General features: G+C 62.5%; 51 protein-coding genes. 28 read left to right on the forward strand and 23 right to left on the reverse strand.

Annotated elements, in window-relative coordinates:
• Window positions 1-246: IS1/IS1595 family N-terminal zinc-binding domain-containing protein (locus tag H145_RS20125; protein WP_019947188.1), on the reverse strand; the 246-nt coding region annotated here is incomplete at its 3' end.
• A 439-nt stretch (window positions 247-685) separates the two neighbouring features.
• Window positions 686-1,294: an acyl carrier protein phosphodiesterase gene (locus H145_RS0105760; RefSeq protein WP_019947189.1), complete on the reverse strand. Its 609-nt coding sequence runs from the start codon at window positions 1,292-1,294 to the stop codon at window positions 686-688.
• A 149-nt stretch (window positions 1,295-1,443) separates the two neighbouring features.
• Between H145_RS0105760 and H145_RS0105765 the strand changes: the two genes are divergently transcribed.
• A complete protein-coding gene (locus tag H145_RS0105765) occupies window positions 1,444-1,959 on the forward strand; it encodes a pyridoxamine 5'-phosphate oxidase family protein (RefSeq protein ID WP_019947190.1) in 516 nt (171 codons plus the stop codon).
• Window positions 1,960-2,090: 131 nt separating this feature from the next.
• Complete coding sequence (locus tag H145_RS0105770) at window positions 2,091-2,777, forward strand: hypothetical protein (protein ID WP_026351286.1); 687 nt, start codon at window positions 2,091-2,093, stop codon at window positions 2,775-2,777.
• 174 nt (window positions 2,778-2,951) lie between these two features.
• Here the strand turns inward: H145_RS0105770 and H145_RS0105775 are convergent, their stop codons facing one another.
• The gene (locus H145_RS0105775) at window positions 2,952-4,817 is read right to left on the reverse strand and encodes an SWIM zinc finger family protein (RefSeq protein WP_019947192.1); all 1,866 of its coding nucleotides are present in this window, start codon (window positions 4,815-4,817) and stop codon (window positions 2,952-2,954) included.
• A 116-nt stretch (window positions 4,818-4,933) separates the two neighbouring features.
• On the opposite strand from H145_RS0105775, the gene leuS reads away from it, so the two are divergent.
• Entirely contained in the window at window positions 4,934-7,777 is a 2,844-nt protein-coding gene (leuS, locus tag H145_RS0105780) for a leucine--tRNA ligase (protein ID WP_019947193.1), read from the forward strand.
• A gap of 188 nt (window positions 7,778-7,965) precedes the next feature.
• On the opposite strand, the gene H145_RS22585 is transcribed toward leuS, so the two are convergent.
• The 5 genes from H145_RS22585 to H145_RS0105805 all read right to left on the reverse strand — a co-directional run bounded on the left by H145_RS22585 (window position 7,966) and on the right by H145_RS0105805 (window position 12,129).
• On the reverse strand, window positions 7,966-8,736 hold the full coding sequence (locus tag H145_RS22585) for an HNH endonuclease (protein WP_019947194.1): 771 nt from the start codon (window positions 8,734-8,736) through the stop codon (window positions 7,966-7,968).
• A gap of 49 nt (window positions 8,737-8,785) precedes the next feature.
• Window positions 8,786-9,154 (reverse strand): MmcQ/YjbR family DNA-binding protein, encoded by a 369-nt coding sequence (locus H145_RS0105790; protein ID WP_019947195.1) that lies wholly within the window; start codon window positions 9,152-9,154, stop codon window positions 8,786-8,788.
• A gap of 128 nt (window positions 9,155-9,282) precedes the next feature.
• Window positions 9,283-9,456, reverse strand: a complete 174-nt coding sequence (locus H145_RS24455) for a DUF6728 family protein (protein ID WP_019947196.1) — start codon at window positions 9,454-9,456, stop codon at window positions 9,283-9,285.
• An 89-nt stretch (window positions 9,457-9,545) separates the two neighbouring features.
• Window positions 9,546-11,315 (reverse strand): AMP-dependent synthetase/ligase, encoded by a 1,770-nt coding sequence (locus H145_RS0105800; protein ID WP_019947197.1) that lies wholly within the window; start codon window positions 11,313-11,315, stop codon window positions 9,546-9,548.
• A 139-nt stretch (window positions 11,316-11,454) separates the two neighbouring features.
• A complete protein-coding gene (locus H145_RS0105805) occupies window positions 11,455-12,129 on the reverse strand; it encodes a Rossmann-fold NAD(P)-binding domain-containing protein (RefSeq protein WP_033425946.1) in 675 nt (224 codons plus the stop codon).
• A gap of 140 nt (window positions 12,130-12,269) precedes the next feature.
• Here H145_RS0105805 and H145_RS20135 point away from each other — a divergent pair, with 140 nt between their 5' ends.
• Entirely contained in the window at window positions 12,270-12,482 is a 213-nt protein-coding gene (locus H145_RS20135) for a type II toxin-antitoxin system HicB family antitoxin (protein WP_019947199.1), read from the forward strand.
• Window positions 12,483-12,494: 12 nt separating this feature from the next.
• Window positions 12,495-12,680 carry a type II toxin-antitoxin system HicA family toxin gene (locus H145_RS0105815; RefSeq protein ID WP_019947200.1) on the forward strand — a complete coding sequence of 62 codons (186 nt, stop codon included), beginning with the start codon at window positions 12,495-12,497 and terminating at the stop codon, window positions 12,678-12,680.
• 16 nt (window positions 12,681-12,696) lie between these two features.
• On the opposite strand, the gene ispG is transcribed toward H145_RS0105815, so the two are convergent.
• The 3 genes from ispG to H145_RS0105830 all read right to left on the reverse strand — a co-directional run bounded on the left by ispG (window position 12,697) and on the right by H145_RS0105830 (window position 16,684).
• Complete coding sequence (ispG, locus tag H145_RS22590; RefSeq protein WP_019947201.1) at window positions 12,697-14,796, reverse strand: (E)-4-hydroxy-3-methylbut-2-enyl-diphosphate synthase; 2,100 nt, start codon at window positions 14,794-14,796, stop codon at window positions 12,697-12,699.
• A 146-nt stretch (window positions 14,797-14,942) separates the two neighbouring features.
• On the reverse strand, window positions 14,943-15,599 hold the full coding sequence (locus H145_RS0105825; protein WP_026351288.1) for an NAD(P)H-binding protein: 657 nt from the start codon (window positions 15,597-15,599) through the stop codon (window positions 14,943-14,945).
• Between the two features lie 107 nt (window positions 15,600-15,706).
• Window positions 15,707-16,684 carry an NAD(P)H-quinone oxidoreductase gene (locus H145_RS0105830; RefSeq protein ID WP_019947203.1) on the reverse strand — a complete coding sequence of 326 codons (978 nt, stop codon included), beginning with the start codon at window positions 16,682-16,684 and terminating at the stop codon, window positions 15,707-15,709.
• A 197-nt stretch (window positions 16,685-16,881) separates the two neighbouring features.
• Here H145_RS0105830 and H145_RS0105835 point away from each other — a divergent pair, with 197 nt between their 5' ends.
• From H145_RS0105835 to H145_RS0105845, 3 genes are all read left to right on the forward strand, one after another.
• Window positions 16,882-17,382 carry a hypothetical protein gene (locus H145_RS0105835; protein ID WP_019947204.1) on the forward strand — a complete coding sequence of 167 codons (501 nt, stop codon included), beginning with the start codon at window positions 16,882-16,884 and terminating at the stop codon, window positions 17,380-17,382.
• 143 nt (window positions 17,383-17,525) lie between these two features.
• Window positions 17,526-17,888, forward strand: a complete 363-nt coding sequence (locus H145_RS0105840; RefSeq protein ID WP_157541248.1) for a hypothetical protein — start codon at window positions 17,526-17,528, stop codon at window positions 17,886-17,888.
• A 151-nt stretch (window positions 17,889-18,039) separates the two neighbouring features.
• Window positions 18,040-18,462, forward strand: coding sequence for a hypothetical protein (locus H145_RS0105845; RefSeq protein WP_019947206.1), 423 nt, complete (start codon window positions 18,040-18,042; stop codon window positions 18,460-18,462).
• Between the two features lie 159 nt (window positions 18,463-18,621).
• Here H145_RS0105845 and H145_RS0105850 read toward each other — a convergent pair whose 3' ends face one another.
• Complete coding sequence (locus H145_RS0105850; RefSeq protein ID WP_019947207.1) at window positions 18,622-20,811, reverse strand: glutamine synthetase III family protein; 2,190 nt, start codon at window positions 20,809-20,811, stop codon at window positions 18,622-18,624.
• Window positions 20,812-21,106: 295 nt separating this feature from the next.
• Between H145_RS0105850 and H145_RS0105855 the strand changes: the two genes are divergently transcribed.
• The 3 genes from H145_RS0105855 to mtaB all read left to right on the forward strand — a co-directional run bounded on the left by H145_RS0105855 (window position 21,107) and on the right by mtaB (window position 25,067).
• The gene (locus H145_RS0105855; protein ID WP_019947208.1) at window positions 21,107-22,981 is read left to right on the forward strand and encodes an LTA synthase family protein; all 1,875 of its coding nucleotides are present in this window, start codon (window positions 21,107-21,109) and stop codon (window positions 22,979-22,981) included.
• A gap of 133 nt (window positions 22,982-23,114) precedes the next feature.
• Window positions 23,115-23,585 (forward strand): hypothetical protein, encoded by a 471-nt coding sequence (locus H145_RS23985; protein WP_157541250.1) that lies wholly within the window; start codon window positions 23,115-23,117, stop codon window positions 23,583-23,585.
• A gap of 135 nt (window positions 23,586-23,720) precedes the next feature.
• Window positions 23,721-25,067, forward strand: coding sequence for a tRNA (N(6)-L-threonylcarbamoyladenosine(37)-C(2))-methylthiotransferase MtaB (mtaB, locus tag H145_RS0105860; RefSeq protein WP_019947209.1), 1,347 nt, complete (start codon window positions 23,721-23,723; stop codon window positions 25,065-25,067).
• A 93-nt stretch (window positions 25,068-25,160) separates the two neighbouring features.
• Here mtaB and H145_RS0105865 read toward each other — a convergent pair whose 3' ends face one another.
• The 4 genes from H145_RS0105865 to H145_RS0105880 form a co-directional block, all read right to left on the reverse strand.
• Complete coding sequence (locus H145_RS0105865; RefSeq protein ID WP_019947210.1) at window positions 25,161-25,619, reverse strand: DUF6428 family protein; 459 nt, start codon at window positions 25,617-25,619, stop codon at window positions 25,161-25,163.
• A gap of 33 nt (window positions 25,620-25,652) precedes the next feature.
• Window positions 25,653-26,006 carry an ArsR/SmtB family transcription factor gene (locus H145_RS20145; protein WP_019947211.1) on the reverse strand — a complete coding sequence of 118 codons (354 nt, stop codon included), beginning with the start codon at window positions 26,004-26,006 and terminating at the stop codon, window positions 25,653-25,655.
• Between the two features lie 365 nt (window positions 26,007-26,371).
• Window positions 26,372-26,899 carry a hypothetical protein gene (locus H145_RS0105875; RefSeq protein ID WP_026351290.1) on the reverse strand — a complete coding sequence of 176 codons (528 nt, stop codon included), beginning with the start codon at window positions 26,897-26,899 and terminating at the stop codon, window positions 26,372-26,374.
• Between the two features lie 188 nt (window positions 26,900-27,087).
• On the reverse strand, window positions 27,088-28,323 hold the full coding sequence (locus H145_RS0105880; RefSeq protein WP_019947212.1) for an ABC transporter permease: 1,236 nt from the start codon (window positions 28,321-28,323) through the stop codon (window positions 27,088-27,090).
• Window positions 28,324-28,575: 252 nt separating this feature from the next.
• On the opposite strand from H145_RS0105880, the gene H145_RS0105885 reads away from it, so the two are divergent.
• The gene (locus H145_RS0105885; protein ID WP_019947213.1) at window positions 28,576-29,853 is read left to right on the forward strand and encodes a hypothetical protein; all 1,278 of its coding nucleotides are present in this window, start codon (window positions 28,576-28,578) and stop codon (window positions 29,851-29,853) included.
• A gap of 68 nt (window positions 29,854-29,921) precedes the next feature.
• On the opposite strand, the gene H145_RS20150 is transcribed toward H145_RS0105885, so the two are convergent.
• From H145_RS20150 to lpxK, 5 genes are all read right to left on the reverse strand, one after another.
• Window positions 29,922-30,707 (reverse strand): DUF4261 domain-containing protein, encoded by a 786-nt coding sequence (locus H145_RS20150; protein ID WP_019947214.1) that lies wholly within the window; start codon window positions 30,705-30,707, stop codon window positions 29,922-29,924.
• Between the two features lie 66 nt (window positions 30,708-30,773).
• A complete protein-coding gene (locus tag H145_RS0105895; RefSeq protein ID WP_019947215.1) occupies window positions 30,774-31,241 on the reverse strand; it encodes a hypothetical protein in 468 nt (155 codons plus the stop codon).
• Window positions 31,242-31,346: 105 nt separating this feature from the next.
• Window positions 31,347-31,937: a tRNA-(ms[2]io[6]A)-hydroxylase gene (gene miaE / locus H145_RS0105900; RefSeq protein ID WP_019947216.1), complete on the reverse strand. Its 591-nt coding sequence runs from the start codon at window positions 31,935-31,937 to the stop codon at window positions 31,347-31,349.
• A gap of 195 nt (window positions 31,938-32,132) precedes the next feature.
• Entirely contained in the window at window positions 32,133-34,121 is a 1,989-nt protein-coding gene (locus H145_RS0105905) for a putative porin (protein ID WP_019947217.1), read from the reverse strand.
• Window positions 34,114-35,190 (reverse strand): tetraacyldisaccharide 4'-kinase, encoded by a 1,077-nt coding sequence (lpxK, locus tag H145_RS20155; protein ID WP_019947218.1) that lies wholly within the window; start codon window positions 35,188-35,190, stop codon window positions 34,114-34,116. The genes H145_RS0105905 and lpxK overlap by 8 nt, the downstream gene beginning before the upstream one ends.
• Window positions 35,191-35,463: 273 nt before the next feature.
• Between lpxK and H145_RS0105915 the strand changes: the two genes are divergently transcribed.
• The 14 genes from H145_RS0105915 (at window position 35,464) to H145_RS0105980 (ending at window position 50,531) form a co-directional block, all read left to right on the forward strand.
• Window positions 35,464-36,141 carry a uracil-DNA glycosylase family protein gene (locus H145_RS0105915; RefSeq protein WP_019947219.1) on the forward strand — a complete coding sequence of 226 codons (678 nt, stop codon included), beginning with the start codon at window positions 35,464-35,466 and terminating at the stop codon, window positions 36,139-36,141.
• 154 nt (window positions 36,142-36,295) lie between these two features.
• Window positions 36,296-37,396: a Nif3-like dinuclear metal center hexameric protein gene (locus H145_RS0105920; protein ID WP_026351292.1), complete on the forward strand. Its 1,101-nt coding sequence runs from the start codon at window positions 36,296-36,298 to the stop codon at window positions 37,394-37,396.
• Window positions 37,386-38,138 carry a zinc ribbon domain-containing protein gene (locus H145_RS0105925; protein ID WP_019947221.1) on the forward strand — a complete coding sequence of 251 codons (753 nt, stop codon included), beginning with the start codon at window positions 37,386-37,388 and terminating at the stop codon, window positions 38,136-38,138. The genes H145_RS0105920 and H145_RS0105925 overlap by 11 nt, the downstream gene beginning before the upstream one ends.
• A gap of 60 nt (window positions 38,139-38,198) precedes the next feature.
• Window positions 38,199-39,701: a tetratricopeptide repeat protein gene (locus tag H145_RS20160; RefSeq protein WP_157541256.1), complete on the forward strand. Its 1,503-nt coding sequence runs from the start codon at window positions 38,199-38,201 to the stop codon at window positions 39,699-39,701.
• Between the two features lie 153 nt (window positions 39,702-39,854).
• Window positions 39,855-41,129: an aminodeoxychorismate synthase component I gene (pabB, locus tag H145_RS0105935; RefSeq protein WP_019947223.1), complete on the forward strand. Its 1,275-nt coding sequence runs from the start codon at window positions 39,855-39,857 to the stop codon at window positions 41,127-41,129.
• A gap of 191 nt (window positions 41,130-41,320) precedes the next feature.
• Window positions 41,321-42,784 carry a tRNA (N6-isopentenyl adenosine(37)-C2)-methylthiotransferase MiaB gene (gene miaB / locus H145_RS0105940; protein ID WP_019947224.1) on the forward strand — a complete coding sequence of 488 codons (1,464 nt, stop codon included), beginning with the start codon at window positions 41,321-41,323 and terminating at the stop codon, window positions 42,782-42,784.
• Window positions 42,785-42,824: 40 nt separating this feature from the next.
• Window positions 42,825-43,268 carry a four helix bundle protein gene (locus tag H145_RS0105945; RefSeq protein ID WP_019947225.1) on the forward strand — a complete coding sequence of 148 codons (444 nt, stop codon included), beginning with the start codon at window positions 42,825-42,827 and terminating at the stop codon, window positions 43,266-43,268.
• Window position 43,269: 1 nt separating this feature from the next.
• A complete protein-coding gene (locus tag H145_RS0105950; protein ID WP_019947226.1) occupies window positions 43,270-44,595 on the forward strand; it encodes a sigma-54 interaction domain-containing protein in 1,326 nt (441 codons plus the stop codon).
• 100 nt (window positions 44,596-44,695) lie between these two features.
• Window positions 44,696-45,184, forward strand: coding sequence for an LptE family protein (locus H145_RS0105955; RefSeq protein ID WP_169513167.1), 489 nt, complete (start codon window positions 44,696-44,698; stop codon window positions 45,182-45,184).
• 146 nt (window positions 45,185-45,330) lie between these two features.
• Entirely contained in the window at window positions 45,331-46,887 is a 1,557-nt protein-coding gene (locus H145_RS23990; RefSeq protein WP_157541259.1) for a hypothetical protein, read from the forward strand.
• A complete protein-coding gene (gene secG / locus H145_RS0105965) occupies window positions 46,888-47,256 on the forward strand; it encodes a preprotein translocase subunit SecG (RefSeq protein ID WP_019947229.1) in 369 nt (122 codons plus the stop codon). It begins immediately after the preceding gene.
• A gap of 270 nt (window positions 47,257-47,526) precedes the next feature.
• Window positions 47,527-47,817 (forward strand): co-chaperone GroES, encoded by a 291-nt coding sequence (gene groES, locus H145_RS0105970; protein WP_019947230.1) that lies wholly within the window; start codon window positions 47,527-47,529, stop codon window positions 47,815-47,817.
• 53 nt (window positions 47,818-47,870) lie between these two features.
• Window positions 47,871-49,517 carry a chaperonin GroEL gene (gene groL / locus H145_RS0105975; protein ID WP_019947231.1) on the forward strand — a complete coding sequence of 549 codons (1,647 nt, stop codon included), beginning with the start codon at window positions 47,871-47,873 and terminating at the stop codon, window positions 49,515-49,517.
• A gap of 174 nt (window positions 49,518-49,691) precedes the next feature.
• Window positions 49,692-50,531, forward strand: a complete 840-nt coding sequence (locus tag H145_RS0105980) for an aldo/keto reductase (RefSeq protein ID WP_019947232.1) — start codon at window positions 49,692-49,694, stop codon at window positions 50,529-50,531.
• Between the two features lie 123 nt (window positions 50,532-50,654).
• Here the strand turns inward: H145_RS0105980 and H145_RS0105985 are convergent, their stop codons facing one another.
• Window positions 50,655-52,274: a peptide MFS transporter gene (locus H145_RS0105985; RefSeq protein ID WP_019947233.1), complete on the reverse strand. Its 1,620-nt coding sequence runs from the start codon at window positions 52,272-52,274 to the stop codon at window positions 50,655-50,657.
• 252 nt (window positions 52,275-52,526) lie between these two features.
• On the opposite strand from H145_RS0105985, the gene pckA reads away from it, so the two are divergent.
• Entirely contained in the window at window positions 52,527-54,143 is a 1,617-nt protein-coding gene (gene pckA / locus H145_RS0105990) for a phosphoenolpyruvate carboxykinase (ATP) (RefSeq protein ID WP_019947234.1), read from the forward strand.
• Window positions 54,144-54,310: 167 nt separating this feature from the next.
• On the forward strand, window positions 54,311-55,096 hold the full coding sequence (locus H145_RS0105995) for a S1/P1 nuclease (protein ID WP_019947235.1): 786 nt from the start codon (window positions 54,311-54,313) through the stop codon (window positions 55,094-55,096).
• 131 nt (window positions 55,097-55,227) lie between these two features.
• On the opposite strand, the gene H145_RS20170 is transcribed toward H145_RS0105995, so the two are convergent.
• Window positions 55,228-56,517, reverse strand: coding sequence for an SDR family oxidoreductase (locus tag H145_RS20170; RefSeq protein ID WP_019947236.1), 1,290 nt, complete (start codon window positions 56,515-56,517; stop codon window positions 55,228-55,230).
• Window positions 56,518-56,583: the final 66 nt, after the last annotated feature.

Below are 56,583 nucleotides of genomic sequence, written 5' to 3' on the forward strand. Positions count from 1 at the left end.
CGCCATCACGGTTTGCGCGCTGATGCCCAGTACGCGGGCCGTGTCGCGAATGCCGCTGCCGTTCAGGGCCAACTGCTCAATTTTGTCGGCCGTGCCAGGCGCCGCGCCTTTGTGCTGATAGTGTAGCTGAAAGCGGCGGCGACACCTCGTGCAGCGGTAGCCCTGTCGTCCATCGGCTGTACGCCCATGCCGGTACACGTGTTCAGGCTGGTGGCAATGCGGACAAACAACAGCTTCGTAGATCATACCCCAAGATAGTACTTTCTACTTATCTAACACACGACCCTTTTTATGAGCGCAGGCTGCGAGAAAAAACAAGTAGCACCCGCTCCCTCATTAGAAGGCAAATGGGCCGCCGACAGCGTACATATTGCATCTTATAGTTCTGATAACAAGATAGGGCCTGTCACTTCCTTATTAGCTGGTCCGAATACAGCCATAACTTTTTCTGGCTCCACGCTAACAGATCAAGGTAGCCTTGTCTTTTTGGGTAGTGGTAATAACTTAGTTCAATACAATTACACACACGATGGTAATTCCCTCACGATAAGCCACCCAACTATACAGCTTAAATACACAGGTTCAATTGAGTTGCTTACCAATAGCCGCTTACAGCTCGCTTTTATAAGACCTGCTGTTTTTGGCAATACGCTGTTATACCAAGAAGTCTTTTACTCAAGATAACTCAGCTCAGGAGTTCTTCCACCCCCGCGCGCAATTCCGGCCAGAACTCCGCGAAATCGGCCTCGTAGGCGGGCAGCTCGGCCAGGAAGGCGGCGGCTCCGGTAGCCATTACGGCGCCGGCGGGCACGCGGCGGCTGAGGCCCAGCAGCGCCTGTTGCAGGCCCGTGGGGTGGGCGTAGCCGGTCAGCCAGTCGCCGAGGCGCATGTGGTGCAGCAGGGGCTGGAGGCGCTCGGGTATTTCGTGGCGGCGGGCGTGCAGTAGGGCGTACTGGCGCTGGGCAAACTGCGGGAGCGGCTCGGCAGGGTGGTAGCGGGCGAAGTCGCGGGCCAGCAGGTGGTCGTAGCCCATGTCGGCCACCACGCCGGCCCACTTGCCCAGGCCCGAGGCGGCGCGCAGGCGGGCGGTGGTGCGGCGCACGATGGGGTGGGCGTCGGTAAACGAGTCGATGAAACGGTGCAGGCGGATGCCGCGCTGCACGGGCTCGGGGTAGACCAGCAGCCCGGCCCGGCCCCGCACGGCTTCGGCCGCGAAGTTGCCCACTACTAAGTCTTCGTAGTGGGGCGTGGTGGCGGGCGAGCCGGAGAGCAGCAGGTGGGCCAGAAAATTCATGGGTAGCGGGGGGCAAGGTCGGTAAAATACGGGCAATGCGGGCCGCGGGGCCAACCCCAACCGGAGCCGGGCCGTATTTACTTTCGCGCCTCCGGCTCTGGTTGGGGCGCTTGCTTCCTATTATTTACGCAACCCAAACCCGCCCTGTCATGGCTGAGAAAACGCCCGTAACGAACGACGTTAAGAAACTGCTCGAAAAAATCAAGGACATCAACATCTGCATGATGACGACTACCTCCGATGAGGACCAGTCGTTGCGCAGCCGCCCGATGGCCACCCAGAAGCCCGAGGCCGACAACTCCCTGCTCTTCCTGACCGATAAGGACTCGGCCAAGGTGTACGAAGTAAAGAAAGACAGCCACGTAGGCCTGAGCTACGGCAACCCCGACGACAGCGTGTACGCCTCGGTTTCGGGCCGCTGCAACGCCTACCGCGACCAGGCCAAAATCGACGAGCTGTGGAGCGAGGACATGAAAGCCTGGTTCCCCAAGGGCAAGGATGACCCGAACATCATGATTCTGAAGGTCGAGATTGACAAAGGCGAGTACTGGGATTCGCCCAGCGGCCTGCTCAGCCGCGCCTACGCCTACGTGCGCTCGGTAGCCACCGGCGAGAAGAGCGACTCCGACGACGTGAACCAGCACGCCAAAGTGAACCCCAAGTAGCCTATATTTGGCTGATTGCAAAAGGGCCGGAAGCAATTCCGGCCTTTTTTTGTTGTCCGATTAGCGTTTCCCGCAGCGGCGCGCAGAGGTTTCCGCAGAGGACGCGGAGCTGTTCTACAAGCTTTTCAACCTTGCTGACTACTCTTTCTATTATCACCCTTCTCCCCGACCAGCGGCGCTGGGGGTTTGCCCAGATGGGCACCGCCCAGCAACCCCTACGGCGGGTAGCGGGCCTGAAGTTCGCCAAGCTGCTGGGCAGCGGGGCCACCAATGGTTTTGGCGCCCTGCCCAATCTGCGCCGCTACGGCCTGATGGCCGTTTGGGAATCGGAAGCCGCCGCCGAGACATTCTTTGCTCAGCACCCGCTCTGGCAGCAGTTTCGGGAGCGCACCACCGCTATCTGGACGGCCCACCTGACTCCCATCAAGGCGCACGGCCTCTGGGATGGGGTGAACCCGTTCGACTACGCCTCCGAAACGGCCGCGCCCGACGAGCCGGTGCTGGTGCTCACGCGGGCGTCTATCCGGCTGCTGAAAACGCCCCGCTTCTGGCGCTACGTGGCCCCGGTAAGCGCCACTATTGCCGATGCGCCGGGCGTGCGCGCCGCCATCGGGCTGGGCGAGCTGCCCATCGTGCGCCAGGCCACCGTCAGCCTCTGGAATTCGGCCCGCCAAATGCAGGACTACGCCTACCGCAACGAGAAACACAAGGAAGTTATCCGCCTCACGCGGCAGGAAGACTGGTATTCGGAGGAAATGTTCGCCCGGTTTCGGGTGCTGAGCACGGAAGGGGTCTGGGAGCTTAGAAGTGAGAAGTGAGAAGTGAGAAACGGTACGGCATAAGATGCCAAATAGAACGTCATTCTGAGCGAAGCCGAAGAATCTCTACCGCAATGCCAATCCTGACGACTGCAACGAAGCGGTAGAGATTCTTCAGCTTCGCTCAGAATGACGTTCTCACTTCTCATCTCTCACTTCTAAGCTCCCCCTCCCTCACCGCTTCTTCCGGTCGCGCAGCAGCTCCCGCAGCTCGTCGTCTTCGGGGGTGGGTGGCACCAGGCGGTAAGTTTTGCCAAACCTTTCGGTTTTCACGAGCTTGGCAGCCCGCAATTCTTCGCGCAGGGCGTTCAGCTTGGAGTATTCGGTGTAGAGATGGGTGGCAAAAAGAGCAATGCCCGGCCGCAGGGCCTCGAACTCGTTGAGGGCCAGCAGCCATGAGGTGATGCGCTGGTACACGTCGCGGCCCCGGCTGCTGGCCAGCGCCTGCTCGGTGCGCTCCATTACGGCGTCGAAGGTGGCTTCGGGCTGGAGGCGGGCCGTGAGGGCAAGCAGCTCCGGGATGCCGCTGGCACTCAGCCACTGCTGGGCCAGCAGGTAGGCCAGCAGCTCCGGCGCGCGGTTTTCGGCCACCAGCAGCCCGGCCCCGAACAGCGGGTTGCTGCCGCCCCAAGCCTTGCGCTGGCGCTCCACCTGCTCGTCCACGAACTGCCGCCGTTGCGCCGCACTCCAATGCGGCCGCAGCTGCTCGTAATCGGCCAGCGACTGAGTGCTGCGGCAGCGCTGCTCCAGGGCCGTCAGGTACAGGCTTTCGTCGTCGGCCAGCGTCAGGTGTTCGAGGATGTAGGGGTCGAGGCGGTGGCTGAACTGCTCCCGGTGCTGGCGCAGCAGCCGTAGCAGGTTGGGGCGGTCATCGCGCTGGCGGTAATGGTCGAGCAGGCGCTGAAGCAGGCCGAAATCCTGGCCGGCGTGGGCCTCGGCGGTGCGCCGCCACAGCGCGTCGTCGGCCAGCGCCTCGGCGGTGTGCAGCAGCAGGTGGGCCTGGTCGGGGCTCAGAGGCCGCCCAGTGGCTTCGAGGCGCGGGCGCAGCCGGGCCGCGGCGGCCGGGGTGCGGGTCAGGTCGGCCAGCAGGTCGGCGAAGTAGTCGGGCGGGGAGCCTTGCTGGGCGTAGCGGTCGAAAAGCAGCGTTAGTGCGGCCTCCGTTTTGGCGTCGCCGAAGTCGGTGGTTTTCAGCCGCGCATCAACTCCCGACTCATTCAGCAGCCGGTCCCAGCAGTCGAGCACCCGCGCCGGGTAGCCCTCGTAGCTGAACAGGCTGTACTCGTCGTCGGCCGGGTCGGTGGCAGCCACCGCGCCCTCGTACACGCCAATCCAGTATTCCAGAGCGCGGGTCAGGCGGCCCTGGGCCAGGTGCCCGGCCACGAGGCGGGCGAAAGGCAGGAGCACGTCCCCGATGATTCCGTCAGCCAGCTCCAGCATACCGTCACCCTCGTCATGCAGGTATTCGCTGTAATAATCGGTGTGCTCCGATAGTGCGTCGTCATCGAACACCAGGTCGGCCAGCGCCTCGTACACTTCGGTGCTCACTTCCTCGATGGTCGTCAGCTCTTCCGCTGGGGCAGCGGCGCTTTTGGGCGGAGCCGGAGCGGCGGCAGCGGCGGCGGGGGCCAGGTGCAGCAGAAACTGCTCCCGCAGCCTGGGCTCGGTACGCAGCAGGTTGGTCAGAAAGGCCAATTGGGTGGTAACGGGCGTGTCCAGTAACGCCTGCAGCAGCGCCTGCTCGCTGGTATCGGGCATGGGCAGGGGCTCAACCGGCGAGCCGAACTTTTGCAGCACGGCCAAACCCAGCGCCACGGCGTGCTTGCAGATGCCGTCGTAGTCGTAGGGGCAGTTGCAGCGGTAGGTGGCCCCGGTTTTCTCCACCGTGAGGCGCACCTTGTAGCGCTCGGAGCCTTCCACGCGGGCCTTGAACGTGTTATTTTCGCGGCTGATTTTGCCCACGTAGCCCCGTTTGAAATACTGCTGGCCCCGCTCGTAGCTGGTGGTGTTGGCAGCGGCTTTCAGGTTCTGGCGCGTGAACATAGGCTTGGGGGTAAATGGGCGGGGGTAAATTTCCGTAATTTCGCCCGCTTACACGCCTCCAACCTACAGCCCGAAAGCTATCCGCTGACGGCTATTAGCTAACAGCTCCGTCAACCATGCCCGGCTACCATCCCCAGGATATTGAGAAAAAGTGGCAGGACTTCTGGAAAGACCACCAGACGTTCCAGGCCGATAACGCCTCCGAGAAGCCCAAATATTACGTGCTCGATATGTTCCCGTACCCCAGCGGGGCGGGGCTGCACGTGGGCCATCCGCTGGGCTACATTGCTTCCGATATCGTGGCCCGCTACAAGCGGCTACGCGGCTATAACGTGCTGCACCCCATGGGTTTCGACTCGTTTGGGCTGCCCGCCGAGCAGTACGCCATCCAGACTGGCCAGCACCCGGCCGTTACCACCGAGCAGAACATCAGTACCTACATCCGCCAGCTTTCGGCCCTGGGCTTCAGCTACGACTGGAGCCGCGAAATCCGCACCTCCGACCCGGCATATTACAAGTGGACGCAGTGGATTTTCCTCAAGCTGTTCAATAGCTGGTACAACTTGGAAACCAACCGAGCCGAGCCGCTGAAGACGCTGCTCGACAAGTTTGCCACGGGCGGCAGCGCGGGCATCCGGGCGGCCGGCGACGAGGCCGAGCGCCATGACTTTACGGCCGGGCAGTGGCAGAGCTTCTCAGAAAAGCAGCGCCTGCAGGCCGTACACCCCTACCGGCTGGCTTACCAGCAGGATACCTACGTGAACTGGTGCCCCGGCCTGGGCACGGTGCTCAGCAATGATGAGGTGAAAGACGGCCTCTCGGAGCGCGGCGGCTTCCCCGTTGAGCGCCGGCTGATGCCCCAGTGGAACCTGCGCATCACCGCCTACGCCGACCGCCTGCTCGCCGGCCTCGACCAGCTCGACTGGCCCGACGCCGTGAAGGAAATGCAGCGCAACTGGATTGGCAAGAGCCAGGGCGCCAGCGTGCGGTTCCCGGTGTATTTGCGCACCGCCGAGGGCGAGATGAAGCCCCAACCCGAGGAAATCGAGGTGTTCACCACCCGCGTTGACACCATCTTCGGCGCCACTTTCCTGGTGCTGGCGCCCGAGCTGGACCTCACGCTGGCGCTGGGCGAGCGGGCCGCGGCCCAGGCCGACTACTCGCCCGAGGCCTCGCAAACGTGGAGCGAGCTGCAGGCCTATGTGAAAACGGCCGTCAACCGCTCGGAGCGCGAGCGGCAGACCGACGTGAAAACCGTGAGCGGCGCGCCCACCGGCTTCTACGTGCAGAACCCGTTCACGCTGGAGTACGTGCCCGTCTGGACCGCCGACTACGTGCTGGCCGGCTACGGCACCGGCGCCGTGATGGGCGTGCCCAGCGGCGACCAGCGCGACTGGCTGTTCGCCACCCATTTCAACCTGCCCATCCGCCAGATTCTGGATGCCCAGCAGAACCTCGACCAGCAGGCCGACCCCACCAAGGAGGGCCGCTACATCAACTCGGGCTTCATCACCGGCCTCACCTACGACGAGGCCCTGGAGCAGCTGCGCCTGCGCCTGCGGGCCAACCGCGTGGGCGAGCCGAAAACCACCTTCCGCATCCGCGACGCCATTTTCGGCCGGCAGCGCTACTGGGGCGAGCCCATCCCGATTTACTACAAGGACAGCGTAGCCTACGGCGTGGCCGAAGCCGACCTGCCGCTGGTGCTGCCCGAAATTGACGCCTACAAGCCCACCGAAACCGGCGAGCCGCCCCTGGCCCGCGCCCAGGATTGGCTGTACAAGGGCCAGTACCCCTACGAGCTGAGCACCATGCCTGGCTGGGCCGGCTCGAGCTGGTACTACCTCCGTTACATGGACCCGCACAACGCCGAGCGGTTCGTGGGCGAAGAAGCCGAAGCCTACTGGCAGAACGTGGACCTCTACCTCGGCGGCGCCGAACACGCCACCGGCCACCTGCTCTACTCCCGTTTCTGGCACCTGTTCCTGAAAGATTTGGGTCTGGTAACGGCTAATGAGCCGTTCCAGAAACTCATCAATCAGGGGATGATATTGGGCCGTTCGAACTTCGTGTATCGCGTCAACGGCACCAATACGTTCGTCTCGCTGGGCAAGAGAGACCAATATGAAACCACCGCTTTGCATGTGGACGTGAGCATCGTAAACAACGATGTCATGGATACAGAAAGCTTTAAAAAGTGGCGTCCTGATTACGCAATGGCAGAATTTATTCTCGAAGATGATGGCCGCTATATCTGTGGCTCAGAAGTCGAGAAAATGTCTAAAGCCAAATTCAACGTCGTAAATCCTGATGTGCTGGTGGCTCAATACGGGGCCGATGCGCTGCGGATGTACGAGATGTTTCTGGGGCCGCTGGAGCAGTTTAAGCCCTGGAACACCAACGGCATGAGCGGCGTAGCGGGCTTCCTGAAAAAACTCTGGCGCCTCTACCACCCCCAGGATGGTGCCTTCGCCGTAACCGACGAGCCCGCCGCGCCCGCCGAGCTGAAGGCCTTGCACAAGGCCATCCGCAAGGTGGAGGAAGACATCGAGCGGTTCTCGTTCAACACCACCGTCAGCGCCCTGATGATTACGGTGAACGAGCTGACGGCCCTAGCCTGCCACAAGCGGGCCGTGCTGGAGCCGCTGGTGGTGCTACTCTCGCCCTACGCGCCGCACCTGGCCGAGGAGCTGTGGGCCGAGCTGGGCCACGCGCCCGGCTCCATCAGCCAGGCTCCCTACCCCGAGTTCCGCGAGGAATTCCTGGTCGAGGACACGGTGAACTACCCGGTGGCCATCAACGGCAAGGTGCGCGAGCAGCTGCAGTTCCCGGCCGCCGCCACCGCCGCCGAGATTGAAGCCGCCGTCCGCGCCACCGATGTGCTGGAGCGCTTCGCCGAAGGTAAGCCCGCCAAAAAGGTAATTGTAGTGCCGGGGCGAATGGTGAATATCGTGGTGTAATTTTTAGGTGTTAGAGGTTAGGAATTAGGGCTTAGAAAAAGAACTGTCATTCTGAGCGGAGCGAAGAATCTCGCGTGCTATAGTAGTCCTGTCGTAGGAAATTACTTTGGCACGCGAGATTCTTCGCTCCGCTCAGAATGACAGTTCTTTTTCCAAGCCCTAATACCTAACCCCCTAATACCTAAAATCTACCCCAGCACCTGCTTCACATCCGGCAGCGTCAGCCAGGGGCGGTGGCGCTCCAGCATGCGGTGGCAGTTGGCGCACACTACGGCGTATTCGGAGGCTTTGGGCCGGCAGGATTCGGTGAGTTCGGCGGGCGGAACGGTGTGGTGGAACTCGATGAAATCGGTACCGGGGCGGCCGTAGGTCTTCTCGAAATCGAAGCCGCACACTTGGCAGAACAGGTGGCCGTGCTCGTGAATATAGGCGTGGCGGGCGGCTTCGGTAGGCTTACGGCGCCGGTCGAAGCGGTGGTGCAGGCGGGCGGCGGCTTTGCCTTCGGGGAAGTCGGGGTGCGCGTTGGCGGCGCTGGCAAACTCGTTCAGGTCGAGTTGCAGCGAGTTGCCGGGCGTGAGCCAGAACCGGCGGGCCTTGGCGTAGGGCGGCTTTTCCTTGGGATTTTCCAGGCCCAGCGAGCGGGCGTACTCCTGGTACAGGCCGTTGAGCTTCTCGCTGGCGAAGGGCAGCGCGTGCAGGGCCTTTTCGAGGGCCCGGGTGGTGGCCCGCACCCCGCTGCCGGCCTGGCCAACGTGCCTGGCCGCCGAGTTGCCCTGAAAGCCCACGAACGAGCTGGGGTAGAAACGCATGGCCCCGTTCAGCTCGGCCACCACGAAGTAGCTGCCACGCTCCAGCAACCGCAGGGCCAACTGCCGGGCTTCGGCATCGTCGCCGTGCAGGTAGCTTTCAAAGGTGCGGATATTGGCGGCAATATCGTCGTGGGAGTTGCTGAGGCGCATAAGCGGGGGGGGTGTGGTGTCCCGCGTGTACGCCTGCCCCGCGCCGGGGTTATGCCGACTCCGCTTCCTGGGCCGCCAGCTCGGCCCGCACGGCGCGGGGCAGCGAGGCGCGCACGAGGTCGTAGGAGTGGTCAATCAACTCGCGCAGCTGCCCGCCCGAAATGCCCGTGCCGAGGAGCACCGTATTCCAGTGCTTCTTGTTCATGTGGTAGCCGGGCACGATGTATTCGTGCCGTTCGCGCAGCTCCTGGGCCCGCTCGGGGTCGCACTTGAGGTTGATGCTGGCGAAGGTAGTGAGGTCAGTGAGGGCGAAAATCTTGCCGCCAACCTTGAACACGAGCGTATCGGGACCGAAGGGCATATCGTCGGTGGCGCCGGCTTTCAGCAGGCAATAGTCGCGGAAGTCTTCGATATGCATGGGTCGATTCTGACTAAAAAAACTGTCATTCTGCGCTTGCGAAGGACCTTATCACGTTTAGAGACTTTGCTCTCGCGTAATAAGGTCCTTCGCAAGCGCAGAATGACAAGGGACTTTGCGGTTTGGGCCTACCGGATAAACCAGCGGTACATCAGCACCAGAAACGCCACCAGAAACATCGACATGCTCAGCTTATTGATGAAGTGCATGGTGCGCAGGTTGAAGTTGGTGGGCCGGCTGGGGTCGTTCTTGCGAAAGAAATAACCGAACACGGGGCCGAGGTCGAACAGATTTTTACGCATAAAAAGAAGGAGTTGCGGATTCGGAAAGATAACATCGGGCACCGGAAAAAGATTTGCCGGCCGCTTCATAAATGGATGAAATGCCGACTCTAGCCGCGGTAAAGCTGCTCCAGCTGCTGCCTGTTATTCTCGCGGATAATCTTGCGCCGAACTTTCAGCGTGGGCGTCAGCTCGCCCGATTCGATGCTCCAGGGCACGGCCACCAGCGCTACTTTTTTGATTTGCTCCCAGTCGGCGAAGTGGGCGTTGGCTTCCTTCAGGAGCTGCTCGTAGCGCTGCTGCACCCGCTCGTCGGCCACCAGCGCCGCGTCCGACAGCTCGGCGGGCAGGCCCTGGCTGGCGGCCCAGGCGCGCAGCTCGGCAAAGGCCGGCACCAGCAGCGCGGCCGTATACTTCTCGCCCTCACCCACCACCATCACCTGCTCCACCAGCGGCGACTCCGACAGCTTGGACTCCAGGGGCTGCGGGGCCACGTACTTGCCGTTGGCGTTCTTGAACATTTCCTTCTTGCGGTCGGTAATTTTCAGAAACTTGCTCTGCACCAGCTCGCCGATATCGCCGGTATGCAGCCAGCCGTCGGCGTCGATAACCTCGGCCGTGAGGTCGGGGCGATTATAGTAGCCCTGCATCACGGAGGGCGAGCGGGTCAGGATTTCGCCGTCGGGAGCAATTTTCACCTCCACGTTGGGCAGCACCGGGCCCACGGCCCCAATCAGGTTGTTCTCCGGCTCGGGGCGGCTGGCGGCAATTACGGGCGAGGTTTCGGTCATGCCGTAGCCCTCCATCACCCGGATGCCGGCCGCCCAGAACACCCGCGCCAGCCGCGGCTGCAACGCCGCGCCACCGCAGATGATGTAGCGCACCTCGCCGCCCAAGGCTTCCCGCCACTTGCTGAACACCAGCTTATTGGCCAAGGCGAGCTGCGCGTTGTACCACCAGCCCTGGTTCTGCTGGGTATCGTAGCGCAGGCCCAGGTTCAGCGACCAGTCGAACAGCTGGCGCTTGGCCCCGGTCAGCTGCTGGCCGGTGGCCACAATCTTGTCGAATATCTTTTCGAGCAGCCGCGGCACCGTGGTGAAAGCCTGCGGCTGCACTTCGCGCAGGTTGTCGGCAATGAGGGCCACGCTCTCGGCGTAGTAAATGGTCATCTTCAATTGCAGGTACAGAAACGTGGCCGTGCGCTCGAAAATATGGCTCAGCGGCAGAAAGCTGAGCGTTTTGGACCCCGGCGCCAGCGGCAGGTAGGTCAGCAGATTCTCGCAGTTGAAGAGGATGTTGCGGTGGCTGAGCATGACGCCCTTGGGCCGGCCGGTGGTGCCCGAGGTGTAGATGAGCGTCAGCAAATCGTCGGGCTGCACGGCGGCCTTGAGCGGCGCCAGCTCGGCCGGGTCGGCAGCGGCCCCCCGGGCCAGCAGGTCGGCCAGCGAGGGCGTGCCGGGCATGGGGTCGAAGGTGAAGATGTGCGCGGGGCCCGCTTCGAGCCCGGCCACGGCCTGCTGCACCTTGGTCAGCAGCGCCGCATCCTGCACCAATACCACCCGCACGCCGGCATCCTGGAAAATGTGGCGGTAATCGTCGACGGTGATGGTGGGGTACATCGGCACGCTCACGGCACCGAGCTGGGCAATGCCCATGTCGGCCACCACCCATTCGGGGCGGTTGTTGCAGATGATGGCTACTTTGTCGCCGGCCCCCACGCCCAGCGCCCGCAGGCCCAGGCTGACCTGGTCGGCGCTTTGCTGCACCTGTTGGGCACTGAGCGGCTGCCAGCGGCCGTCGCGCTTTTCTACCAGGCAATCGGCCCGGGGAGTGGTTTCGGCCAGGTGGGCCAGCAAATCGAAGGTGCGGGAAAACGTCATGGCGCGGGAATTCGGGAGAAGCACGGAGCAGCGGCAAACCGCAAACATAGCTCAACCAGTCCGGCCAGCCCCGCCCGCGGCCAATAGGCCATAATTTTGTTGGTTGAAGCCGCTGTTTGGCTTCCGCAGCCGCCGGTTCCTATTCAGCCGGCTCCCGCGCCAGCCGCTCGATGTCGGGCACCTCCAGCAACGGGCGGGCGTAACCGGTTTGTGCCACCCGCAGCATGGCCTGGCCCAGCCCGGCCAGCGTGCCGAAGTAGCGGGGCAGCAGCCCGCCCAGCACCGGGTACAGCCAGCCGATGTAGCGGTAATAGCCCAGGGTATTGCGCAGGCCCGGCGTGGGCCGCAGAAAGCCCGGCCGGAACATATATGCCGCCCGAAAGCCCAGGGCCAGCAGCTCGTTCTCAGTCCGGCCCTTCACCCGCGCCCACATCGAGCGGCCCCGCTCCGAAGAATCGGTGCCCGCGCCCGACACGTAGCAGAACGTGAGGCCGAAGCCGTTGCGCGCCAGCAGCGTGCGGGCGAAGTGCAAAGTCAGCTCGTAAGTCAGGCGGCTATACTCCGGTTCCTTCAGCCCCACCGACGATACGCCGAGGCAGAAGAAGCAGGCGTTGTAGCCCGCCAACTGGTCGGCAATAGGCGCGAGGTCGAAAAAGTCGGCCACCAGAACCTCCCGCAGCTTGGGATGGGTGTAGCCGCTGGGTCGGCGGCTGACGGAGAGCACCTGCTCCACCTCGGGGTCGCGTAGAGCTTCATGCAGCACGCCCTCTCCTACCATGCCGGTTGCTCCGGTGATGATGACACGTAGTTTCATGGAGCGTGGCGCAGGATTGTAAGACTAAAAAATTAGAAGTTAATCCAACTGAAAAATGCGGGCTGGATTGGCTGTATTGCAAGCCAGCACGATGTTGGCTGTTTCTTCGTTACTTTAGCTAACCTCTATTTCTTCTACTTATGAAACTCACCTTAATCATCCGCCAGGGAAAAAAGCGGCTCATTGGCCAGTTAAAGGAGTTACCAGGCGTCCTTACTCAGGGCGACACGGTAGCCGAAGTGAAGGAGAACATCCACGATGCACTAGCCCTCTACCTGGAAGATATGCGGGAAGATGATTCGGACGGCAATTCTGCCAATATCATTGCGCAGGAAGAACTGGAATTCGCTTAGCCTCTCGTTGCCATGAAGCGCGGCAAGTTCATCAAGCACCTGGAAAGCCACAACTGCCCGCTCCACCGCCACGGCAGCCGCCACGATATTCACAAGAACGAGCAAACCGGCAAGCGCACCAGCGTTCCGCGCCACGGCGACATTGACGAGGAGTTATGCAAGGAAATCTGTAAGCAGCTGGGAATTCCGAAGATTTAGGGCCTAGAGATATCACCTACCCTCCCATCGGCTCCAGCACCTCCTTCTCTACCCACTTGCCGTCCTCGCGCATCAGGTCAATCAGCTCGTCTACGGCGCGCTCTTCGGGCACCGATTTCTTGATGACTTCCTGGCCGCGGTAGAGCGCGATTTTGCCCTTGCCCACGCCCACGTAGCCGTAGTCGGCGTCGGCCATTTCGCCGGGGCCGTTCACGATGCAGCCCATGATGCCGATTTTAACGCCCTTGAGGTGGTCGGTGCGCTGGCGAATCATGGCCGTGGTTTCCTGCAAGTCGAACAGCGTGCGGCCGCAGCTGGGGCAGCTGATGTACTCGGTTTTACTCATGCGGGTGCGGGCCGCCTGTAGAATGCCGAAGCTGAGCTGGTTGAGGCCGTCGATGTCGCGCAGCAGCGCCTCTTGGTCGTCGGTGGGCAGCAGGTCGGTGCAGAGCGAGATACCGTCGCCGAGGCCGTCGATGAGCAGGCCGCCGACGTCGGTGGCGGCGTCGAGCTGGGTTTGGGCGGGGTTGCGCATGGTGTAGACGCGGCGCACCACTGCCGGGCAGGTAACGCCGGCTTCGATGAGGGCAAAAAACGCCTGCCGCAGCTCGGGCATGGCGTGGGCGTTGGTGGTTTCCAGCACCAGCACCACCCGCCGCTCGGGCCGCAGCCGCGCCAGCAGGTCGGCATCGAGGCTGGCCAGCTCCAGCAGCAGGAAATTGAGCTCCGGATGCAGCGGCGCGTCGTCGGCCATGTACGAATCGGGCGTGAGCAGCGGGTAGTGGTCGGCACGGCGGCCGGCATCGAGCCAGGCCGTGTAGCTCACCACTTCGCGCAGGCCGTTGGGCAGCATGAACGGCGCCGGCCGCTCGCCGGTATAGATGTAGTCGGCGCCCAGGTCGCTCATCTGAAACTTATCCAGAAACGGCGAGTACAGGTGCCCGGCAGCCCGCAGGTCGGCGTATTCCAGCCGCGGCAGCCGCGACAAATCGGTAATCACCCGCGGCACGTTCAGCCCCCCGAAATTGAGTACCTCGTGCGTGTCGCGCCGGTGGTACTGGAACGGATTGATGGGGGACTTTGAGCTGTTAGCTAATAGCTGCTGGCTGTCAGCTTCGTCTTTATTGGAGCTGTTAGCCGTTAGCTGCTGGCTAATAGCATCGTTCAGCGAAGAGCTATCAGCTAACAGCTTTAAGCTGACCGCTTCAATCGGCTTTGCTTCCTCCGCGCGGTGGGTGTAGCGGTTGATGAGCATACGGGCCACGGGGGCTTCGGCTTCGGGGGCTTCGGTCAGGCTCACGCGCACGGTGTCGCCGAGGCCGTCTTCGAGCAGTGTACCGATGCCCACGGCGCTTTTGATGCGGCCGTCTTCGGCCTCGCCGGCTTCCGTCACGCCCAGGTGCAGCGGGTAGGGTTGCAGGCCTTCCTCGTCGAGCTTTTGCACCAGCAGACGGTAAGCCTGCACCATTACCTGGGTGTTGCTGGCCTTCATGCTCAGCACCACGTCGTAGTAGTTCTCCTCCTCGCAGAGGCGCAAAAACTCCAGCGCCGACTCCACCATGCCCAGCGGCGTATCGCCGTAGCGGCTTAATATTCTATCCGACAGCGAGCCGTGGTTGGTGCCGATGCGCATGGCCGTGCCGTACTGCTTGCAGATCTGCACCAGCGGCCGGAACCGCTCGCGGATGCGCTCCACCTCGGCCGCGTAGCTGCTGTCGGTGTATTCGATGACGTCGAACTTCTTTTTGTCGGCGTAGTTTCCGGGGTTCACGCGCACTTTCTCCACAATGCGGGCGGCCAGCTCGGCGGCGTTGGGCGTGAAGTGGATGTCGGCAATCAGCGGCACCTGGCAGCCGCGGCGGCGCAGCTCCTTCTTGATTTCGAGCAGGTTCTGGGCCTCCTTCACGCTGGGGGCCGTGATGCGCACGTACTCGCAGCCGGCCTCCACCATGCGCAGCGTCTGCTCCACCGAGCCCAGCGTGTCCATGGTGTCCACGGTGGTCATGCTCTGCACCCGAATCGGGTTCAGGCCGCCCACCGGCAGGTCGCCAATCTTCACCTCGCGGCTCAGGCGGCGCTTGTACTCGGTCAGGCTGGGGCAGTACGTCTTGTTCATAGCAGGAAAACCAGGGGCCGCGGGCGAAAGTTGCGCGGCAACACAAAGGTAAGCGGTGAGGTTGGGTGATGGGGTGATGAGGTGATGAGGTGATGAGGGAACGGCACTGTCATCACCTCATCACCTCATCACCCCATCACCCAAACTCACTCCTTCCCGGCCAGCGAAAACACCTGTTCGAGCGCGTAGGTCTGCACGCCGGGGGTTTCGTTGAGGGCGGCGTGGCGCATGGCGCGGGCCACGGTGCGGGCATGAATGGGGCGGTAGCTGCGCAGCAGCGGCATGGCGCTGGCCGCCGTAGCCAGCCACAGGCCCACTTTTTCGGCCGGCCGGCTTTCGGCGCGCGGGCCGGCCAAAATGCCGGGCTGCACAATGCGGATGCGCTGGAAAGGCAGCCGCTTTACGTCGCGCTCCAGCTCGCCCTTCATGCGGCTGTAAAAGAGCAGCGCTTCGGCATCGGCCCCGGCCGACGACACCAGCACGTAGGCCGGCACGCCGTTTTCGGCGGCGGCTTTGGCGGCCTGGTACTGATACTGGTAATCAACCTGATACTGGGCCTGCTGGCTGCCAGCCTGGGCCAGCGTGGTGCCCAGGCTCGAAAACAGCACGTCGCCGGTCAGCAAATGGCTCCAGGCGCGGGGCTGGTCGAAATCAACCAGATGCTCCTCCAGCCGCGGATTTTGGTAGCCGGTGGGCCGGCGGGTGAAAACTTTGAGGTGCCGCAGCTGCTCGTCGGCGAGCAGCTGGCGCAGCAGGTAGTCGCCTACCAGGCCGGTGGCCCCAATCAAAAGTGCGGTTTGCATGGTAACGGGTACGTAAACAAGCGAAAATGCCCAAGCTCAACCGTAGCTTGTACAAGGCCTAACGCCAGCGCAAGTATTTTGTTGAATGAATATTTGAAGAACCCGCGTCAGGACAGCAGCAGCACGATTTTACCGATGTGGCTGCTGCTTTCCATCAGCCGGTGAGCCGCCGCGGCCTCAGCCAGCGGGAAGGTGCGCTCGATAACGGGCTTCAACCGGCCGGCCGCCACTACGGGCCAGACGTGGCGCTCCACCTCCCGGGCCAGGGCCGCCTTAAACCCGACCGAACGGGGCCGCAAGGTACTACCCGTGATGGTAAGGCGCCGGCGCATCACGTCGAGGGCGTTGAATTCGGCCTGGGCGCCGTGCATGGCGTTGATGAAAACCAGCCGGCCGTCGTCGCGCAGCAGACGCAGGTTTTTGGGCGTGTAGTCGCCGCCAATCATGTCCAGCACCACATCGGCCCCGCCGGCGGCGGCCACCACGGCTTCAAAGTCTTCTTCCTTGTAATTGACAACGATATCGGCGCCGAGGCGGGCCACGGCGGCGCACTTTTCGGCCGAGCCGGCCGTGGTGGCCACCCGGCTGCCCAGGGCGTGGGCCAGCTGCACGGCCATTACGCCAATGCCGCTGCTGCCGCCGTGCACCAGCAGGGTTTCGCCGGGCAGCAGGCCGCCGCGCTGAAACACGTTGTGCCACACGGTGAAGGCTGTTTCGGGCAGGCTGGCGGCCTCCGGCAAACTCAGGCCGGCCGGCACGGGCAGGCAGCTGCCGGCCTCGGCCACCGCGTATTCGGCGTAGCCACCGTGGCTGAGCAGCGCACACACGGCGTCGCCGGGCTGCCAGCGGCTTACGCCAGGGCCGCAGGCTTCGATATGGCCCGCTACTTCGAGGCCCGGCACGAGGCCGGCCACATCAGCGGCGCCGGCGTACTTGCCCTGGCGCATCAGCACATCGGGCCGGTTTACGCCGGCGGCGGCCACGCGCAGCAGCACCTGGCCGGGGCCGGGCTCGGGGCGGGGGCAGGAAGTCTGGAGTTCGAGCACGGCGGGGCCGCCGGCTTCGCGGATCGTAATGGCTTTCATAGGATAGGTAACAAGGGCCGGCAACCGGCCGCCCCGGTGAACGTAAGCTGAACTTTACGGCTAAACGCCCCGCGGGGGTATGGTTGGGCTTCGGGCCGGCTTTTGCCGGCGGGCCAGCCGCGTTTTAGCGGCCGACTCATCAACGCAACTGTTTGGCTACTTTCCGCCTCTCTTCCGCAGGCTTCGTTATTCTCTCCATGAAAAACCCGCTTCAGGTTCCCCGGTTTCTGCGTGCTGCCGGGCAAACGGGCCGGCTGGCCGCCTGGCAAACCGGGCGGCTGTTCCGCAAAGCCGCCCGCTCGGCCCTCGATGCGGTGCAGGATGTGCTGCGGGCCGAAGTAGTGCAGGGCAACGGCGAGCTGGTGCGCGACTTTCTGGTGGGCAAGGCCCTGCCCGTGGCCCGCACGCTGCTGCTCGAACGCATGGCCGCCCGGTTGCTGCTGAAGATAGGCCTGCGCGGGGCCCTGGCCTCCAATGTGGTGGGCTGGGTGCTGCCGCTGGTCATCGAGCAGCTGCTGAAAGCCGGCCGCAACTCGGGTTTGTTTGAGAAAGTGGGCCAGCATGCCACGGTGCAGGACACGCTCCGGCGCCTCGACGAGCTGCGGGCCGCCACCTGGAAGCGCCTCGCTCCCGACCACGGCAGCGGGGCCGAATGGCTGCCCGACGACCACGAGCCGCCCGCCCGGCTTTCCGCCTAGGCTCGGCCTGGATTTCGGCTTGAGGGGGTCAAAAACCGCGCTTTTTCACGAATAATTCCCATTCCAAACTTTATTTTTTATATCTGAATATTCGGCATTTGAAGCAAATCCAACCCGTTGATTCGGGCCGTACGTCGGCCCACATGAAAGATACTGCTGCACCGGCAGCGGGCGAATCCCTGCGGTTTCCGCCCGTTCGAACTGCCCTGCGCGACCTGTACCGCAGCCTGCGCCACCTGCCTTCTTCCGACCCCTACGCCCCCGCCCGCCTGGCCCGCATTGCCGATCAGGCCGAATACCTGCTAGAAGCGTGGCCCGCCGGGCAGTGGCCCGCGGCGCTGCACGCGGGCCAGCAGCTGCCGCCCCGCGCCGTGCTGCTGGGCTGGGTAGCCACCGCCCGCCGCGACATCGGCCATGCCGGCACGGCGCCCGGCAGCAACTGGACCTACCCGCAGTGGCACCGCATCAGCACCACGCTGCTGGCCGCGCTGGTCCCGTTTGCCTGAGGCGCCGGCCACCGCCGTTTTTCGGGCCGATTTCTTTCGGCTAAGCCTCAGCCGTTAAGCGGCCCGCCCCGCAGCGGGCATTTGGTAGGCTGGCACTATTTCTCCATTTTTGAGGAATTTGGCTCCTCCCTCCGGCCCTGCTCCCCGCTTCATGATGCAAGAACTCACCAACGGCTTCGGCAAAGTGTACCTGACCATTGCCTACGACCCGGCCAACCGGTGGGTACACAACGATTGGATCGGCTACCAGACCTACGCCGGCATCGTGGCCGGAGCCGACGCCTGCCTGGTGCCCCTGCGCAAGCACGCCTGCCCCTATCTGCTCAACGACAACCGCCAGGTGATAGGGCCCTGGGACCACGCCGTGGAGTGGATTGTAACCGACTGGGCCCCGCGCGCCATTGCCCAGGGTCTCACGCACTTCGCCCACGTGGTCAGCCCCGAGGCGCTGGCGGCCGTGTCGGCCGAGGCCATGCACATCGGCATCAGCGGGCAGCTCGAAATGAAGATGTTCGGGGATGTGGAGGCGGCCAAAGCCTGGCTGCGGCAGGCGCAGCGGGCCGTAGCAAGGTAGTTCGCGAAATTAGTCTTACTCCATTAGTCTTACTCCAGCCGCTACCCCTTATTCAGCAGGCCCACAAAAAAAGCCGCATCCTCCCGGGGATGCGGCCTTTCCAATATCGGGGCGCGGAGAAAAATTCCCACCCAACTCCGGCCCGACTCCGGCCCTGGCTTAGTGCAGGAACAACAGTTCGCGATACTTTACCAGGGGCCAGTCCTCATCGTCCACCATCAGCTCCAGCTTATCAACCGAGCGGCGGATGGTGTCGAAATGTACTTTTACCGTGTCGCAGTAGGCCAGGGCCTGCTCGCGGGTGTCGGTTATTTTGTTGGCTACTTTGCGGGCCTTTATCATTTCCACCACCTGCGTTTTGATGATAGACACATGGCGGGAAATGGATTTAATGGTGTCGAGCGTGCCGTTGGTATACTCGTCGTCGAGGCCCAGTTCGCGCAGGCCGCGCACGTTGTTGACGAGCTTGGTCTGGTAGGCCAGGGCCGTGGGCACGATATGGTTGATAGCCAAATCGCCCATCACCCGGCCCTCAATCTGGATTTTCTTGACGTAATCTTCGAGCACAATTTCGTGGCGGGCGTGTAGCTCGACGGGCGAATATATGTGATGGCGCGCAAACAGCGCCGCCGACTCGGGCGTGACGATGGCGTCGAGGGCCTGGGGCGTGGTGGGCAGGTTGCTCAGGCCGCGGCCCAGCGCCTCCTCCTTCCACTCGTCGGAGTAGCCGTTGCCCTCGAAGCGGATGGCCTTGGAGCTGATGACGTACTCGCGCAGCACTTCCACGATGGCCACCTCCTTCTTGCGGCCGTCGGCGATGAGCTTATCCACTGCCTGCTTGAACTCAATGAGCTGGTCGGCCACGATGGTGTTGAGCGTGGTAACGGCCGACGAGCTGTTGGCCGACGAGCCCACGGCCCGGAACTCGAACTTGTTGCCGGTGAAGGCGAAGGGCGAGGTGCGGTTGCGGTCGGTGTTGTCGAGCAGAATGGCCGGAATCTTATCGATGCCGAGCTTGAGGTAGATGTTGTCGCCCTTGTCGAGCGGCACTTTGGCCGTGCGCTCCAGCTCGTTCATCACCGAGTCGAGCATCGAACCCACAAACACCGACATGATGGCCGGTGGGGCCTCGTTGGCGCCCAGGCGGTGGTCGTTGCTGGCTGAGGCGATGCTGGCGCGCAGCAAATCGGCGTGGCGGTGCACGGCCTTGATGGTGGTGATGAAGAACACCAGAAACTGCAGGTTCTCCTTGGGCCGGCGGCCGGGCGCGAGCAGGTTTACGCCGGTATCGGTGCTCAGGGCCCAGTTGTTGTGCTTGCCCGAGCCATTGACGCCGGCAAAGGGCTTCTCGTGCAGCAGCACCTTAAAGTCGTGCTTGTCGGCCACGCGGGCCATCACGTCCATCAGCAGCTGGTTGTGGTCGACGGCGAGGTTGGCCTCCTCGAAGGTGGGGGCGCACTCGAACTGGTGGGGCGCCACCTCGTTGTGGCGGGTGCGCAGCGGAATGCCGAGCTTGTTGGCCTCCTCCTCGTACTCGAGCATGTAGGCGTGCACCCGGGCCGGAATCGAGCCGAAATAGTGGTCGTCGAGCTGCTGACCCTTGGCCGGCGAGTGGCCGAACAGGGTGCGGCCGGTCATCATCAAATCGGGCCGGGCCGTATACAGGGCCTTATCGACCAGGAAATACTCCTGCTCGATGCCCAGCGTGGTCGTTACGCGGGTTACTTCCTTGTCGAAGTAGTGGCACACGTCGAGGGCGGCCTTTTCGAGCACCTCCAGCGACTTGAGCAGCGGGGCCTTATAGTCGAGCGCCTCGCCGGTGTAAGCCACGAAAATGGTGGGAATGCACAGCGTTTTGGCCCCGCCGGTTTCAATGATGAAGGCGGGCGACGTGGGGTCCCAGGCCGTGTAGCCGCGGGCCTCGAAGGTATTGCGGATGCCGCCGTTGGGGAAGCTGGAGGCGTCGGGCTCCTGCTGCACCAGGGCCGAGCCCTTGAAGTTTTCGATGGGCCGGCCGTCGGAGTTGAGGTCGAAGAACGAGTCGTGCTTTTCAGCCGTGGCCCCCGTCAGGGGCTGAAACCAGTGGGTGTAGTGGGTGGCGCCCTTGGCCATGGCCCAGGTTTTCATGGCCGAAGCCACCGCGTCGGCCACATTGCGCTCCACGGGCGTGCCGTGCTTGATGGCGCCCTGCAGCTTTTTGAAGTATTCGCCGGGCATGTTGGCCCGCATGGCCTCCAGGTTGAAGACGTTGCGGCCGAAGCTGTCGGAGCGCCGTTCACCGGTATTGACGACGGCCAGCGGCTGGCGCTGAGAAACCTGCTCAAGCGCTTTGAAGCGAAGAATAGCCATAAAAGGCAGTAAGTGTTAGATGGAAGAAGCGGCTAACGGTGTGACGTTTACCAACGGGTCAAATGTACGAGCCGACGATAAAAAAATACTATGCTGCCCTTAATTTTTCACCCCATTCCGGAGTAATCATCTATTTCTAGCCGAATACCCCCTTTTATTTTACCCTATTTTGGCATAATACCTCACTATCCAGCTAAAGCGGGGTAAAATACCAAGGATTATATACGTTAGCCCGGTTTAGGGCCGTATGGCAGTTGGCACGGGGTATAGAAGCCGGGGCTCTACCTTTACGGGCGTGAAAAGCCGCTTCGCGTTTCAGCCGCGCTACTTTATATTCTGGCTGCTGTATTTCGGGTTGGTCCGGGCCCTGTTTCTGGTCTACTACCTGCCGCGCACCGGGGCGCTGCCGGCCGGCACGGTGCCGCGCATCTTCGGCCACGCGCTGCGGCTCGATGCCTCGGCAACGGCCTACCTGTGTCTGCTGCCGTTTCTGCTGTTCGTGGTGGGCAGTCTGGCCGGCAAACGGTTCGGGCTGGGGCGCGGGTTACGTGGGCTCACGATGGTGCTGGTGGCGCTGGTGGCCCTGCTCACGGTGGCCGACCTGGCGCTGTACGGCCCCTGGGGCTTCCGGCTCGATGCCACGCCGCTGCAGTACCTGCGCACGCCGGGCGAAGCGGCGGCTTCGGCCACGCCGGGTTTGCTGGGGCTGGGGCTGGGTTTGTGGCTGGCGCTGCTGGGCGCGGGCTGGGGCCTTTATAAAGGAGTGGTGGGCCGCCTGCCCGAACTGCCGGCGGGCTTCGGCCGGGGCCGGGCGGCGCTGGCGGGGCTGCTGTACCTGGTGCTGCTGGTAGTGCCGCTGCGCGGGGGCCTGCAGCAGATTCCCATCAACCAGGGCGACGTGTACTTTTCGGCGGTGCCCTTCGCCAACCACGCGGCCATCAACGTGCCCTGGAACGTGCTCAACGCGCTGCGGCTGCAAACCAGCACCCGCAACCCCTACCAATTCCTGCCCGACACCACCGCCAAGCGCCTCACGGCCAGCCTCTACCCAGCTACTACTGCCGCCGGCCCCGACACGGTCCGGCTGCTGCGCCCCGGCCTGCCAAAGCCCAACGTGTTGTTTATCATTCTGGAGAGCTTCACCGGCAAGCTGGTGGGCCATTTGGGTGGCGAGCCGGGCGTTACGCCCACGCTCGACAGCCTGAGCCGCACCGGCGTGGCCTTCCGCAACGTGTTTGCGGCTGGCGACCGGAGCCAGAAGGGCCTCGTGGCGCTGCTCTCGGGCTACCCCAACCAGCCGGCCACCAGCATCATCAAGTACCCGCGCAAAACCGAGCAGCTGCCCCATCTGGCCCGGGTGCTGCGCGAGCAGGGCTACAGCACGGCCTACTACCACGGCGGCGAGCTGGCTTTTGCCAACATGAAAAGCTACCTCGTGACGGCCGGCTACCAGCGCTTCACCGAGCGGGCCGACTTCCGAACCCAGGACCAGAACGCCAAGTGGGGCGCCCACGACCACGTGCTGCTGAACCGGATGCTGCAGGAGTTGCCCCGGCAGCCCCAGCCGTTCTTCGTCACGGCCTTCACGCTCAGTTCCCACGAGCCCTTCGACGTACCCATGCGCGCTCGTTTCCCGGGTTCCGACGAGGCCAGCCGCTTCCGCAACTCCATGTACTACACCGACCACGTGCTGGGCCAGTTCCTGCAGCAGGCCCGCCGGCAGCCCTGGTGGGCCAACACGCTGGTGGTGCTGGTAGCCGACCACGGCCACCCCCAGCCCGGCAACTCGCCCGTGCACCACCCGGCCAAATTCCGCATCCCGCTGCTACTTACCGGCGGCGCGCTGGCCCCCGCCGCCCACGGCCGGCAGGTGCTCACCTACGGCTCGCAAACCGACGTGGCCGCCACGCTGCTGCACCAGCTACGCCTGCCCGCCACCAACTTCCCCTGGAGCCGCGACCTGCTGGCCCCCGCCCCGCCCACCTGGCCCGGCGGCGCGGCCTTCTACTCCTTCACCGACGGCTTCGGCGTCGCCACGCCCGCCGGCACGGTAACCTACGACAACGTAGCCCGCCGCGTCATCGAGCAGGATTCGGCCGTATCGAAGCGGCAGTTGCGCTTCGGGCAGGCGTATGAGCAGGTGTCGTTCGGGGATTTTCTGGGGAAGTGAGAGGGCGGCTGGGGCGTAGCTTAGCGGGAATGGCAAAAGCGCTGTTTTTGGTTGGTCTACATCGTGGGAAAGCTTACAAGGAAAATATGAAATTCTTCTTTTAAGCCAAAAAAAATCTGCCTATATATTTTGCATGGAACAGTTGACATGGCTTGAGTTGCATTCTGATAAAATGCATAATTTTCTTCAGGAGGATGAATTCTACTCAACCCCTCTACGCGATGCATTAAAAATATCGATTCCATTTAAATCGTTGCATGATTGTCTACATGGGTATGATAAGGCCGGGTCTTATCTGAGAAAAAGATCTGTGACCTTAGAGGAAAAAGGCAGAATTTCTAGTTGCTTTGGCTTAGCTATAGCTAAGTTCTTAATTGAACAAAAACACTTCAAATGGAAATTGAAAAGGCGTTCTTGGACTAAGATTTACTACGAACCACTAATCCTATATAAAAATGATCAATATACTGATCCAGTAGGTGTATCAGTGAGGTGTTTGACTAAAAACAGAAAGTTGAGTTTCGAATTTTATTACTGGGCTCTTACAGATATTACTTTCGATGATTTATCAAAAGAACTATTATCTGAGCAGGTAGAATCTTAACTTATTTAAAGTATTTTCGTGGGTTTCCCTACAATGTAAGCCAATCAAAAACATAGACTTCTATACCCACCTTCCAACCCCGCCGCCTCACTGCCCGAAGCTTGCTGCTTCCGCCGTATCTTTGCGGCCTTGCTTATGGATATGGAAACCAAGAAAGTTGCCTTTTACACGCTGGGCTGCAAGCTCAACTTCTCCGAGACGTCCGCCATCGGGCGGCAGTTTGAGGAGGCAGGCTTTGTGAAAACCGCCTTCGAGGACGCGGCCGACATCTACGTTATCAACACCTGCTCCGTCACCGACCACGCCGACCGCAAGTGCCGGAAGGTGGTGCAGCAGGCGCTCAAGCACAACCCGGCGGCTTTCGTGGCCATCGTGGGCTGCTACGCCCAGCTCAAGCCCCAGGAGATTTCCGAGATTCCCGGCGTGCACGCCGTGCTGGGGGCGGCCGAGAAATTCCAGCTCGTCGAAACCCTGGCTGGCTTCACCCGGCCCGCCGCCGGGCAGCCCGGCCGGGTGTTCGCCTCGCCCATTTCGGAGGCCACCGAGTTCCACGCCGCCCACTCCTACGGCGACCGGACCCGCACCTTTTTAAAGGTGCAGGACGGCTGCGACTACTCCTGCTCGTTCTGCACGATTCCGCTGGCGCGCGGGGCCAGCCGCTCGGGCTCGGTGCAGAGCGTGGTGGCGCGCGTGCAGAAGCTGGCCGAAACCGGCGTGAAGGAAATCGTACTCACCGGCGTCAATCTCGGCGACTTTGGCCTGCAGGGGCCCGAACGGGAACGGCGGGAGAATTTCTACGACCTCGTGCGGGCGCTGGATGAGGTGGAAGGCATTGCCCGCTTCCGCATCAGCTCCTGCGAGCCCAACCTGCTCTCCGACGAGATTATCCGCTTCGTGGCCCAATCGAAGCGGTTTATGCCGCACTTCCACATTCCGCTGCAGTCGGGCTCCAACAAAATTCTGGGCCAGATGCGCCGCCGCTACCGCCGCGAGCTGTACCAGGAGCGCGTGGCGCTTATCAAGCAGGTAATGCCCCACGCCTGCATCGGCGTTGATGTTATCGTGGGCTTCCCGGGCGAGACCGAGGCCGATTTCTTGGAAACCTACCAGTTTCTTCAGGGGCTCGACGTGAGCTACCTGCACGTATTCCCGTACTCGGAGCGGGCCAATACGCTGGCGCCCAGCTTGCCCGGCCGCGTGCAGGACCGCCACCGCCACGAGCGCACCACTCAGCTGCGCGTCCTCTCCGAGAAGAAAAAGCGCTTTTTCTACGAGCAGCACGCGGGCCTCGAAACGCAGGTGCTGTTCGAGGATGACGTGACCAACGGCCAGATGGAGGGCTTCACGCCCAACTACATCCGTGTAACGGCCCGCTACGACCCGCTGCTGGTGGGCGAGCTGAAGCCGCTGCGCCTGACTGCCGTGAGCCCGCAGAATCTGATGGAAGCCGAGGAAATGGGCATCGAAGCATTCCAGCACTAATCGCCACTCCATAAAAAGCAGGGGCCGCATCAGCAATAAGCGTGATGCGGCCCCTGCTTTTTTAGCCAGTGGCAAACCTGGCCGATACCGGTTTTAGCAGCACCCACCGCCCGGCGTGCAGGCCGCCATTGGCAACTGCGGCAGCGCGAAGTCGGCCGCAGGGATGCCGCAGGCGTCCTGGGCCAGGCAGGCCGTTTGCTTGGGCAGCAGCCGGAAGTCGGTGCCGTCGAAAGCCAGGTCGAAGCGGCTAATGGTGGCTTGCTGGTATTCGACCTCGATATTCAGGTCGTCGCGGCCCAGCACTTTAGCCGACAGCTCCAGAATGTGCAGAAACTTCTTCGGGGCCAGCCGGTGGTCGTAGTCGCCGGCCTCCCAGAGCTGGAAATTGGCGGCCTGCTCGTAGCGCTCAACGCCGCCGCAATCAATGAAATGCCGGCTGATAAGGCCGACCTCCGTTACGTGGAAGTGTGCGGGCAGCAGAGCGCCGTCGGGCAGGCGAAAGTTGATGGCGGTAAGCGTGGGGAGAATCGCTTTTATTTCGGAAATAGTCATGCTCAAAAGGGTAAAGTGAGTGACAGAATGTTCTTAGCAGGCGCAGTCTTCGGTGGGTCCGCAGACCGGCGCAGCGGCCGTAGCCAGGGCGAAGAAGGCCGTAAACTGCTGCTGCACACGGGCCAGCAGCTCGGTGTTGAGGCAGTAGCAGACCGTCAGGCCGTCAATTTCCCCGCGAATCAGGCCCACGGCCTTCAGCTCCTGCAGGTGCTGCGACACGGTGGTGCGCGAAAGCGGTAGCTCGGCGGCAATGTCGCCGGAGATGCAGGTTTGGCGGGCGGCCAGCAGCTGCACAATGGCCACCCGCGCCGGATGAGCCAGCGCCTTGGCTACGCGGGCCAGCTGTTGCTGCTCATGGGTAAAGGCGGCGGTTTTAGCGTACGTCATGGCACAGGGAAAGCATGACGTAAATATACGACATAGTTTGCTCAACCTCGCGAAAAAACAGAAAGCCCCAGCATCGACTCGGACGCGGGGGCTTTATTAAATCGGTTTTCAGGCCAGTGCGCAGCATGTGGCCGGCCGGCAGTAGCGCGAACTTTGTAGTTCGCGCCCCCGGGCCGTTCGGACAGTCTTCTCAGCGCAGGAACGCGAACTACAAAGTTCGCGCTACTTGGCAGGCTTACCAGCGGAGGAACGCGAACTACAAAGTTCGCGCTACTTGCTACTTGTACAGCAACCGAAAGGCTGCTCTGAGAATAAGGGCTTGCTGAAGCTTGGTACGACCGTTCAGTTCGGGTGAGCGGCGGCGGCTAAGAGAGCTGCCGCTGCATCAGGTCCATCATCTGCTGCATCATCCGCTGCTGGTCCTGCAGGTGCTGGTTGCGCAATTCGGCCATGGCCAGCTGGTGGGCCATTTGCTGGGTGTAAAGGGCCGTCTGCCAGCTCGTATCTGCCGTCGCAGGCGCGGCAACGGCGGCAGGGGCCGGCGCGGGCTGAGCCGGGGCAGCGGGCACCTCGACGGGGGCCGGTGCAACGGGGGCCGGCGCGGCAACCGGGGCTACGAGGGGCGCCTCCTCTGCAGCCGGAGCGGGTGGCGTTGGGGTTACGGCGGCTGGCTTTGGGGCCGGCGGGGGTGTCGGGGCCGCTTCCTGCGCCTCCGCTGGAGCGGCGGTGGCATCTTCGGCTGCATCGGTCAGCATTGGCTCGCGACCTTCCAGCAACCAGTCTTTCGACACATTTGGATACACTTCAAATACTTTGCAAAGAAGGTCGAAACCGGGCTTATTTCGCTCGTCTACCAGGTGCTGAATGACGGTGGCGGTCTTGTCCAGCGACATGGCAAAGGCATTTTTAGATAAACCCAAATGGTTTATCAGCTGAGTAAACCGTTGTCCGACCGTTGTTTGCGTTGCCATGCCTGAAGTGTGCCTGTTGAATGCGGCGGCAATATAGCACCAAATGAAAAAGCCGGCTGCTTTCCGAAGAAAGCAGCCGGCTTGTTGACAGTTGAGCGGGGCCTTCCCTCCTACTCGAAACGCAGGCTTTCGATGGGGTCGAGGGCGGCGGCTTTGCTGGCCGGGTAGTAACCCGAGGCCAGCCCTACGGTGATGCAGATAATCAGGCCCACGCTCATCCAGAGCCAGGGAATAATAAAGCCCCCGCTGCCTACCAGCAACGACACGGCGTTGCCGATGCCCACGCCCAGCAGAATGCCCAGCGTGCCGCCCAGCACGCAAATCACAATGGCCTCGATGAGGAACTGCTGGCGGATGAGCAGCGCCGTGGCCCCCATGGCCTTGCGCACCCCAATCTCGCGCGTACGCTCGGTTACCGATACCATCATGATGTTCATGAGGGCGATGCTGGCGCCGAGCAGCGTGATGAAGCCCACCAGAAAGCCGCCGATGCGCAGGTTGCCCGACAGCGCGTCGAGCTTGCCGGCCAGCGAGTCGGAGCGCTCTATTTCGAAGCTGTTGGGCTGGCCCAGCGCATCCTGGCGCACGGCGCGCATGATGCCGGTGGCCTCGCCGGTGAGGTAGTTGAGCTGGCTGGCGTCGGTGGTGGCCGTTTTTATGTCGTAGGTGAGGGCCCGCTGCCGGGGCAGCTGGTTGCCCGTTTCCAGTGGCACGAGCATCAGCCGGTCGGCCCCGCCGCCGCCCATGGTGCTGCCGCTTTTGGCCAGCTCGCCCACCACCTGAAACCGCCGCCCCAGCATGTACACGTACTGGTTTACCGGGCTTTGCTTAGGGAAAAGCTTGTCCTTGATTTCGGAGCCCACAATGACCACGTTGGCCCCGGTTTCCAGCTCCGTGGGCGAGAAGCCGCGGCCGCTTTTAAGGTCGTAGCTCTGGATGAGCAGGTAGTTTTCGTCGCCGGCCACCACCTGCATGTTGGGGTTGGTTTTTTCGCCGTTGGCCTTTACCTCGGTGGCCCCGGCCACGAAGGCCGAAATGCCCACTTTAGCCTCGTCGCCGAGCTGTTGCTTGTACTGGCGGGCCTGCAGATAGGTGATGGCCGGGTAGGTTTTGGCTTGCACCCCGCCCCGGCGGCCGCCATTGCTGTAGCCCTTGGTAATTTCGAAGGAGTTGGCCCCCAGGCTGGCAAACGTGGAGTTGAGCGAGGCCTTGATGGCATCGATGGCCGTGAGAATGCCCACCAGCGACATAATGCCGATGCTCACGATCAGGGCCGTGAGAATGGTGCGCAGCAGGTTGCTGCCAATGGAACGAAACGCCTCTTTTATGTTTTCCAGCAGGTGCATTGGGTTGGGCTGTTAGCGTATAGCGGTTGGCTGTCGGCTTCCGTTCTGGGCTTCAGAAGAAAAGCGGCGGCGCACTATTGATTGAGTTTTCGGGCGGGTTGCGGCTCTTCTGAGAATTGATTTTCAGCGTTCTTGCCGCTACCCGGGCCCGACGGGCCGCCCGTGCAAGGTAGCGCGTTTGGCCCGAAACTCCGCCCCGATTCGTTACCTTTCGGTGGGCCGCCGCCGCGGGCCCGTTCACAATTGTTTGCCATGAAAAATCTTCGTCTGCTGAGTTTGCTGCTGGTGCTGGCCGCCCTTCTGGGCGCTGGTCCGGTGGCTTGGGCCAACCATATCCTCATCCCGATGGACAAAACCCAGAAGGAGCACCTGAAGGCCTACGGCGCCGCCTATTGGCTGCTGGGCCGGCAGGTGGAGGTGGACTGGCTGCTCAACTACCGCGGCGGGGCCTTCGCCTGCGACGTGGTGCCGGGCGCCGAAAACGAGCTGGCCGTGCGCGGCGTGAGCTACCAGGTGATTTCGGAGGCCCAGTACACCAGCATCCTCTCGGAAATAGCCGACCCCAACGCCAACATGGACGTGATGAAGCTGGAGAAGGTGCCCAAAATTGCGGTGTACACGCCCAAGGGCAAAATGCCCTGGGACGACGCCGTGACGCTGGTGCTCACGTACGCCGAAATCCCCTTCACTCCCATCTACGACGACGAAGTGCTACGCGGCGACCTGCCCAAGTACGACTGGCTGCACCTGCACCACGAGGACTTTACGGGCCAGTACGGCAAGTTCTACGCCACCTACCGCGCGCGCCCCTGGTACCAGCAGCAGCAGCGCGACGCCGAAGCCGCGGCCAAGCGCAACGGCTTTGCCAAAGTCAGCCAGATGAAGGGCGCAGTAACCGTGAAAATGCAGGAATTTATTGCCGGCGGCGGCTTTCTGTTCGCCATGTGCTCGGCCACCGACTCGTACGATATTGCCCTGGCCGGCCTGGGCATAGATATGGTGGAGAGCATGTACGACGGCGACCCGGCCGACCCGCAGGCCCAGCAAAAGCTCAACTTCAACCGCACGCTGGCCTTCCAGAACTTCCAGCTGCGCCTGAACCCCTACGAGTACGAGTACTCCAACATCGACATGGACCCGCGCGAGCGGGGCGTGTACGAAGACAACGACTACTTCGCCCTGTTCAACTTCTCGGCCAAGTACGACCCGGTGCCCACCATGCTCACCCAAAACCACGAGCGCACCATCAAGGGCTTTATGGGCCAGACCACGGCCTTCCGCCAGGGCTTGGTGAAGCCCGACGTGGTGGTAATGGGCGACAACAAGGCCTCGGGCGAAGTGCGCTACATGCACGGCACGCTGGGCAAAGGCACCTGGACCTTCTATGGCGGCCACGACCCCGAAGACTACCAGCACATGGTGGAAGAAGAGCCCACCGACCTGAGCCTGCACCCCAACTCCCCCGGCTACCGTCTCATCCTCAATAACATCCTGTTCCCGGCCGCCAAAAAGAAGAAGCAGAAAACCTGAGTGTGAGAAGTGAGAAGTGAGAAGTGAGAAGTGAGAAAGGATACGCGGTGCCGGTGGGCAACGGCTAGCTACTCGGTCTCCAGCTGAATAACGGTCCGCTCGGGCGCAACGGCGGAATCTTCGTAGTAGCAGTGCCACTGCGCATCCGGCGTAAGGCCCTGAATGGTGTGGCCATCTTCGATGACGGGGCCGTTTTCGAAGATGTAGTAGGCGTAGCCTGTCAGCCGGGCGGCCACCTGACCGGGGTCGAGGTCGGCGAAGCGGAGCTGGAAATCCGGCAGGCCCAGCGCGTGCAGCCCGAGCGTGTCCATCAGCATCTGCTGCGCGTCGCTGTCGGCGATGTTGTAGAAACGCACATTCAGCAGCCCGCTTAGCGCCTCCGCGCCCCGCGCCAGAAAATCCTGTGGCGCCATCAGCTTCTGGCTGCTTTGGAAATACAGCGCCTGCGGCTGCAACACCGGCACCAGCGCGTCCAGCACCTTATTAAATAGTTCTACCCGCTGCGCCTCCGATAGGGTGCGGGTCATAAAATCAGTCACGATGAGTTCGTACTGGCAGGTGGCCAGCGTGGTTTCAGCCTCGGGCCAGTGCCAGCTTTGCTGCAACGCTGGCGCCAACCCTTCGCGGTTTTTTAAAGGCGCGGGCTCTGTCAGCAGAACAGAAGCCGGCACCTGTTTGGCATCCGCAAATTCGGCCAGATAACCAGGAAAGAAGAAAACCAGCCCGCTATCCGGGTTATCAACCTGCCCAAGCTGCTGGCGCAACGCCGCCGCCAGCCCCCCCGGACTGAGCGTAGGCGGGGAGGCAAAAAACAGCCGGGCCGATAACAATTCGGGTTCGTTTTCCAGCATCATACGGCCGAAGTTATGCGAGTATCAGTCAGTCAGACCTACTGCCGATTTGCGGCAATTGGGTAGCGGCTACTTTTCCAGCCGCATAAACTGTTGCACGAGGTCGGGCAGGTCGGCGGTTTTTTCGGGGTCGATGGGCAGGGTCAGGTCGATGAGCACGGGCTGGCCTTTGGCCACGCCGAACACGATGTACTGGTAGGCCATGCCGCCCGCCTCGGTTGGGTAGGTCAGGCGCGAGCCCTGGGCGGGCGGGCCGTCGAGCAGCGTGCAGGTGAAGGGGCTGATTTCGACGTTTTTGCGCTTCTTTTTCGCCATCCGCAGGTATTCGGGCGGGAAGGTGCGCATCACGTTGTAATCGAGGTACACCCAGGCCAGCTGGTAGGCCGGGCCGGTTACCTCGCTGCTCGAAACGGCGGTGTAACCGTTTTCCAGGGGCAGATCGAGGCCGCAGAAGTTGAGTTGCGGGCCGGCCGGCGCCTGCGCCCGGCCAGTAAAGGGCAGCGCCAGCAGCAGCGCAAATAAAAACAAATGCTTCATGGGTAAGTGCTCAGGCGGGCAAAACAGGCAATATGACTGGCGACTAAACTACAAATTACCCGGTAAGCGGCCAACTTTATTCGCTCAACCTACGTTTTTGCCCGGCTAATGCATCCGGTCGTCGCGCACGGGCAGGCGCGTGATGATGTCGCCCTCGATGCGCAGCAGCTCCTGAAAGCGCACGTCTACCTCGCGCGGGTCGGCGTATTCCTTGGCCAGCTCCACGTAGCTCACGAAGTGGCCGGCTTCGGAGGCCATCAGCTCGTAGTAGAACTGGCTCAGGCCGGGGTCGGGGATGTGCTTCCAGAGCAGCTTGAACCGCTCGCAGCTGCGGGCCTCAATGAGCGCGCTCACCAGCAGCTGATCCATGAGCTGCCGCTCGCGCGGACCGCCCTTGCGCACGTGGGTTAGCAGCTGCACCACGTACTCGTCGCGGCGCGGGCGGCCCAGGGCGAAGCCGCGCTGGCGCAGCTCCTGCAGCACGCGGGCAAAATGCTCCCACTCCTCGGCCACCAGCGCCGTCAGCTCCTCCACCAGCCGGGTTTTTTCGGGGTATTTGAGGATGAGCGAAATGCCGGTGCTGGCCGCTTTCTGCTCGCAGTAGGCGTGGTCAACCAGAATATCTTCGAGGTTTTTGCTGGCAATATCCACCCAGCGCGGGTCGGTATTGAGCTTGAGCTTGAGGATGGTTTTCATTATAGGTATTAGGACTTAGGGACTTAGGTGTTAGATTCAACTCAAGTTGCGGACTACTAGACTAGAACCAGCGCTAGCCTTGATTTAACAGCCTGCAACTTGGGTTAGATTTAAGATACACGGGGGTAAGACAATATTCGGTTGGCGTTAGTCCGTCTGAACGTCACTAAGTCCTAAGCCCCTAATACCTAAGCCCTAGTTAAAGAACTGCCAGCGCAGGCCGAATTCGAGGCGGCGGGGCAGGGCGGTGTAATAGGGCGTGGCGAAGTAGCCCGACTGGGCCTTGAACTGGTTGACGTAGGCCACTTTCAGAAACACGCCCACCGTTTTGATGTCGGCATTCACGAACACGTCGGCCACCGGTACGCTGCGGATGGTGAAGTGGTCCTGCACGAAGAACTGCTGGGTGCTGGGGCTGTAGTCGTAGGCCTGCCAGCGCGACTGGTAGTAGCCCTGCACGCCCACCTGCCCGAACAGCGCCTTCTTGAACAAGTAGCCCTGATAATACAGCCGCGCCTCGCCCACCACGGCCGGAATGTGCAGGGCCGGGTTGTCGGAGCCGGCGCCGGCCGTGAAGGTGGCCTGGGTTTCGAAGAACAGCTTGCCCACGCTGCCGCGGTAGTGGCCCATCAGGCTGCTGATCAGAAACTCCTCTTTGGCCTGCCGGGGGCCCAGCAGGTGGCGCTTATCGGCGCCGGTGGCGTAGTAGATGTAGTTGTTCAGGTACGCGGCCGTGCCCACCACCTCCACGAAATGCACGCCCAGCTGCCGGGCGGCCCGCACCCGCAGCTGCTGTACCTGCACGTTATCAAAGTTATTATCCCAGCGGAAGTGGTTGCCCCATAGCTGCTGCTCGGTGAGCGTGGGCGCCACGCTGGTCAGCAGCAGCTCGCCGCTCAGAAAGCCCAGCCGGGCCCGGCCGCTGAGCCAGTATTCGGTCTGCGCCGGGTCCTTCAGATCGGGCTTGATTTCGCCGGCCGTTTCGATGGCGAACTGCCGGTACTGAAACGCCGCCGTGCCACCCGCAAACAGCTGGGTGCCCCCTTGCGGGCGCAGCGTATCGCGCGCCACCGCCGGCGAGCCGTAGGCCGAGCGCGTTTTAAGCGAAAAAAAGCGCTGGCGGGTATACAGCCGGTAGCTCACCAGCTGGCTCTGCCCCAGTACGCCCACGGTGTTTTCGAGCTGCCGGAACTCAGCCCGGTCGTCGGTGAGGGCCGTGCTGAGCAGCGGCGCGCCGGGGTAAAACGGGTAGAGGCCGGCGCTGGCCGGCACCGGCTGCTTGTCTTCGTAGCGGTTAAGCTGCCGGCTCCAGTCGATGAGCTGGTACGCCGTCAGCCCCCGGCCCAGCAAATCGTAGCGGTGCAGCAGCCGGGCCCGGTCGCGCGAGTCGCGGTTTTTGGCCTGGGTCAGGTTCACCTGCTCGCGTTGGTAATCAAACAGCTCGCTCAGGTCGAGTTTTGTACCCGGCAGGCCGTCGTCAATAGTATCGGAAGCCAGGGGCCGGATGCCGCCCTGCTCGGCCACCGTGTGGCGGGCCGTGGCAAAGTGGCCCATGGCCCGGTAGCGGTTGTTGGGCGACTGGTAACGGGCGAAAAACGTAAAGTTGTTGTGCTCAGTCTGGCCCGTTTTGGTGTTGCTGACGGCCAGAATCTTGTTGCTCCCGAGCCGCTCGTAGTTGAAGCCCACGTTGAAGCGCTTTTTGAGGCTGCGGGCGTAGCCCAGCTCGAACACCTGCTCGTAGGGGTTACCCTGAAAAAACCGAAAAAACGTGTACGGCGACTTCGTGTCGTAGTAATTCACGTCGTCGGGCTGGCGGGCGTACTGGTCGAACACATTGCGGCCCAGACGGGCGCCCAGCTGGCGGTTGGCCTGCCACAGCAGCGGCCGCGAAGCCGAGCCGAAGTAGCCCAGCGTCTGCTGAAACGCGGTGTCGTGGGTCCAGTAGCGGTTCTGGGGCAGGCGCGTCAGGGTCGAGTCCACCACCCGGCCCACGGTGTCGCCGCGCAGCAGGTCGCGTTCCTTGAGCACGAAAGTGGTGTGCGCCCCGTAGGTGTTGCGGGTCGAGTCGTCGAGAATCTGGGCGCGGCCGGCCCTCGGGTTCAGCAGGGCCAGGGCCAGCAGGCCGGCCAGCAGCAGCCAGCGCAGCGGCGTTTTATAGAAGAATAACAACGGAAAATCAGCCAACGGCGGGAAGCGGAAAGGTCGGGGCGAGCAGGGAAGCCAGCCGGGCCTCCCCGTCGGCGAGGAACCGGACGGTAATCGGGATGTAAAATACGGGCAAATCGGCCACACTTGCCGCCAGCGCGGGCTCCTGCAGCCGGGCCGCGTCCTTCTGGGTGGTCAGAACGCACTGGCCGGGCTGGCATTGTGCCGCCAGGGCCGCCAGTTCGGCGGATGTGAAGGCATGGTGGTCGGCGAAGCGGGCGTGGTGGGCGACGCGGTAGCCGGCCGCCGCCAGGTGCGCCAGCAGCGGGCCGGGCTGGGCAATGCCGGTCAGCAGCAGCACTTCGCTCCCACCCGCTGGTGCCGCTACCAGGCCGGCCGCCGTGCCGGGCACGGGCACCGGCGGGCCGTAGTCGTAGCCGGAAAACAGTACCGGTACTGCGGGCCGGGCGTAGCGGTGCACCTGCGCCGTAATAGCCGCCCGGGCCGCCGCGCTCAGGTCGGGCGCGCATTTGGTGATGATGACGGCGTCGGCGCGGGCGGCCCCGGCGCGGCTTTCGCGCAGGCGGCCGGCGGGCAGCACGTGGTCGGCGTAAAAAGGCCGCTGCTGCTCGCTAAGCAGAATATTGATGGTCGGCCGCACGCGGCGGTGCTGGTAGGCATCGTCGAGCACTACGGCCGTACTATACGGTGCGTCAGCCAGCAGCTGCCGGATGCCGGCCGCCCGGTCTTCGCTCACGGCCACTGGCACGGTGCCGCCAAACTGCCCGAACTGCTGCCAGGGCTCGTCGCCCACCGTAGCGGCCGAATCGAGGGCCGTGGCGAGGCGGTAGCCCCGGGTGCGGCGGCCGTAGCCCCGGCTCAGCAGGGCCGGGTGCTGCCCGCGGGCCTGCAGCCAGGCCACCAGCCAGGCCACATGGGGCGTTTTGCCGGTGCCGCCCACCCGCAGGTTGCCCACGCTGACAACGGGCACCTCCGCGAAGGCCACGCTACGCTTCCAGCCCCGGTCGTAGAGCCAGTTACGCCCCGCCAGCACGGCCGCGTAGAGCCAGCTGAAAGGCAGCAGTAAAATGGTCAGGAGAGAATTCAAAAGGCTATTTTCTGGGCCGCTGAAACGGTTTGTAGAGACGCGACCCATCGCGTCTCCTCGTTGCTGACGTTGACCGTTCGGTATCTGACCGTTCAACAACGAGACGCAAATATGCGTCTCTACACCGTTGCGGCCGCCGCAAAAGTAGCGGGTTGGGCTGGGTTGGCGGGCAGTTTCAGACCAGAAAGCCACCTTTGCTTCCATGAGCTCGTAGTTCTCATGCGGCCTTTCCTGCGCGCCCTTCCCCCGTCCCTGCTCCCATCTTTCCCACCCATGCCCTTTGCCGACCGCCTGCTCCAGTCCCTCACCGATTTCCCGCTGCCCCCGCCTCTGCCCGATGGCGTGACGGCCTACAGCCCCTACCAGGAGCCGGAGCCACGGGCGCTGTTCACCGAGTTTGCCCGCCGCTACTATACTGGCGACCAACCCCGGGTGGCGGTGCTGGGCATCAACCCCGGCCGGCTGGGCAACGGCCGCAGCGGCGTGGCCTTCACCGACGGGCCGGCCCTCACGGCCTGGGGAATCGAGCACGCGCTGCCGATGCGCCGCGAGCCGTCGAGCGAGTTTATGCAGGCCGTGGTGGAGGGCTGGGGCGGCCCGGAGCCGTTCTACCGGCAGTTCTACGTCGGCTCGCTCTACCCGCTGGTGCTGCTCAAGGATGGCCGCAACTACAACTTCTACGACGCGCCGGCCCTCACCGAAGCCCTTTGGCCCGACATCCAAACCAACCTGCGGCAGCTGGTAACAGATGTGGGCGTGGCCCGGCCGGCGGCCGTGTGCCTGGGCCGGCGCAACGCCAAGTTCTTTCAGCGCCTCAACGATGAGCTGGGCCTTTTCGAGCAGCTGTACGTGCTCGACCACCCGCGCTACCTCATGCAGTACCAGCGCCGCTGCCTAACCGAAAACGTGGCCCGTTACGTGGAAGTATTGGCCCAGGCCGCCGGGTTGTAGCGCGATTCGCAGAACAGCCGTAGCGCGAAGCTTCCGCTTCGCGTATCGTTGAACGATGTCGTGTAAAAGTCAGCAACGACACGCGAAGTGGAAGCTTCGCGCTACATTCAGGCGGCCTGGGCCAGCTATTTTTGCCTTTTAACTCCCACTTGATATGCCCCAACTACTCGACCTGATGCGCGTGCTGGAAGCCGCCGCCCCGCTGGCTTACCAGGAAAGCTACGACAACGCCGGCCTGCAGTGCGGCGACCCGCAGATGGACATAACGGGCGTGCTCATCAGCCTCGACTGCACCCCGGCTGTGGTCGACGAGGCCATCCGGCGCGGTTGCAACGTGGTGGTAGCCCACCATCCGCTCATCTTCAAGCCCCTCAAGCGCCTGACGGGGGCCAACGAGGTGGAGCAGACGCTGCTGAAGGCTATCCGGCACGACGTGGCCCTGTATGCCGCCCACACCAACCTCGACAACGTGGCCCACGGCGTCAACCGCCAGCTGGCCAATAAGCTGGGGCTGGAAAACGGCCGCATCCTCGACCCCAAACCGGGTTTGCTGGCCAAGCTCATTACCTACGTGCCGGCCCCGCAGACCGCGGCCGTGCTGGCGGCGCTTTACGCGGCCGGAGCGGGGCAGGTGGGGCAGTACTCCGAGTGCAGCTTCCGCACGGAGGGCACGTTCACGTTTACGCCCGGTGCGGGCACCAACCCGTTTGTGGGCCAGCCCGGCCAGCCCCACACCGGCTCCGAGCAACGCGTGGAAGTGCTGCTGCCGCTGCACCTGCAACGGTCGGCGCTGGCCGCGTTGCGCGCCGCGCATCCGTATGAAGAAGTGGCCTACGAAATCGTGAAGCTCGAAAACAGCCACCAGGATGTGGGCTCGGGCTTTGTGGGTGAGCTGCCCGAGGCGCTGAGCCCGGCCGAGTTCCGGCAGCGGCTGCGGCAGGCGCTGGGCGTGCCGGTGGTGAAGTACACCGACTTCGAGCGGCCCATTAAAAAAGTGGCGCTGTGCGGCGGGGCAGGCGCGTTTCTGATTGGCAAAGCCCGCGCCGCCGGAGCCGACGCCTACGTGACCGGCGACCTGAAATACCACGAATATTTCGGCGCCGAAGGCCGGCTGATGCTTTGCGACGTCGGCCATTTTGAGAGCGAGCAATTCACCGGCGAAATATTCCGGGATTTGCTTGCCGCGAACTTTGGAAGTACTTTTGCGGTCTTAATCGCACAGACCCTCACCAACCCCGTCCGATATGATTTCTAACCCAGCCGCCGCGGAAGTTACCGTTGCCAGCAAACTGGAGAACCTGCTACACCTGCAGCAAATTGACTCGCAACTGGACGAAATTCGGCGCGTACGCGGCGATTTGCCCGAGGAAGTGCAGGACCTGGAGGACGAAATTGCCGGCTACGAGGTGCGCGTCAGCAAGTTCGACGAGGAAATTGCCGGCCTCAACGACCAGATCAAGCAGCGCAAGCAGGCCATCAAGGATGCCGACGGCCTGATCAAGCGCTACGAGGAGCAGCAGCAGAACGTGCGCAACAACCGCGAGTACGAGGCGGTGGCCAAGGAAATCGAGCTGCAGAAGCTGGAAATCCAGATTGCCGAGAAGAAAATGAAGGAGGCTCAGTACCAGATTGAGCAGAAAAACAACGACATCAGCGGCACCAAGCAGCGCCTGATTGAGCGGAAGAAAGACCTCGACAACAAGAAGGGCGAGCTGGAAACCATCATCGGCGAGAGTGAGGCCGACGAGAAGAAGCTCATGGACCAGCGCAACAAGGCCGTGAAGCCCATCGAAGACCGCCTGCTGACGGCCTACACCCGCATCCGCGGCAACGTGCGCAACGGCCTGGCCGTGGTAGAGGTGAAGCGCGACGCCTGCGGCGGCTGCTTCAACACGGTGCCCCCCCAGCGCCAGGCGGATATCATCTCGCACAAGAAAATCATCGTTTGTGAGCACTGCGGCCGCATTTTCGCCGACGTGGAGGCCCGCGGCGAGTAAGCAGCTTATGTTTTAGCTTCGAAGAACGGCCTCTTTCCGGGGCCGTTCTTTTTTTATTCTATGGAATTTCCCGCAGAGGTGCGCCGAGGATTTCGCAGAGGTGCGCTGAGAGCGTGCTGGCTGGTCGTACTCTGCTCAGCGAACCTCTGCGCGGCCCTCGGCGCGCCTCTGCGGGAACCCGTATCAGACCTCACGCCCACCCAGGTCCGCGCCTACGCCGAGGTGCTGAACATGCGCCCCGCCGCCGCCCGGGCGTTGCTGGGCCCCGGAACCGATGCCGGCACGCTGCTGGTGCAGGATTGCCTGAGCATCACCGAGCTGCTCGTCAGCCAGGATGCCGCCCGTTTTGCAGGCACCGTGCAGGCCCAGGACCGGCATCTGGCGGCGCTCGAAAATCAAACGGGGCCGCTGGCCGAGTATGCGGCGGCCGAAATCCGGCTGCACCAAGCGGCGGCGCAAGTCGTGTTTGGCCAGGAGGTACGCGGGGCCTGGAGCCTGCGCCGCAGCTACCAGGCCATGCAGCGCGTAACCGAGCGCTACCCCAACTACCTGCCGGCCCGCAAAACGCTCGGGATGCTGCAGTTTTTCATTGGCTCGCTGCCCGAAGGCTACCGCTGGTTTCTACGCCTGCTGGGGTTGCCGGGCTCGGTAGATGCGGGTTTGGCCAACCTGCGCCGGGCCGCCAGCCAGCCCAACGATTTCCAGCTTGAAGCCCGGCTGGTGCTGGCTTTGCTCGAAGAAACCTATTACAAGAAGCCCGCCGCGGCCCTGGCCCTGGTGGAGAATCTGCGCCGGCAGCAGCCCGAAAACCAGCTGGTTACGTTCCTGCTCGTCAGCCAGCTGAAAAAACAGCACCGCACCGACGAGGCCCTGGTGGCCTACCGCGCCCGCCCCACTGGCCCGGCCTACCTGCCACTGCCCTACCTGCACCACCTAGCCGCCGACCTGCTGCTCTACCAGGGCCAGTACCCGGCCGCGCGCCGCGAAAACGAGCTGTTTCTGCAGCAGTACCGCGGCCGGCACTACCTGAAGGATGCCTACTTCAAGCTGTACCTGGCCTGCTGGCTGGGAGGCGATGCGCCGGCCGCCGCCCGCTACCGCGCCCGCATCGGTCCGGCGGGCCGCACGGTGCTGGAAGAGGACAACTACGCCCAACGCTTCTTCGACGACCCGCAGCCGCTCGATGCCACGCTCACCCGCGCCCGCCTCCAGATTGACGGCGGCTACTACCGTCCGGCCCTGGCTACGCTGGCCACCTTCCGGGCCACCGCCACTACGCCCCTGCGCAACCAGCTGGAGCTGCTCTACCGCCGCGCCCGGGCCCTGCACCTGCTCGGCCAGCCCGACTCGGCCCGCGTGCTCTACGCCCAGACCATTGCCCGCGCCGGCCTCGCGCCGTATTACTACGCGCCGCAGTCGGCGCTGCAGCTGGGCTACCTGTACCAGCTGGCGGGCCAGAAGAATACGGCCAAGACGTATTTCCAGAAGGCCCTGAGCTACCCCAAGCACGAGTACAAGAACAGCACCGACACCAAGGCCAAGCTGGCGCTGGCCGAGCTGTAACGCGAACTTTGTAGTTCGCGGGAGTGAACGGTAGTTGCCAGGCCAGCAGCCCGTTCGTTCCCGCGAACTACAAAGTTCGCGTTACAGCTCGGCCGGCTCAGCAAAGCCACTCCATTTTGCCGCTTCCCCTGGCGCAAATCGTACTTTTGCTTTGTGCTGACCTTCCCGCTCACCCAACTGCCCGCCGATTTCCGCGCCCGTGCCCTGCGCTGGGCGGCCGGTTTCGCGCACTGCGCCTACTACGAGCCCAACGACCTGCCCTACCCAGGCGGGCCGTTCCGGCGGCTGCTGGCCGTGGCCGACAGCGCGCCTTATTCCCCGGGCAATCTGGGCGAACTGCCGGCGTGGCTGGAGGGCGGCGCCGGCAGCAAGGCCCCGGCCTGCGGGTTTATCAGCTATGAAGTAAAGGATGAGCTGGAGGCGCTCAGCAGCACCAACCATAGCGAACTAGCCTGGCCGGTGCTGCACTTCTTCCGGCCCCTTACCTGGCTGACCTGGGAAGGCGACCAGCTCGAAATCCACGGCGAAACGGCGGGTGTGCTGGCGGCCATTGCGGCCACTCCCCTGCCCGCCGGGCCGCCCCCGGCCGTGGCCGCCGTGGCGCCCCGCATGCCCCGGGCCGACTACCTGCGGGCCGTAGAAGCGGTGCGCGAGGATATTCTCGACGGGGAGGTGTACGAGCTGAACCTGTGCCAGGAATTCACGGCCGACGCCGGGCAGCTGGACCCGGTGGATCTGTTCGAGCGTCTCAACGCCGCCTCGCCGGCTCCGTTTGCGGGCTTTGTGCGGCACGAAAGCCACTTCCTGCTCTGCGCCTCGCCCGAGCGGTTCGTGCGCCGCACCGGCCCCGAGCTGCTGTCGCAGCCCATTAAAGGCACCATTGCCCGCGGAACCTCGCCCGAGCAAGACGAAATCCAGCGCCAGACCCTGCTGCAAGACGAAAAGGAACGCGCCGAAAACCTGATGATTGTGGATTTGGTGCGCAACGACCTGGCCCGCGTGGCCCAAACCGGCACCGTACGGGTGCCCGAATTGTTTGGGCTGTACCCCTTCCGCCACGTCTGGCAGATGATTTCCAGCATCACGGCCCGGCTCCAACCCAGCCTCGGAGTGGCCGACGTGCTGGGGGCCGCCTTCCCGATGGGCTCGATGACCGGGGCGCCGAAGATCCGGGCCATGCAGCTCATCGAGCACTACGAGCGCAGCCGCCGCGGCCTCTACAGCGGCTCGCTGGGCCTCATCTGGCCCAACGGCGACTTCGATTTCAACGTCGTCATCCGCAGTCTGCAGTACCGCCAGGACACGGGCCACCTCAGCTTCCAGGTCGGCTCGGCCATCACCTACGACTCGGTGCCCGAGCGCGAGTACGCCGAGTGCCTGCTCAAAGCCCGGGCTATCCTGGAGGTGCTGGGCGCCGAGGTGAGATAGTGAGATGGTGAAATGGTGAGTTTGATATTTTGGGGGCCTGATTGCACTACTTGCACCATTAGGCCCCCAAAACATCAAACTCACCATTTCACCATCTCACCTTCCCTGCCATTCTGTCATTTTTCAGCCCGAAAACCCTACCTTTGCCGCTCTCTGAATTGTGAAGCTGCTGCCCGAAAAAGGCGTATCCGATGGCCCAACCCCTGATTACCCTCGATTTTCTCGACACGCCCACCCTGCCCGCGCCTAGCGTCGATGCCGTTACCCACGCCGACACGCCTTCGGGCGAGGTGCGCGTGAACCCGGCCACCCGCACCGGCCGCTCGCGCAAGCTATATCTGGAAAGCTACGGCTGCCAGATGAACTTCTCCGACTCCGAAATCGTGTCGAGCATCCTGTTCAACGAAGGCTTCGACACCACCGACTCGCTCGACCAGGCCGATCTGGTGCTGCTCAACACCTGCTCCATCCGCGAGAAGGCCGAGCAGACCGTGCGCATGCGCCTTTCGCAGATCAACAGTTACAAAAAGCGCCGCCCCGGCATGCTGGTGGGCGTGCTCGGCTGCATGGCCGAGCGCCTGAAAAGCAAGTTTCTGGAGGAAGAAAAGCTCGTCGACCTCGTAGTGGGTCCCGACGCCTACCGCGACCTGCCCCAGCTCATTTCCCAGGTTGATAGCGGCCAGAAAGCCGTGAACGTGCTGCTGAGCCGCGAGGAAACCTACGCCGACATCACGCCGGTGCGCCTCAACTCCAATGGCATCACGGCCTTTATCAGCATCATGCGCGGCTGCGACAACATGTGCTCGTTCTGCGTGGTGCCCTTCACGCGGGGCCGCGAGCGAAGCCGCGACGCCCACAGCATCGTGCGCGAGGCGCAGGATTTGGTGGCGGCCGGCTACAAGGAAGTGACGCTACTGGGCCAGAACGTGGACTCCTATAAGTGGGCCTCCGAGGATGGCACCGAGCAGGTAAACTTTGCCCAGCTGCTGGAGCAGGTGGCCCTGGTGAGCCCCCAGTTGCGGGTGCGCTTCTCCACCTCCCACCCCAAAGACATTACCGACGAGGTGCTGCACACCATGGCGCGGCACGAAAACATCTGCAAATACATCCATCTGCCGGCCCAAAGCGGCAACTCGCGGATGCTGGCCCTGATGAACCGCACCTACGACCGGCCCTGGTACGAGGAGCGCGTGCAAGCCATCCGCCGCATTTTGGGCGACGACTGCGCCATTTCTACCGACATGATTTCGGGCTTCTGCTCGGAAACCGAGGAGGAGCACCAGGACACGCTCAGCCTGATGGAATACGTGCGCTACGACATGGCCTTCATGTTCTTCTACTCGGAGCGCCCCGGCACACTGGCCGCCCGCAAGCTCGAAGATGACGTGCCGCTGGAAGTGAAAAAGCGCCGCCTGGCCGAAGTCATTGCTCGTCAGAAAGAGCACAGCCGCCAGCGAAACGCCCGCGCCGTGGGCCAGGTGCACCGCGTGCTGGCCGAGAACTTCTCCAAACGCAGCGACGAGCACCTAAGCGGCCGCAACAGCCAGAATCAGGTCATCATCTTCCCCAAGAAACACTACAAGAAGGGTGACTACGTTGATGTGCTGGTCAATGAATCAACCACCAATACGCTGCTGGGCGAAGCGGTTGGATAGTTGTCAGTTGCTCGTTGTCAGTTGTTAGTCATCTTTGGATATGGATAATAGCGCTGAAAGGTCCTACACCGAGCTTGTTGTCTGGCAGAAAAGCAGGGCTTTGGTTAGTATCGTCTATGCAATGACTAAGTGCTTTCCGAAGGAAGAACTTTTCGGTTTGAGCAATCAGCTGCGGCGGGCTGCCGTTTCTATTCCCTCCAACATTGCCGAAGGCTGCGGACGGCAACACACCCGTGACACTCTCCAGTTCTTATTTATTGCTCGGGGTTCCTTATTCGAAGTGGAAACGCAATGCTATCTGGCAACTGACCAGCATTATATATCTACTGACCAATTGCAGCTTGTTTTGACAGCTATTCAGGACTGCAAAAAGCTGCTGCAGGGATTCATTCGGTACTACCGCACGCTTGCACCGTCGTCACAAGCGCATGAGGATGCTGCCCCATACCAAACTGACAACGGACAACTAACAACCGACAACTAAATTGACACCTTCCGAAATACAATCCATCAAGCAGCGCTTCGGCATTATCGGCAACGCGCCTTCGCTGAACTACGCCATTCAGGTGGCGGCGCAGGTGGCCCCGACCGATATGACGGTGCTGATAACGGGTGAGAGCGGCTCCGGCAAGGAGTCGTTTTCCAAGATAATCCACGCCCTTTCGCCCCGCAAGCACGGGCAGTTCATCGCCATCAACTGCGGCGCCATTCCCGAGGGCACGATTGATTCGGAACTGTTTGGCCACGAGAAAGGGTCGTTTACCGGGGCCCAGGAGGCGCGCAAGGGCTATTTCGAGGTGACGAATGGCGGCACTATCTTCCTCGACGAGATTGGCGAAATGCCACTCGGCACCCAGGCGCGGCTGCTGCGGGTGCTCGAAAACGGCGAGTTCATCCGCGTGGGCTCCAGTAAAGTACAGAAAACCGATGTGCGCGTGGTGGCCGCTACCAACGTGAATCTGCTCGACGCCGTGCGCGAGGGCCGCTTCCGCGAAGACCTGTACTATCGCCTCAACACGGTGCCGATTACGGTTCCACCCTTGCGTGAACGGGGTGATGATATCTACTTACTATTTAGAAAGTTCGCTACTGATTTTTCTGACCGTTACCGCGTCAAGCCCATCAGCCTGACGCCCGAGGCGGTGCAGGAGTTGCAGCGGTTCCGGTTTCCCGGCAACATCCGCCAGCTCAAGAACGTGGCCGAGCAGATGTCGGTGCTGGAAACCGACCGCGAGGTGGACGCCCGCCGCCTGCGCCAGTACCTGCCCGCCGACCAGGCCAGCCGCCTGCCCATGCTGGTGCACGCCGCCGGCACCGGCGCCACCGACGGGGCCGGCAACAGCTACTCGGAGCGCGACCTGCTTTACAAGGTGCTCTTCGATATGCGCCGCGACATGACCGACCTCAAGAAGCTGGTACTGGAGCTGGCTACCGGCCAGCGCCCCCACGAAACCCAGGAATTGTTGCGCCAGAACAGCCACCTATTCAGTACCACCGCCGTTGCGCCCTACGAGGGCCCGGGCAGCCGCCCCCTGCGGCCCGAAGGCGGCAGCAACGAATACATCCTCAGCTCGCGCGAGCTAAGCGACGACGATGAGGCCGAATACGAGGAGGAAGACGTGCAGCGGGTGGAGGACATCCCGCACGAAACGGAGGAGGAAACGCTGAGTCTGGAGGCCAAGGAGAAGGAAATGATTATCAAGGCCCTCAAAAAGCACCACAACAAGCGCAAGTACGCCGCCCACGACCTCGGCATTTCCGAGCGCACCCTCTATCGCAAACTCAAGCAGTATGACCTGGAACAAGCGTAATTTTGAGCTGCAAGCCACAAGCTGCAAGCTGCAAGTCGGTCAGTTGCCATCGATTCTATCAGGTTACTGGTTGCGGCTTATAGCTTGCAGCTTGTGGCTTGTGGCTTGCAGCTTACTAAGCGGCTGCGGGGTGTACTCGTTCAGCGGGACCAACATCGACCCCACTATCAAAACGATTTCCATTGCCACGTTTGCCAACAATGCCAGCAACGGACCGGCGTTTTTGTCGCAGCAGTTCACCGAGAGTTTTAAGGACTATTTTCAGCGCAACACCAGCCTCAAGCTCGTGCCGCGCGACGGTGATTTGCAGTTTGAGGGTCAGCTGATTGCCTACGATTTCGCCCCGGCCGCCATTCAGCAGCAAAACGGCGTCGATCAGGCGGGCGCCAACCAGCTTACCATTCAGGTGCGGGTGAAATTCACCAATACCAAGGACCCCAAACAGGACTTCGAGCAGACCCTGCAAACTACCCGCTCGTTTCCGGCCACCCGCGACATTGCCAGCGTCAACAGCGACCAGACGGCGCTGAACGAGCTGTTTCGCAACCTGATTACCGAGGCCTTCAATAAGTCGGTGGCTAACTGGTGATTGGAGCCGGCGCGCGTTTTAGTGCCCGAATTCCCGTATTGTTGTAACCCGCTTGCCCGGCTGCGGCCGGGGTTTGCCCGCTCCTATTTTCCTGCCGCGGCCCACCTATGGGCCGTGGGCCGGCTGCTTTTTCTACCCTGTTTCGCATGACCCGCGCGTCGCTCTTACGCATTCTGGACCACGTAGACGGTATTTCCGACAATGAAATCCGGGAGCTGGAGCAGTTGGCCGCGGCCTTTCCGTACTGCCAGACGGCGCACGTGCTGCTGGCCAAAACGGCCCACGACCGCGGCAGCATGCTGGCCGGCCAGCGCCTGCGCCGCGCCGCCACCTACGCCGCCGACCGCGAACTGCTACGCCAGCTGCTGGAACGCCCAGTCGCTCCCATCCCCACAGCAACCCCAGCCGCTCCGGCCGCGGAAATGCTGCCGGTCGAGGCCCCGCAGGCGCCCCTACCAGCCGTTGCTGAAGCCGCCCCGGATGCACCGGTCGTTCTGGCCACCGCATCCGCTGAGCCGGCCGCCGCACCGGAAACCGATTTATTCGCAGTAGAAGTTGTTTCGGCCACCGCACCGGTTGATGCAATGACGCGGGCAACTGAGGAACCGGCGGCTGACGAAGCGCCAACAGCCCCTGCAGCGCCGGCAAACACTCAGCAACCTGAAGCAACGGACACGTCGGCCGCGGAGGAGTTGATAACACCTGAGCCGGCCGATGAAGTATCTGTAAATCAGCCCTCCCAGCCAGCCGAAGCAGTTTTGGTTGAGTTGCCGGAAGAAGCAGCGCCCACCGATGGCGCACCGGCAGCATTGGCCGAGGCGTCTGCCGGGGAGGAAGAATCGACGGAAGCTGCCGGGCCGGACGAGCTGCCGGCAGCTGTTCCGGCGCCAACAGAAACAGTTGGTTTAACGACGGATAGCGACGAAGCCGTGGACGAAGCGGCCATTGCCGAAGCCGCCCCGGCACCAGTTACTGCTACGACCGAAGTGGCTCCAGTTGCTGTTGAAGCCCCCGTAAGCCCCGAAAGTGTCGAATTGGCGGATGAGCTCTTGCCGGCCGTTGCGCCGCCCATCCGCCCGCCAAGTAGCGCCGGAATTTCGCGCTTCGAGTTTGGCCTGGGCGAGTCGCGGCTGCCCGAACCGACGGGCTACCGGCTGCCGGGCTTCGACGAGGACGACGAGGAATTAGGAGCCGAAGACGGCGAGCAACCCTCCTTCCAGCCAAAGCCCCCGCCCCCCATTACGGCGCCCTTCCGGGCCGATGCCGAGCTAGGCTACGCGCTGGGTGGCGGCAGCCGCCTGGGTTACGACCTGCAGGCCCGCACCCCCGACGGTTTCGTGCTTGATTTGCCGCTGGAGGCGTTTTTCGAGCCCGATGCGCTGCTGCTGGCCCACGCCCGCGCCCACCAGCCGGCCCCCAAAGCCTCCTCGCTCGACCTGATAAACCGCTTCCTCAAGGCCCAGCCCCGCATCAAGGCAGCCGGCAGCAACGCGGCGCTGCCGGCAACTGAACAAGCCGATTTGTCGGTGCGCAGCAGTGCCGGGGCGCCGGCGCTGGCCTCCGAGAGTCTGGCCAAAATCATGGTCCGCCAGGGCAAGACAGCCAAGGCCATTGAAATATATGAGCGCCTGATGACGAAGCAGCCCGAAAAAATGGCGTACTTTGCCGAGCAAATCCAACAACTGCAACAACCCCCGGAGTAGATGTATTACGTTCTCATTGCCCTGATTCTCGTCGTTTGCGTACTGCTGGCCCTGGTGGTGCTGGCCCAGAACCCCAAAGGCGGCGGCCTCTCCAGCCAGTTCGGCGCAGGCGGTGCCGCCCAGATGATGGGCGTAAAGCGCACCGGCGACCTGCTCGAAAAGCTCACCTGGGGCTTCGCCATCGGCCTGATGCTCCTCAGCCTGGGTTCCTACGTAGTCGGTGGCCATGTGCAGTCGGGCCCCGTGCGCAGCATCAACCAGCAGCGCGCCCTTGAAACCCGCATGCCCGCTACCTCGGCCCCCGTGCCCGCTGGCGCTCCGGCAACTGCCCCCGCTACTCCGGCCCCGGCGCCCGCTCCGGCCAACTAAGTATCATCCGTTTTTTCGGCTTGAAAGCCGGTGGTTTCCTTGCGGAGCCACCGGCTTTTTGCGTTGTGGGGCTGTGGCAAGGCCTGTAGTTCGTGCCATTGCGGGGCGCTTTCCTGCCACGACTGACACGTTTGCGCCGCAAAACTGACTGGAATAGGGCCTAAACTGTCCATTCTGTCAGGTTTGGGCGGGCTGGCACAGATGATGTAGCACGGCTGACACACCCTGGTAATTCCAGTTTCTTTCAACTTTTCAACCAAAACGTACACTATGTCGCTTAGCATCAAACCGCTGGCTGACCGCGTTATCATCGCGCCGGCCGCCGCCGAAGAAAAAACCAAATCGGGCATCATCATTCCCGACACGGCCAAGGAAAAGCCCCAGCGGGGCGAAGTAGTGGCCGTGGGTGAGGGCAAAGTGGCCGACAACGGCACCACCATCAAGCCCCAGGTAAAGGCCGGCGACCAGGTGCTCTACGGCAAGTACGCCGGCACCGAAATCACCGTCGACGGGCAGGACCTGCTCATCATGAAGGAGTCGGACATTTTCGCCGTCCTCTAGGCCGAACGCCGGTTTTTTCCTTTTCTGAATTCAGTTAATTCTCTAGAAATAAGATGGCTAAGAACATCCAATTTGATACCGAAGGCCGCGACAAACTCAAGCGCGGCGTAGATAAGCTGGCTAACGCTGTGAAGGTAACCCTGGGCCCCAAAGGCCGCAACGTGGTTATCGACAAGAAATTCGGCGCCCCGAGCATCACCAAGGACGGCGTGACCGTGGCCAAGGAGATTGAGCTTTCGGACCCCGTGGAGAACATGGGCGCCCAGCTGGTGAAGGAAGTAGCCAGCAAAACGGCCGACCAAGCCGGCGACGGCACCACTACGGCTACCGTACTGGCCCAGGCCATCTACGCGGCCGGCTCGAAAAACGTAGCCGCCGGTGCCAACCCGATGGATTTGAAGCGCGGCATCGACAAGGCCGTGCAGGCCGTGGTTGCCAACCTCAAGTCGCAGTCGAAGAAAATTGAGAACTCCTCAGAAATTGCTCAGGTAGGCGCTATTTCGGCCAACAACGACATGGAAATCGGCAAAATGATTGCTGACGCCATGGACAAAGTGGGCAAGGAAGGCGTGATTACCGTGGAAGAAGCCCGCGGCACCGAAACCGAAGTGAAAACGGTGGAAGGCATGCAGTTCGACCGCGGCTACCTCTCCCCTTACTTCGTGACCAACCCGGAGAAGATGGAGGCCGAGTTCGAGAACCCTTACGTACTCATCTACGACAAGAAGGTGAGCACCATGAAGGAGCTGCTGCCCGTGCTGGAGCAGGTAGTTCAGACCGGCAAAGCCCTGGTTATCATCTCGGAAGACGTAGATGGTGAGGCCCTGGCCACGCTGGTAGTCAACAAGCTGCGTGGCTCGCTGAAAATTGCCGCCGTGAAAGCCCCCGGCTTCGGCGACCGTCGCAAGGCGATGCTGGAGGACATTGCCGTGCTGACCGGCGGTACCGTTATTTCGGAAGAGCGCGGCTACAAGCTCGACGCCGCTACGCTGGAGTACCTGGGTCAGGCCGAGAAAATCATCATCGACAAAGACAACACCACCATTGTCAATGGCAAGGGTGAGAAGGAAACCATCACGGCCCGCGTCAACGAGATTAAGGCCCAGATTGGTACCACGACTTCGGATTACGATAAGGAGAAGCTCCAGGAGCGCCTCGCCAAGCTTTCGGGCGGCGTAGCTATCCTCTACATCGGTGCCTCGACCGAAGTGGAGATGAAGGAGAAGAAGGACCGCGTGGACGATGCCCTGCACGCCACCCGCGCCGCCGTGGAGGAAGGTGTGGTACCCGGCGGTGGCGTGGCCCTGGTGCGCGCCCTCGACTCGTTGGAAGGTGTTGACACCGTCAACAGCGACGAGCGTACCGGCGTGAACATCATCCGCACGGCCCTGGAGGCTCCCCTGCGTACCATCGTGGCCAACGCCGGCGGCGAAGGCTCGGTAGTGGTGCAGAAGGTGCGCGAAGGCAAGGCCGACTACGGCTACAATGCCCGCGAGGACAAGTACGAGAACCTGATGTCGGCCGGTATCCTCGACCCGACCAAGGTAACGCGCCTGGCCCTGGAGAATGCCGCTTCGATTGCCGGCCTGCTCCTGACCACCGAGTGCGTGATTTCCGATGAGCCCGAGGACGACAAAGGCGGCGCAGCTGCCGGCGGCGGAATGGGCGGCATGGGCGGCGGCATGGGCGGGATGATGTAAATCGCTGATTCCCGCTGATTAATCGTGATTCCGCTGATTTTTTGATTGGTTGATTACGGTTAAGCCGCACACGTAAAAGCCCCGCTGGATTTTGTCCGGCGGGGCTTTTTGTGCGTAAGCAGTACCTGCCAATCGGATTGATTGCGCATTGTACCTGACTGACTACATTTTAAAATGGAGAAGAAAATAACCGATATCGGCGGCACGTGGCCGCTGGCTAATGGCGTGCAGATTCCTTACCTGGGGCTGGGCGTGTGGCAGGCCGACGAGGGCGCGGAGGTCGTGCAGGCCGTGAAATGGGCGCTGGAAGCGGGCTACCGCCATATTGATACGGCCGCCGTGTACAAGAACGAGGCGGGCGTCGGGCAGGCCATCCGGGAAAGCGGGGTGCCGCGCGAGGAGGTGTTCGTGACCAGCAAAGTCTGGAACACCGAGCAGGGCTACGATTCGACGCTGCGGGCCTTCGATGAGTCGATGCGGCTGCTGGAACTGGACGTGCTGGACCTGTACCTGATTCACTGGCCCGTGCCCGGCAAGTTCCGCGACACCTGGCGGGCACTGGAAAAGCTGTATGCTGATGGCCGGGTGCGCGCTATTGGAGTCAGCAACTTCCTGCAGCATCATCTCGAAGAGTTGCTGCCCGTGGCCAAGGTGAAGCCGATGGTGAACCAACTGGAGTTTCATCCGTGGCTGGTGCAGCCCGAGTTGCAGGCCTATTGCCGGCAGCACGATATCCAGTACCAGGCCTGGTCGCCGCTGATGCAGGGCAAGGTGTTCGAGCAGGATGTGGTGAACGAGTTGGCCGCCAAATACGGCAAGTCGCCGGCCCAGGTGCTGGTGCGCTGGGATTTGCAGCGCGGCGTGGTCACGATTCCCAAGTCGGTGAAGCAAAACCACATCATCAGCAACGCCGACGTATTCGACTTCGAGCTGAGCGCGGACGAACTGGCCTACATCGACAGCTTGGACCGTCACCAGCGCCTCGGCCCCGACCCGGACGTGTTTCCGAAGTAAGCAGCCAACTGTCGGAAACCAAAAAGCCCCGCCGGACCAAAATCCGGCGGGGCTTTTATGTGGCGCGAAGCTATTGTGTTAGCCAATCAAAAAATCAGTGAAATCACGATCAATCAGCGAAAATCAGTGATTAACCGGCTCGGCCATCATCTGGGTCAGCTTGCGGTAGATGACGAACAGCACCAGCGAGGCGGCGGCCGAGAGGGCCACGAAAATCATGAAGAACTCGTAGAGGCCCGTGATTTCGAAGCCGACGAAGAGCGGCGCAGGCTTGCCGGGCTCGGGGTACAGGGCGCTCAGCACACCGGCGAACTTGTTGCCGGCGGCCGTGGCCAGGAACCACACGGCCATCAGCAGCGAGGCGAAGCGCAGCGGGGCCAGCTTGTTTACCAGCGCCAGGCCAATCGGCGACAGGCACAGCTCGCCGAAGGTGTGCATCAGGTACATGGTAATCAGCCAGAACATGCTCACTTTGGTGCTGGCATCCACGCCCTTCACACCGAAGGCAATGATGAGGTAGCCGATGGCCAGGAACATCAGGCCGATGGACATTTTCAGCGGCGACGAGGGCTCGATGCCGCGCTTGCCCATGAACGTCCAGACCAGGGCGAACACCGGGGCGAACAGGATGATAAACAGCGCGTTGGCCGACTGGAAGTACGAGGCCGGCACGGTGTAGGAGCCCAGCTGGCGGTTGGTTTGCTCGTCGGCGAAGAACGTGAGCGAGGCGCCGGCCTGTTCGAAGGCGCCCCAGAAGAAAATCACGAAGAAGCTGAGAATCAGAATTACGTAGATTTTCTGCCGCTCGCGGTTGGTGATGGAGGCGTCGGCCAGTACGGCAATGGGCGTTACAATCATGGCCGCAAACACGAACGCGCCCACCCAGTCGTAGTTCATGAGCCAGGCAATGGCGCCGTACACCACCACAAACAGGCCTATGAGCATAGGCAGCTTGCTGGCGAAGCTCTTGGCCACGGGCTGGTCGATGGTTTCGGCGCGCACCGGCGCGTCGGTGTTCATGGGCACTACCGGCGAGTTGGCCACGGCCTGCTCGGGCTTGGCGCCCAGCGCGGCGCCCTCGGCCGTTACGATGTATTTATTCTTGAACAGCTCGAAGGTGAGCGAGCCCACCAGCATGCCGATACCGGCGGCCAGGAAGCCCCACTTAAAGTCTTCGGGGTTGCCGGTATCGCCCAGCGTGCCGCAGATCAGGGGCGAGAAAAACGCGCCCAGGTTGATGCCCATGTAGAAAATGGTGTACGCCGAGTCGATGCGGCTGTCGCCGGCCGGGTAGAGCGAGCCCACCATCGAGGAGATGTTGGGTTTGAAGAACCCGTTGCCGAAAATCAACAGGCCCAGGCCCAGCATGAACAGCAGCAGCTGCGTTTGGGGGGCCGTAGCCTGCCCGGCCGTGTACAAGGAAGCCGAGAAAAACAGCGCAAACTGGCCCAGGGCCATCATCAGGCCGCCCACCAGAATAGAGCGGCGGTTGCCCCAGTAGCGGTCGGCTACGTAGCCGCCCAGCAGCGGCGTCAGGTACACGAGGCTGGTGTAGTTGCCGTAAATCAGCGAGGAGTACTCCTTATCGAATACCAGCGCCTGCGTCATGTACAAAATGAGCAGCGCCCGCATGCCGTAGTAGCTGAACCGTTCCCACATTTCGGTGGCGAAGAGCACGTACAGCCCCTTGGGGTGCGACGAGGAGGAGGATACGGGCTGCTGGGCAGCAGAGGGTGAGTGCATGAAAGGAAACTAAAGATGGGAAAGAGGAACAACCCCGGCTGCAACCGGAACGGGGCTGGTAAAACTACAAAAGTTTCCCAGACCGCCCGAAAGCGGCCGTAGCCGGCCGAAGCCTTGCGGAAGGGCTGGGTTTACCGGCGAAATTTCGCTATCATTTTGGCTTTTCCCGGATTTTCGCCAGCTTTTTCGCTACTTTTGCCCCTGTATTCCCACCGATTTTTCCACCCAACCCCCACCCGTTTTCGGCCCCCTATGCTAGATTCTGCCGCCAACGCTCGCCTTGCCCCTCTGGGTATTTCCACCGCTGCCCAGGTGCACCTCAACCTCTCGCCCGCCGCTCTGGTCGAAGAAGCCCTGCGCCGCAACGAGGGTACGCTCACCGACAACGGCGCCCTGATGGCCGACACCGGCACGTTCACCGGCCGCTCGCCCAAAGACCGGTTCGTGGTGAAGGACGCCAACACCGCCGACAGCGTGTGGTGGGGTGACATCAACATTCCCTTCGACGCCGATAAGTTCGACCAGCTGCACCAGAAGATGGTGAAGTACCTGGAAGACAAGGAGATTTTCGTGCGCGACGCCTACGCCGGCGCCAACCCCGACTACGAGCTGAAGCTGCGCGTAGTAAACGAAATGGCCTGGCACAACCTGTTCTGCTACAACATGTTCCTGCGCCCTGCCGAGGGTGCTGACACCAGCTGGACGCCCGACTTCAGCATCATCTGTGCCCCCGGCTTCGAGGCCGACCCGGCCACCGACGGCACCCGCCAGAAGAACTTTGCCATCATCAACTTCACCAAGAAGATGATTCTGATTGGCGGCACGGCCTACGCCGGCGAGATGAAGAAGGGCATTTTCGGCGTGCTCAACTACCTGCTGCCCCACGAGCACAACACGCTCAGCATGCACTGCTCGGCCAACGTGGGCGCCGATGGCGACACGGCCGTATTCTTCGGCCTCTCGGGCACGGGCAAAACCACCCTCTCGGCCGACCCCAACCGCGGCCTCATCGGCGACGACGAGCACGGCTGGACGCCCGACGCCGGCATCTTCAACTTTGAAGGCGGCTGCTACGCCAAGGTAATCGACCTGAGCCAGGAGAAGGAGCCCCAGATCTGGGACGCCATCAAGTTCGGTTCGATTGTGGAGAACACGCGCTTCATCCCCGGCACCCACACCGTGGACTACGCCAACAAGAGCGTAACCGAGAACACGCGCACGGCCTACCCCATCAACTACATCAACAACGCCATCGAGCCCTCGGTGGCCGACGCGCCCAAGAACATCTTCTTCCTGACGGCCGACGCCTTCGGGGTGCTGCCTCCCATCAGCAAGCTCGACAAGAGCCACGCCATGTACCACTTTATGTCGGGTTACACCGCCAAGGTGGCCGGCACGGAGATGGGCATCACCGAGCCGCAGACGACTTTCTCGGCCTGCTTCGGCGCCGTGTTCCTGCCGCTGCACCCCACCAAGTACGCCGAGATGCTGGGCCAGAAGATGGACGAGAATCCCGACGTGAACGTGTGGCTCATCAACACGGGCTGGACCGGTGGCTCGTACGGCACCGGCTCGCGCATGAAGCTGCCCTACACACGCGCCATGATTACGGCGGCCCTCAACGGCGAGCTGAACGACGTAAAATTCACCAAGCACCCGATTTTCGGCGTGGAAGTGCCCGCCTCCGTGCCCGGCGTGCCCACCGAAATTCTGGACCCGCGCAACACCTGGAGCAGCAAGGAGGAGTACGACAAAACGGCCTCTTCGCTGGCCGAGAAGTTCGTGAAGAACTTCGGCAAGTACGCCGACTACGCCAACGAGGAAATCCTGGCCGGCGCGCCGAAAGCCGAAGTAACGGCTGGCGCCTAAACGCCACAGGTGCTCCCTTATGAAACCGCCCCGCTGGCCTTGTGCCGGCGGGGCGGTTTTTGTGGGGCGGAAAGATGGGCAGAAAGGTTTTCGGGCCGTTGCGCACTTCGCTGCGTTTCCTTGCGCTACTTTTGCGTCCTTGTTCGTCACTCATATATTCTTCCCGAATGCGTAAACTTCTGCTTCCGCTGCTGCTGTTGCTTCTTTCGCCGCTGAGCCTGTGGGCCTGGGGCGCCGACGGCCACCGGGCCATTGCCAAAATTGCCGAGCACCACCTCTCGCGCCGCGCCCGCCAGCAGGTGCAGCAACTGCTGGGCCCCGAGAGCATGACGCTGGTTAGCACTTGGCCCGACGAAATCCGCTACTACCCCGAAGGCAAGGACACCGGCCCCTGGCACTACGTGAATACCCCCTCCGGCCTCGACCACGCCCAGTACCTGACGGCCATCCGCACCCAGACCAGCCCCAACGCCTACACGGCGCTGCAAACCCAGATGGCGCTGCTGGCCGACAAGAGCAAGACGCCGGCCCAGCGCCGCGACGCGCTCAAATACGTCATCCACATCGTGGGCGACATCCACCAGCCCATGCACACGGGCCACGCCGAAGACAAGGGCGGCAACGACATCAAGCTCAAGTTCCGGGGCCGCGACACCAACCTGCACAGCCTCTGGGACTCGGGCCTGCTCGACTACCAGGGCCTGACCTACACCGAAATGGCCCGTCAGTATGACTGCGGCGTGTCGCGCGCCGCTGTGCGCCGCATGCAGGCCGCCCCGCCCGCCGAGTGGCTCTGGGAGTCGTACCAGGCTTCCGAACTGCTCTACCCGCTCAGCCCCACCGGCACCGAAATCCGGTTCGACTACTTCCCGGCCCACTACCAGTTGCTGCGTCAGCGCATCGAGGAAGCCGGCGTCCGCCTGGCCGGCGTGCTGAACAACATCCTGGGATAGAGTCTCGGAGTTGTTAGCGGGTACTTGCCCCAACCTGGATTTGATACCAGGCACGATTCGTTTTCAGACAGAAAAGCCCGTTCGGTACTTACCGAACGGGCTTTTCTGCTTAGATGGGAATTGCTTGCCGGTTAGCTTTTGCCTTCCGATTTTTTATCCTGCTTGGCTTTGTCGGCCACCGGGCCACGAACGTCGCTGGGCGTGGCTTCAGCCGAACCGGCGCGGGGGGCGCGGCCGTCGCCGTTGGCGCCTTTGCCGGTGTCCTGCACGTTATCGGCGCTTTTTGCGGCGGCTGGCTTCTTGTCACTCCCACTGTTCTCGCTACTCTTGTTGGTAGCTGAGTCGGAGGACTTGCTTTTGCCTTTGCCGGCCGCTTTCGGCTTGCTGCCCTGGTTTTTGCTGGCTTCGGTTTCCTTGCCGCCAAACGCATTCACGATGGCCGCTACCGCCAGGCCGGTGCCGGCCACGATGGCCGCCGTGGCGGCCGGGTGCAGCCGGGCCTTGGTGTAGGTGCTGATTTCGCGGGTGCGGCCGGGGTAGTTGCCGCGCTCCTTGAGCTGGCCCGCGCCCTCGTAGAGGCCGCTGGGGCGGTTGCGGTGGTCCTGCTTATCCGACTTCGACATGGGTGCGAAGGCGTTTTCCATGAACTTGTCGAGCAGCGCCGGGGTCCACTCTTCCATGCCCTTGAACATCTTGCTGGCGCCGCCCACCTCAAGATTGCGCTGGGGCGAGGTGGCCGACTTCAGGATGGCCTCGGCCACCGTTTCGGGGGCGTAGGCGGGCGGGGCGTGCTGGGGCACTTTGTCGAGGTAGTTCTTGGCGTTCAGCGGGTAGGGCGTGTCGATGGCGGCCGGCTGAATCAGCGTAACCGAAACGGGGGCATCTTCCATTTCCAGCTCCATGCGCAAGCCGTCGGTAAAGCCCTTCACGGCGTGCTTGCTGGCGCTGTACATGGTTTGCAGAATAGCAGTTACGTCCGACAGCACGCTGCCCACGTTGATGAGCGCGCCGCCGCGGTGGCGCAGGTGTTCGGTGGCTTCGAGCGAGCCGTACACCAGGCCCCAGAAGTTGGTTTCGAACAGCTGGCGCATGTCATCGATGGATTCGTTGACCACTTTGCCGTACATCGACACGCCGGCGTTGTTCACCCACGTATCGAAGGAGCCGAACTTCTGCCGGGCCTCGCGGGCAATGCGCTTCACATCGTCCTGCTTGCTGACGTCGGCCACTACGTAGATAACTTCGCAGCCTTTCTGGCTGAGTTCGTCGGTGAGTTCGCGCAGGGCCGATTCGCTGCGGGCGGCCAGCACGAGCTTGGCGCCGGCTTTGGCGGCCTGCCGGGCCGTTACGAGGCCGATGCCCGACGAGGCGCCGGTAATGACGATGGTTTGGTCGGAAAGTTTTTTGAGCTTGGTTTTCATCTGACTAACTGATTAGTAGGGGCCCGCAGAGGGGCGGGATGGATATGGCCGGTTTACGCGAAAAAC

Origin of the sequence: Hymenobacter aerophilus DSM 13606, assembly GCF_000382225.1 — a bacterium.
GTDB lineage: Bacteria > Bacteroidota > Bacteroidia > Cytophagales > Hymenobacteraceae > Hymenobacter > Hymenobacter aerophilus.

What these genes read in the sequence shown, in the direction of transcription:
- H145_RS0105925 (WP_019947221.1), top strand. Translation starts at nt 37,386, where the DNA reads ATGATTTCTAACCCAGCCGCCGCGGAAGTTACCGTTGCCAGCAAACTG.
- groL (WP_019947231.1), top strand. Translation starts at nt 47,871, where the DNA reads ATGGCTAAGAACATCCAATTTGATACCGAAGGCCGCGACAAACTCAAG.
- miaE (WP_019947216.1), bottom strand. Translation starts at nt 31,937, where the DNA reads ATGAAAACCATCCTCAAGCTCAAGCTCAATACCGACCCGCGCTGGGTG.
- H145_RS0105880 (WP_019947212.1), bottom strand. Translation starts at nt 28,323, where the DNA reads ATGCACCTGCTGGAAAACATAAAAGAGGCGTTTCGTTCCATTGGCAGC.
- H145_RS20160 (WP_157541256.1), top strand. Translation starts at nt 38,199, where the DNA reads ATGGAATTTCCCGCAGAGGTGCGCCGAGGATTTCGCAGAGGTGCGCTG.
- H145_RS0105790 (WP_019947195.1), bottom strand. Translation starts at nt 9,154, where the DNA reads ATGCATATCGAAGACTTCCGCGACTATTGCCTGCTGAAAGCCGGCGCC.
- H145_RS0105915 (WP_019947219.1), top strand. Translation starts at nt 35,464, where the DNA reads ATGCCCTTTGCCGACCGCCTGCTCCAGTCCCTCACCGATTTCCCGCTG.
- H145_RS0105815 (WP_019947200.1), top strand. Translation starts at nt 12,495, where the DNA reads ATGAAGCGCGGCAAGTTCATCAAGCACCTGGAAAGCCACAACTGCCCG.
- H145_RS0105840 (WP_157541248.1), top strand. Translation starts at nt 17,526, where the DNA reads ATGAAAGATACTGCTGCACCGGCAGCGGGCGAATCCCTGCGGTTTCCG.
- H145_RS23985 (WP_157541250.1), top strand. Translation starts at nt 23,115, where the DNA reads ATGGAACAGTTGACATGGCTTGAGTTGCATTCTGATAAAATGCATAAT.
- H145_RS0105845 (WP_019947206.1), top strand. Translation starts at nt 18,040, where the DNA reads ATGATGCAAGAACTCACCAACGGCTTCGGCAAAGTGTACCTGACCATT.
- mtaB (WP_019947209.1), top strand. Translation starts at nt 23,721, where the DNA reads ATGGATATGGAAACCAAGAAAGTTGCCTTTTACACGCTGGGCTGCAAG.
- leuS (WP_019947193.1), top strand. Translation starts at nt 4,934, where the DNA reads ATGCCCGGCTACCATCCCCAGGATATTGAGAAAAAGTGGCAGGACTTC.
- H145_RS23990 (WP_157541259.1), top strand. Translation starts at nt 45,331, where the DNA reads ATGACCCGCGCGTCGCTCTTACGCATTCTGGACCACGTAGACGGTATT.
- H145_RS20135 (WP_019947199.1), top strand. Translation starts at nt 12,270, where the DNA reads ATGAAACTCACCTTAATCATCCGCCAGGGAAAAAAGCGGCTCATTGGC.
- H145_RS0105775 (WP_019947192.1), bottom strand. Translation starts at nt 4,817, where the DNA reads ATGTTCACGCGCCAGAACCTGAAAGCCGCTGCCAACACCACCAGCTAC.
- H145_RS20170 (WP_019947236.1), bottom strand. Translation starts at nt 56,517, where the DNA reads ATGAAAACCAAGCTCAAAAAACTTTCCGACCAAACCATCGTCATTACC.
- groES (WP_019947230.1), top strand. Translation starts at nt 47,527, where the DNA reads ATGTCGCTTAGCATCAAACCGCTGGCTGACCGCGTTATCATCGCGCCG.
- H145_RS20145 (WP_019947211.1), bottom strand. Translation starts at nt 26,006, where the DNA reads ATGACGTACGCTAAAACCGCCGCCTTTACCCATGAGCAGCAACAGCTG.
- H145_RS0105885 (WP_019947213.1), top strand. Translation starts at nt 28,576, where the DNA reads ATGAAAAATCTTCGTCTGCTGAGTTTGCTGCTGGTGCTGGCCGCCCTT.
- H145_RS0105995 (WP_019947235.1), top strand. Translation starts at nt 54,311, where the DNA reads ATGCGTAAACTTCTGCTTCCGCTGCTGCTGTTGCTTCTTTCGCCGCTG.
- H145_RS0105985 (WP_019947233.1), bottom strand. Translation starts at nt 52,274, where the DNA reads ATGCACTCACCCTCTGCTGCCCAGCAGCCCGTATCCTCCTCCTCGTCG.
- H145_RS0105945 (WP_019947225.1), top strand. Translation starts at nt 42,825, where the DNA reads ATGGATAATAGCGCTGAAAGGTCCTACACCGAGCTTGTTGTCTGGCAG.
- H145_RS0105895 (WP_019947215.1), bottom strand. Translation starts at nt 31,241, where the DNA reads ATGAAGCATTTGTTTTTATTTGCGCTGCTGCTGGCGCTGCCCTTTACT.
- H145_RS0105835 (WP_019947204.1), top strand. Translation starts at nt 16,882, where the DNA reads ATGAAAAACCCGCTTCAGGTTCCCCGGTTTCTGCGTGCTGCCGGGCAA.
- H145_RS20150 (WP_019947214.1), bottom strand. Translation starts at nt 30,707, where the DNA reads ATGATGCTGGAAAACGAACCCGAATTGTTATCGGCCCGGCTGTTTTTT.
- H145_RS22585 (WP_019947194.1), bottom strand. Translation starts at nt 8,736, where the DNA reads ATGCGCCTCAGCAACTCCCACGACGATATTGCCGCCAATATCCGCACC.
- H145_RS0105980 (WP_019947232.1), top strand. Translation starts at nt 49,692, where the DNA reads ATGGAGAAGAAAATAACCGATATCGGCGGCACGTGGCCGCTGGCTAAT.
- miaB (WP_019947224.1), top strand. Translation starts at nt 41,321, where the DNA reads ATGGCCCAACCCCTGATTACCCTCGATTTTCTCGACACGCCCACCCTG.
- H145_RS0105875 (WP_026351290.1), bottom strand. Translation starts at nt 26,899, where the DNA reads ATGTCGCTGGACAAGACCGCCACCGTCATTCAGCACCTGGTAGACGAG.
- H145_RS0105765 (WP_019947190.1), top strand. Translation starts at nt 1,444, where the DNA reads ATGGCTGAGAAAACGCCCGTAACGAACGACGTTAAGAAACTGCTCGAA.
- H145_RS0105865 (WP_019947210.1), bottom strand. Translation starts at nt 25,619, where the DNA reads ATGACTATTTCCGAAATAAAAGCGATTCTCCCCACGCTTACCGCCATC.
- H145_RS0105825 (WP_026351288.1), bottom strand. Translation starts at nt 15,599, where the DNA reads ATGCAAACCGCACTTTTGATTGGGGCCACCGGCCTGGTAGGCGACTAC.
- H145_RS0105850 (WP_019947207.1), bottom strand. Translation starts at nt 20,811, where the DNA reads ATGGCTATTCTTCGCTTCAAAGCGCTTGAGCAGGTTTCTCAGCGCCAG.
- H145_RS0105830 (WP_019947203.1), bottom strand. Translation starts at nt 16,684, where the DNA reads ATGAAAGCCATTACGATCCGCGAAGCCGGCGGCCCCGCCGTGCTCGAA.
- ispG (WP_019947201.1), bottom strand. Translation starts at nt 14,796, where the DNA reads ATGAACAAGACGTACTGCCCCAGCCTGACCGAGTACAAGCGCCGCCTG.
- H145_RS0105760 (WP_019947189.1), bottom strand. Translation starts at nt 1,294, where the DNA reads ATGAATTTTCTGGCCCACCTGCTGCTCTCCGGCTCGCCCGCCACCACG.
- H145_RS0105805 (WP_033425946.1), bottom strand. Translation starts at nt 12,129, where the DNA reads ATGAAACTACGTGTCATCATCACCGGAGCAACCGGCATGGTAGGAGAG.
- pckA (WP_019947234.1), top strand. Translation starts at nt 52,527, where the DNA reads ATGCTAGATTCTGCCGCCAACGCTCGCCTTGCCCCTCTGGGTATTTCC.
- secG (WP_019947229.1), top strand. Translation starts at nt 46,888, where the DNA reads ATGTATTACGTTCTCATTGCCCTGATTCTCGTCGTTTGCGTACTGCTG.
- H145_RS0105800 (WP_019947197.1), bottom strand. Translation starts at nt 11,315, where the DNA reads ATGACGTTTTCCCGCACCTTCGATTTGCTGGCCCACCTGGCCGAAACC.
- H145_RS0105920 (WP_026351292.1), top strand. Translation starts at nt 36,296, where the DNA reads ATGCCCCAACTACTCGACCTGATGCGCGTGCTGGAAGCCGCCGCCCCG.
- H145_RS24455 (WP_019947196.1), bottom strand. Translation starts at nt 9,456, where the DNA reads ATGCGTAAAAATCTGTTCGACCTCGGCCCCGTGTTCGGTTATTTCTTT.